Consider the following 55,425-nt stretch of genomic DNA (forward strand, 5'->3'; position numbering starts at 1 on the left):
ACGACGACCGATCCGCCACGCACGACAGGCACGCACACCCTAAAACCATCGCCGCCGACGCCAAGCGCAACAGCAACTGCGACGCCAACGCGCCCACCGCGACCATCTCCAACATCATCGGCGTGGACGCCTCCATCGAGCCCTGCTTCGGCAACCTCTCGGTGAAGTCCAACCTGTCCGGCGAATTCACCGTGATCAACCACTACCTGGTGCGCGACCTGAAGCGCCTGGGCCTGTGGGACGACGTGATGGTCATGGACCTGAAGCACTTCGACGGGTCGCTGCGCCCCATCGACCGCGTGCCGCAGGAAGTGAAGTCGCTCTACGCGACCGCGTTCGAGGTCGAGGCGACGTGGCTGGTCGAAGCCGCCGCGCGCCGCCAGAAGTGGATCGACCAGGCGCAGTCGCTCAACATCTACATGGCGGGCGCATCGGGCAAGAAGCTCGACGAGACCTACAAGCTCGCGTGGCTGCGCGGCCTGAAGACGACCTACTACCTGCGCACGACGAGCGCGACGCAGGCCGAGAAGTCGACCGTGCAGTCGGGCCGCCTGAACGCGGTGTCCTCCGGCGCAGGCGCGGGCGGCATGTCGGCGCTCGACGCCGCTGCAGCCGCGGCGCAGTCGCAGATGGCGAGCGCGACGAACGCAAGCGCGGTCCCCGCGAGCGACATCAAGTTCTGCGCGATCGACGATCCGACGTGCGAGGCCTGCCAGTAACGCGACGCGCGTTGCATTCGCGATGAACATGAATCACGCATCGGTTTTGTCCGACACGAAGCCGATGCGTTCACACAACAAAATCGAACGCTGATGCGAGCGGACACTTTGCATCCCGCATCAGTGCTCACATAATTCGAGCACTGGAAAACTTATGTTGACCTGGGAAGACGACGTCAAGCCCACACCGTCGAATGCAATGAGTAGCGGCCCGCTCGCCGGCCGCGAGGTGGCCCCGTCACCTCTGCTCGCGCAACACCTCGTGCAGGATCTCGCGCAGAACATCGCGCCAATCACAGCACCGATCCCCGCGCCGATCACCGTCACGGTCAAGCCGCAACCCTCCGCCGCTTCGCAAGCGCAATCGACACCGGCACCCACCGCGCGCCGCGTGACGGCCGCCGACAAGCGCATCATCAACGGCCAGACCGACGTCAACCAGTTGGTGCCGTTCAAGTACAAGTGGGCGTGGGAGAAGTACCTCGCCACCTGCGCCAACCACTGGATGCCGCAGGAAGTGAACATGAACCGCGACATCGCCCTCTGGAAAGACCCGAACGGTCTGTCCGAGGACGAGCGCCGCATCGTCAAGCGCAACCTCGGCTTCTTCGTCACCGCCGATTCGCTGGCCGCCAACAACATCGTGCTGGGAACCTACCGCCACATCACGGCGCCCGAGTGCCGGCAGTTCCTGCTGCGCCAGGCGTTCGAGGAGGCGATCCACACGCACGCCTACCAGTACATCGTGGAGTCGCTCGGACTCGACGAGTCCGAGATCTTCAACGCGTACCACGAGGTCCAGTCGATCCGCGACAAGGACGAGTTCCTGATCCCGTTCATCGACGCGATCATGGACCCCAACTTCCACACCGGCACGCCCGAAGCCGACCAGACGCTGCTCAAGAGCCTGATCGTGTTCGCGTGCCTGATGGAAGGCCTCTTCTTCTACGTCGGCTTCACGCAGATCCTGGCGCTCGGCCGCCAGAACAAGATGACCGGCGCCGCCGAGCAGTACCAGTACATCCTTCGCGACGAGTCGATGCACTGCAACTTCGGCATCGACCTCATCAACCAGATCAAGCTCGAGAACCCGCACCTGTGGACGGCCGAATTCAAGGCCGAGATCAAGGCGCTGTTCCAGCGGGCCGTCGAACTGGAGTATCGCTACGCGGAGGACACCATGCCCCGCGGCGTGCTCGGACTGAATGCATCCATGTTCAAGGGCTACCTGCGCTACATCGCGAACCGTCGCGCGACGCAGATCGGCTTGGAGGCCTTGTTCCCGAACGAGGAGAACCCCTTCCCGTGGATGAGCGAGATGATCGATCTCAAGAAAGAGCGCAATTTCTTCGAAACCCGCGTGATCGAGTACCAGTCGGGTGGCGCGCTTTCATGGGACTGAGCATGGAATGTGAATTCGAGGTTCCGGCAACTGCGAATTGAGTTGGATACGCCTGGCGAGAACGACCGACCCGAAGAGGCGGCATCCCGACAGGCCACGGTGTTCGTGGAGCTGGGCTGAGGCCCAACCCCACGGATCGCTTCGCGCACACCAACAGGGCGCGGAGTGCTTCATTGGTTGATGTTGATCAACTTGAACTAGGAGAGATGAAAATGGCAACTGCGAAGAAAGCGGCCGCGAAGAAGGCCCCGGCGAAGAAGGCTGCAGCGAAGAAGGCACCGGCGAAGAAGGCCGCGGCCAAGCGCCCGGCAGCGAAGAAGGCCGCCGCCAAGAAGGCGCCGGCGAAGAAGGCCCCGGCGAAGAAGGCTGCGGCCAAGCGTCCGGCAGCGAAGAAGGCTGCTGCGAAGCGCCCGGCAGCCAAGAAGGCCGCCGCGAAGCGCCCCGCGGCGAAGAAGGCTGCTGCGAAGAAGACCACCGCGAAGAAGGCGCCTGCGAAGAAGGCTGCCGCCAAGAAGGCCGGCGCCAAGAAAACCGCTGCCAAGAAGGCCGGCGGCGCCAAGAAAGCTGCGGCGAAGAAGTCCGGCGGCGCGAAGAAGGCTGCGAAATCCGCCGGTGCGTCCGGCGGCGCATCCGGTGCCCCTGCGAGCTCGGCCCCTGCCGCGCCCGCTGCACAGACCACGCTGAACCCCCAGGCCGCATGGCCTTTCCCGACCGCGTCGAAGCCCTAACCGGTTTCAGCGCGATCACCAAGCCCCGCTTCGGCGGGGCTTTTTGTTTTTTCCGCTTCGCTCCCCGTCGCCCCTCACCGCCCGCGCGGACCACCCGGCAGCTCGGACCCCTCCTGCACCAGCAACATCCGCCTGCGCAGCCGCTGCGCCTCTTCGCGATTGCCCGCGCGCTCGGCGGCGACGGCCTGCGCGGCCAGCCAGGCGAGCACGGCGCGGCGCCATCCCTGCTGCGATGCGGTCTCCGCCGCGGCTTGCAACACGCCCGGCCCGGCGCGACCGCTGCGCAACAGCACGCCGGCCGCGATCGTGCGCGAAACCGGCTCCTCGATGCGCGAGAGCGCAGACCCATCGACAACTGACTGCGTGCCGGCGATGGCCCGGTAAGACTCGGGCAGCAGCTTCGCATCCGCCACCTTCCCCTCCAGGAAATCCGCGTACGCGCGCTCGCTCGCGCCCGCATCGCGCCTCAACGCTTCGAACCCCGCACAGGGCTCGAACTCCAGGCTTGCCACGCGCATCGCGCAGCGCGTGAGTTCGCCGCGCGCGACGAGCGCGACGTCGCCCGTGCTCGACAACTCCTGGCGCAGCCGCGCGAACTCCGCCTCGGCCACGCGATCGCGCCCCGACAGGTAGGCGCGCTCGAAGCGGTCCTGCGCGCCGTCGGCATTGACCAGCCAGTCGGGCTGGCGCGGCTTGTTGCCGCAGGCGGCCACGAGCAGCAGCAAGGACAGGACGGCAAGCGTTCTCATGGCAACTCGATCTTCCGTTCCTTCGCGAACGGCCACTTGCGATTGATGTCGTTGATCATGTCCTCGATCTTGCGCAGGTTCGCTTCCACGTCGAGGCGCAGCGCGCCGAGGTCCTGCGTCGCCGTCTTCACGTTTCCGGCCGCGCCCTGCGCTTCGGCCAGCACCGCATCGACCCGCTTCATGCTGTTGCGCGCATCGGCCAGCAGCGCGTGCGCCTGCCGCACCGCGTTACGCGTTTCGGGCAGCAGGCCATCGGCGCCGAACACCTGCGTGTCGGCCTTCGCCGCGATCTGCTCGGCGCGGGCGGCCACGGCCTCGATGCGGGCCATCGCCGACTGGGCGCGCTCCACCGCCATCACCAGCTTGCGCGCGTCCTCCTCGTTGCCGAAGATCGCGTGCAGCGCGCCCTGCCGGCCCTGCAGCTTCTGCGAAAAGGTCTGCAGGTTGCCGAGCATGCGGTTGAGCTCGGAGTTCTGGCCCGTGATCTCGTTGAGGTTGTCGAAGACGTCGCGGGCCGCGCCGATCACGCGCTGCAGTTCCGCGTTGGCGTCGCCGCGCAGCACGGGCCGCTCCGCCCCGTCGGCCAGCGCAGGATCGGTCAGCACGCCGCTGTAGGCGCGCAGCTGCGCGCCGCCCACGAGCCCGCGCACCAGCGTGAAGACGCTCGACGTGCGCAGCCAGCGTGCGTCGTGCTTGTTGACGTCGACCGTGATCCGAACGTTGCCCTTGTCGCCGAGTTCGACGTGGCGCACGCGGCCGATGGGGAAGCCGGAAAAGGTCATGTCCATGCCGGGCACCACGCCCTCGGAATCGTCGGCGATCAGCACGAGCCGCTGCTTCGGCTCGAAAAAGCCTCGGGCATGCAGCACGTAGAGCGCCGCGCCCAGCAGCAGCGCCATCGTGAACACCACGAGCAGCGCGGCCTTCAGCTCCAGATGCCGCACGGAGTGCCTCCGCAGCTTCGCCGCCGGCTCCGATGCGGTGCCGGGCGTCGCGGGTTCGGGCGGTGCGGTCGGATCGGGAGGCGTCGTTTCGGCCATGCGGATGCGTAAGGTCAGATGTAGTTGCCGACCAGCGACAGCGCCTCGAGCACGAGCAGCACGCCGAACATGCGCACGAGTCCCTGCAGTGCGGCGCTTTCGCGCTGGTGGTCGTCGCCCTCGACGTTGTAGAGGGCCGAGGCCATGGGAATGACGGACACCGCGAGCGCGAAGAACATCGTCTTCAACACGAAGAGGAAGGTCACGACCGGCTCGAAGACGTGGCCGAAGATCCGCGTGTAGGGCTGGATGCCGGCCGCGGTGAACCCGTAGACGGCGTAGTAGCAGACGATCATCGACACGACGCAGCTCAGCGCGGCGAGCGTGATCGTGGAGAAGATGCCGGCCAGCAGGCGCGGCAGCACCTCCACGGTGACCGGGTCGAGTCGCTGTCTGCGTAGCTTGCGGAAGTGGCCGACGCGGCGGATATCGAAGAGCGCCGCCCCGCTCGGGATAGTGCAGCGCAGCGCCACGAAGAGCGCCGCGCCGATGGGAATCAGCTCGATGACCAGGACCCGCACCACCATCTCGAGCGCGTACTGCGACAGTCCATAGCTGTTGGCCGTGACGAGGACGATGCGCGTGATGATGATCGTGAAGAGCGCGGTGAGGATCGTGAACCACGCCAGGATCGGCACCGTGTCCATGTAGATGTGTCGCGCGAGGTTCTGGCGCATCTCGGGCCCGTAGCTCGAGGGCGAGAGCGCCCGCACGAGCATCGCCGCGCCGAAGAACGTGATTCGCACCCAGGCCCAGAGCCAGCGCAGCGGCGCCATGCCGGGGTAGCCGAGCGCGCGGGTCACGGTGGACATATGCGTCATCAGCCGCGATGTTACCGGCTGGGCTGGTGTGTACCCCGCAAAGACCGGCGCCGCAGGGGATTCCCGTGCGGCGCGTAGGGTGAGTGGCGTCGAGGACGCGGAAAAAGAATCAGTTGATGCGGCGCGAGTAGGTGCGCACGACGGGCGTGGCCTTGTCCTCTTCCGGGGGCAGGTAGACGGTGGTCCGGTCGATCTTGGCGTCGAAGGCGGCGATCTCGGCGCTGGCGCAGCGAATGACGGCGCGGTCGAGCGGATGGCACTGGCGCTGGCTCAGCTTGCCCAGCGCTTCCGATCGGTCGATCATCTGGCGCACTTCGGCGGGGTCGACCATCAGGGCAAAGGGATTCGCTGCGGCTGCGGCTGTCGTCATTTGTGTCAACTCCTTGTATTCGAAAAAGTGCGTTTCTTCGGTGGAGTGACTGTGCCAAGAGGACGCAACTTGTAACGTCAGGTGAGTTCTTGACGGCTTGTAGGACGCGGGCGCACCCCCGCGCACGCATTGCCGGTGTGAATCCGATTGCACGTATCGGGCTGCACAATAGCCGCATGCCGCTCCTGCCGCCGCCCGTCGCACCCACCCGCCACACCGACCCGGAATCCGCGCTCGCGCAAGTCCAGACGATCTATACGGCCCAGATCGAACACCTGCGCGATGCCATGCAGCGCTTCGTCGCCGGCGAGGCCCTTGCCGATCGCGTGCGCGCGCACTATCCCTATGCCCGCCTGCGCACCGAAACCGCGGTGCCCCAGGCGGTGTTGGAGAACGCGGGCGTCTCGTACGGCTTCGTGTCCGGCGTGGGCTCCTTCGAGACGACGCTGACGCGCCCCGACCTCTACGCCAACTACCTGCGGGAGCAGTTCGCCCTGCTGCTGCAAAACCACGGCGCGGAGCTGGAGATCGGGACGAGCCAGGAGCCGATTCCCGTGCATTTCTCGTTCGCCGAGAACGACCACATCGAAGGCAACCTGAGCCCCGAGCGGCGCTGGGCGATGCGCGACCTGTTCGACCTGCCCGACCTCTCGGCGATGGACGACGGCATCGCCAACGGCACGATGCGCCGCGGCCCCGGCGACCCGCAGCCGCTGTCGCTGTTCACCGCGTCGCGCACCGACTATTCGCTGCATCGCCTGCGCCACTACACGGGCGCGCGGCCGGAGTGGTTCCAGAATTTCGTGCTGTTCACCAACTACCAGTTCTACATCGACGAGTTCGTGCGGCTCGGCCACGAGGAGATGGCAAGGAGCGACAGCGAGTACGTCGCCTTCGTCGAGCCCGGCAACGTCGTCACGCGCCGCGCGGGCCTCGCGGCCGAGGCGGGCGACGAGCTCGGCGTGCCCCCTCCGCGCCTGCCGCAGATGCCCGGCTACCACCTCGTGCGGCCCGGCCACGGCGGCATCACCATGGTCAACATCGGCGTCGGCCCGGCCAACGCGAAGAACATCACCGACCACATCGCGGTGCTGCGCCCGCATGCCTGGATGATGCTGGGCCACTGCGCGGGCCTGCGCAACTCGCAGCAGCTCGGCGACTACGTGCTGGCGCACGGCTACGTGCGCGAGGACCACGTGCTCGACGAGGAGCTGCCGCTGTGGATTCCCATTCCGGCGCTGGCCGAGATCCAGCTCGCGCTCGAGCAGGCGGTGGCCGACGTCACGGGCTTCAAGGGGGCGGAACTCAAGCGCATCATGCGCACCGGCACGGTCGCGTCGACCGACAACCGCAACTGGGAACTGCTGCCGGGCAACGAGCCGCAGCGGCGCTTCAGCCAGAGCCGCGCCGTGGCGCTCGACATGGAAAGCGCCACCATCGCCGCCAACGGCTTTCGCTTCCGGGTGCCCTACGGGACGCTGCTGTGCGTGAGCGACAAGCCGTTGCACGGCGAGATCAAGCTGCCCGGCATGGCCAACCACTTCTACCGCGAGCGGGTCGACCAGCACCTGCGCATCGGCATGCGGGCCATCGAGATCCTGCGTTCGCAGGGCTCGCAGCGGCTGCACAGCCGGAAGCTGCGGGCGTTCGACGAGGTGGCGTTCCAGTAATATTGGGCAATATATTGCTTATTAAACCATTTAGTGAGCAATATTTTTCCCAAGAAGTTGACCGACTGCGCCCCTGCGCGGACAATGGCGCGATGCCGAAAGCCGTGCCGCCGCCGTACGAAGTCGCAGCTGCGATTGAAGCGCTCGGGGAGCGCATCCGGCACGCCCGAATGCGCCGGCAACTGAGTCAGGACGATCTCGCGCAAGCCTGCGGCATCTCCCGCCGAACGCTTTTCAGCATAGAGGCCGGCGCGCCCGGCATGGGCATCGCGAACATCTACACCGTGCTCTGGAAACTCGGGTTGCTTGCGACCACGAGCGCAGTGGCCGACCCGGACGCGGACGATCACGGCAAGATTCTGGAAGCCGCGCGGCTGGGAGCGCGCGCGCGCCGGACGAGCCCGCGGGAAGACACCGACTTCTGACGATGGCCGTCGACGAGCGTTCCTGCTACGTGTACATCCAGCTTCCCGGCGACTGGGAATGGGTGCCGTGCGCTTCGCTGCGCGTGAAGGCGCTCGGCTCCGGCGCCTTCGAAGGAACTTTCACCTACGGCAAGCGATACCTGCAGCGCGGCAACGTGGTCGCCCTCGACGACTATCACCTCCCGCTCTCCGACAGGCCGCATCGCATCACGAAGCGCAAGGGCATCCCGGGCGCCGTGCGCGATGCGAGCCCCGACGCATGGGGTCGCCGCGTGATCCAGGCGCGACTGCAGCGGCCCGAAGCCGACCTCGCCGAGATGGAGTACCTGCTGCACGGTCCCGACGACGGCGCGGGAAACCTTCGCTTCGGGCTCACGGTGGAACCGCCGGGGCCCTCGCGGATGTACAACCGCACGCATCACCTCGAGACGCTGGTCGACGCAGCGCGGCAGGTGGAGGAAGGCGGGCGGCCGCCCCATGAAGTCCTGGAGCAGATGGAGCCCGGCACCAGCATGGGCGGCGCGCGTCCGAAGGTGGCGGTGGAGGATGGCGAACGCATCTGGTTGTGCAAACTTCCCGAGAAGGGCGACCGCCACAACATGCAGCGTATCGAGTTCGCCACGCTCGAACTCGCGCGCGCCGCGGGCCTGCGAGTCTGCGCAGCGCGCCTGCAGCCGATCGCCGGCGGCGAGGTGCTGATGCTCCAGCGCTTCGACCGCGAGTGGGATTCCGAGCGACAGCGGTACGCGCGCTTCGGATTCGTCTCGGCGCTGACGGTCCTGGATGCCGAGGACGGTCACACGGGTCGGGATCGATGGTCCTATCTCCTCCTTGCCGACGAACTGCGCCGGTGGTCGAGTCATCCTTCGGCGGACCAGGAGGAACTGTACCGGCGGATGGTCTTCAATGCGATGGTCACCAACAACGACGACCATCCTCGCAATCACGCCCTGCTGCGCACCCGTGGCGGCTGGCGCCTTTCGCCCGCTTACGACATCGTGCCGGTGCCCCTGCTATCGCAGGAGAAACGGGACCTCGCGCTCGAGGCGGGCCGCTTCGGCCGCGCAGCGAGCCTGTACAACCTGCTCTCGCGCCCCGAGGTGTTCGGGCTCACGCGGGAGGCTGCACGCCAGCAGATAGAAGCCCTGCTCGCCGTCGTCTCCGATTGGAAGCGTCTCTTTCGCGCGAACGGCGTGGACGCCCGCAGCATCGAGATGCTCGAGCAGGCGATCCTGCCCGCGAGCTTCTACCGCACGGAGCCGCCGGATACGGGCTGACGGGGCAGGCGAGCCTCAGCCCACGACCGTCGCCATCGGCTCGCCCAGCCGCACCGGCCGTGTCGGCGCCCAGTCCGCATGGAAGGTCAGGACGTTCTTCGGAAAGAGCATGACCACGGTCGAGCCGAGCAGGAAGCGGCCCATTTCGGCGCCCTTGGCGAGCCGGATGCCCTGGCCCTCGTAGTTCCACTCGCGGATCGCGCGCGTGCGCGGCGGGTTGACGACGCCGTGCCACACGGTTGCCATGCTCCCGACGATCGTGGCGCCGACCAGCACCAGCGCCATCGGCCCCTGCGCGCATTCGAAGATGCACACCACGCGCTCGTTGCGCGCAAAAAGCCCCGGCACGTGCCGCGCGGTGAGCGGATTCACCGAGAACAACTCTCCCGGCACGTAGATCATGCGCGTGAGCGTGCCGTCGCACGGCATGTGGATGCGGTGGTAGTCCTTCGGCGCGAGATAGAGCGTGGCGAAGTGGCCGTGGTCGAACCGGTGCGCGAGCTGCTGGTCGCCGCCGAGCAGCGCCCGGCTCGAGTAGCTGTGCCCCTTGGCCTGGAAGATCTGGTCGTGCTCGATGGGGCCGAACTGGCTGATGGCCGCGTCGACCGGACAGACGAAGGGCGCGCTCGAGATCGGCCGCGCGCCCTCGCGCAGCGGCCGCGTGAAGAAGTCGTTGAAGGTCGCGTAGCTCTCGATGCGCGGATCGGCCGCCTCGCTCATGTCGACCTTGTACTGCGCGACGAAGCGGCGCACCAGCGCATGCGTGAGCGCACCGCCGCGCCACCCCGCGATCTTGCCGGCGATCACGGTGAGGAGGTTCTTGGGCAGCAGGTACTGCTGCTGGATGGCGAGCGGAGGCAATATCGTTCCTGGTTCGGGGGGAAGAAAAAATTCTAAGCTGCCACAATACCGCCGCAGTCATGACCGAGCCGCTTTTCGCCGTCCGCCACCTCACGAAACGCTACGGCGACACCACCGTCGTCGACGACCTGTCCTTCGACATCGCGCCCGGCGAGTGCCTCGGCGTCATCGGCCCCAATGGCGCGGGCAAGACGACGACGATCCGCATGGCGCTCGGCCTGGCGCAGCCCGACGGTGGCGAAATCCATGCGCTGGGCCTGCGGATGCCCCGCGACGCCCTCGCGATCAAGGCGCGGCTCGGCGTGGTGTCGCAGTTCGATTCGCTCGACCCCGACTTCACCTGCGCCGAAAACCTGCTCGTCTATGGCCGCTACTTCGGGCTGCCTGGCGCGACCATTCGCGAGCGCATTCCGCGCCTGCTGGAGTTCGCGTCGCTCTCGCACAAGGCGACGGCGAAGCCCGGCGAGCTCTCCGGGGGCATGCGCCGGCGCCTGAGCCTGGCGCGCGCGCTCGTGAACGACCCGCGCCTGCTCATGCTCGACGAACCGACGACCGGCCTGGATCCGCAGGCGCGGCACCTGATGTGGGAGCGCCTGCAGCTCCTGTTGCAACAGGGCAAGTCGATCCTCCTCACTACGCATTTCATGGACGAGGCCGAGCGCCTGTGCTCGCGCCTGCTCGTGCTCGACCATGGGCGCAAGATCGCCGAAGGCAAGCCGCGCGAGCTGATCGCGCAGCACCTGGAGCCCGACGTCGTGGAGGTCTACGGCCAGGGCGCGCTCGACCTGCGCGGCTCGCCCCTGACGCAACACGCCGCGCGCACCGAGGTGAGCGGCGAGACGATCTTCTTCTACACGCAGGACGCGCGGCCCCTGCTCGACGCGCTGTCGGCGCATCCGCACCTGCGCACCCTGCACCGCCCGGCCAACCTCGAGGACCTGTTCCTCAAGCTCACGGGCCGGCAGATCCGGGAGGACGGATGAGCAACCACTGGCGCGCGCCGAAGTTCTCGCGGGGCTGGCTCCCGGTGCTCGGCCGCAACCTCCTCGTGTTTCGCAAACTCATGCTGCCCAGCCTGCTCGGCAACATCGCCGAGCCGCTGATCTGGCTCGTGGCCTTCGGCTACGGCATGGGCATGCTCGTGGGCGAAGTGAAGGTGGCGGGGACGCCCGTGCCCTACATCCTCTTCCTGGCGAGCGGCTCGATCTGCATGAGCGCGATGAACGCGGCCTCGTTCGAGGCGCTCTACTCCGCATTCTCGCGCATGCATGTGCAGAAGACCTGGGACGGCATCATGAACGCGCCGGTGAGCCTCGACGACGTGGTGCTCTCCGAAATGCTGTGGGCGGGCTTCAAGGCGCTTTTCACCGCCACGGCGATCCTGTGCGTGATGCTCGCGCTGAACATCAGCCACAGCCCGAAGCTGCTGGTGGCGTGGCCCGTGCTGCTGCTGACGGGCATCGCGTTCTCGTGCATCGCGCTGATCTTCAATGCGCTGGCCAAGGGCTACGACTTCTTCACCTACTACTTCACGCTGTTCCTCACGCCCATGATGTTCCTCTCGGGCGTGTTCTTCCCGCGCGAACAGCTGCCCACCGTCGTGCGCGCCGTGTCCGACTGGCTGCCGCTCGCGGCGGCGGTGGAACTCGTGCGGCCGATGTTCATGGACCGCTGGCCCGAGGCGCCCGTGCGCAACCTGCTCGTGCTCGTCGTGTACGCGGTGGTGTCGTTCTGGATCGCGCTCGCCCTCACGCGGCGGCGCTTCGCCGCGTAGGCCTCTCGCCATGAGCCTGCTGTCCTCCGACCTGCTGGCCATGATCCGCGGCGGGGTCTCGGTCATCGTCGCCGCGCGCGACGCGGCGCTGCGGCCGAGCGTCATGCGCGCGGTCGGCTCGCTCGTGTCGGACGACGGGCGGACGATCACCGTCTTTCTGGCGCGGCCACAGTCGCGCCAGCTCCTGCAGGATCTGGAGGCCGGCAGTCCCATCGCGGTGGTCTTCTCGCAGCCGAGCACGCACCGCAGCGTGCAGCTCAAGGCCAGCCGCGTCGCGCTGCGTCCCGCGCAGCCGGCCGAGGAACTGCTGCTCGCCCGCTATCGCGAAGCGATGGAGCGGGAGCTCGCGAACATCGTGCCGGACCCGGCGTTCACGCGCGCCATGCTTGCGGCGCGCGCCGACCAGCTCGTGGCCGTCACCTTCGCGCCCGAGCAGGCGTTCGAGCAGACGCCGGGCCCGCGCGCCGGCCTGCCGATGGGGACGGGTCCGTGACGAACACCCTCGGCGACATCCGCGCCTGCTTCGAAGGCGCCGTGCCGGCGATCGTCGCGACCTGCGCGAGCGACGGCGTGCCCAATGTCGCCTACATCTCGCAGGTCTATTACGTCGACGAGCGCCACGTCGCGCTCTCGTTCCAGTTCTTCAACAAGACGCGCCAGAACATCCTGGCGAACCCCGTCGCGACCGTGCTGCTGCTCGATCCGCGCACCGCGCAGTTCCATCGCCTGGGCCTTCGCTTCCGGCGCACCGAGACCGAAGGGCCGCTGTTCGAAGGCATGAAGGCGCAGCTGGCCGGCATCGCGTCGCACACGGGAATGCAGGGCGTGTTCCGCCTGCTCGGCGCCGACGTCTACGAGGTCGAGGCCATCGAGTCGCTCGAGGGCGAGCCGCTGGCCGCGCCGCCGTCGCGTGCCGGCCTGCTGGGCGCGGTGCGGCGCGCGGCCGAGCGGCTCGCGCGCTGCACGACGCTCGACGACGCGCTCGACGGCATGCTGGCGACGCTGCGCGAGGCCCTGGGCGTGCGGCATGCGATGGTGCTGATGCTCGACGAGCGCGGCGAGCGCCTGTACACCGTCGCGAGCATCGGCTATGCGACCTCGGGCGTCGGCTCGGAGGTGGCGGTGGGCGAAGGACTCATCGGCGTGGCCGCGCGCGAACGCACGCCCGTGCGAATCGGCCACGTGGCGAGCGCCTCGCTCTACAGCCATGCGATGCGCAGCGCCCTCGAGGCCAACGTGCCCGACCTCGCGCAGGCGACCGAGATTCCCTACCCCGGCCTCGCGCAGCCGCATTCGCAGCTCGCCGTGCCCCTGCTGTGCGGCGGGCGGCTGCGCGGCGTGCTGTTCGCCGAGAGCGAAGACGACCTCGCGTTCGGCTACGAGGAGGAAGACGCCTTCGTCGCCATCGCGGGGCATCTGGCGGCCGCGGTGGAATCGATGCAGCAGCATGCGGAGTCCGCCGATGCGCCTCCCGCCGCGACGAGCGCCGCCGCGGGCCACGTCGGCGCCCCGCTCGCGGTGAAGCACTTCGCGGCGAACGACAGCATCTTCATCAACGACAGCTACCTGATCAAGGGCGTGGCCGGTGCGATCCTGGCCAAGCTGCTGCGCGACCATCTCGCGCACGGGCGCACCGAGTTCACCAACCGCGAGCTGCGCCTCGACCGCGCGCTCGGCCTGCCCGAGCTCAGCGACAACCTCGAGGCGCGCCTGCTGCTGCTGCAACGCCGGCTGGCCGAACAGAGCCCGTACCTGCGCATCGAGAAGACGGGCCGCGGCCGCTTTCGCCTGGTGCTCGCCCGCCCGGTGGCGCTCGCCTCGGCCTGAAGGCCTCAGCGCTGATCGAGCGCGATCGACAGCTTCGTCCATTCCGCGTCCGAGAGGTGCGGCCGTGCGACGGCCAGCACGGCGTCGAAGGCGGGCGGCGGCGCCTTGGCGCGCATGTCGGCCAGCATGCCCGCGCGCTCCGGCGGGCTCAGCGCCGGCACGAGCCAGCGCGCGATGGCCATCATCTCGTCGGGCGGAATCGAGCCGACCAGCGCGTCGTGGATCGCGATCAGTTCGCCGTCGTCGTAGTGCGCCCACAGCAGCGCGTTGTGCCGGGTCTCCTCGGCCCGCATGTGAACGAAGTTCTCGGCGACGAAGAGGGAGAGTTCGGCGTACAGGCGCTGCTGCAGCGCGAATTGCACGTCGGCCGCCGGGTCGCCGAGTTGCGCGACGAGGTCCGCGAGCGCCGCGATACGCACGCCATGCTCCACGTGCTCGTGGGCGAGTTCGGCGCTGGCCCCTGCGCAGCGCGCTTCGATGGCGGCATGCACGAAGTCGTTCTCGTGGCGCAGGTGCGAGGCACAGGCGTCCAGCAATGCCCGCACGCGGTCCGTGACGTCCGCGCGCTCGAGCGGGTCGCTCGCGTCCATGCGGCCGAGGGCAAGGAGCGTGTCGGCCATCATCGCGCGCAGCGCCTTGTGGATGCCGGTGTAGAGGTCGAAGCGGGGCGCGGCGGCCTGCTCGATGTGGCGGATTTCGGTGGCGTCGATCTTCATGTCTTCATCTCCTGTTGGGGGTGCGGCGAAGTCTAGGAACGCGGGCCACATTGCGTTCTGAAGAAATGCTTAGGCAAATCCTCAAAAAATCTTAAGAGGTCGAAAGTAGTCAAATCCTGTACGATGCGCGGGTGAAAACGAACAAACCACTCGTCGTCGAGAGCCACGTGGAGCGTCTGTCTTGAGCAGTCTGGAGCCCGAAGGCGTGCCGCTCGAACTTCGCTCGAGCGAGGCGCTGGCGCGGCTGCCCGCGGTTGTGACCGCGGCCGCGCCCGTGTCGCCGGTGACGGTGACCGCGCCAGCGGCGGTGAGCGCCGTCGACACGGCGATGCCGCAATCGGCCAGGCCTGTGACTAGCGTTGCAGGGAACGTCGCCGGGCACGCCGCGAAGACCGGGGAGGCTGCGGCCTCCGTGGGCGCGGGCACGGCCGCCGTCGTCGCCGGCGGCATGGCCCTGCTCGCCCTGACCGGCTGGCTGATCGAACGGCGTCGCCGCCGGTCGCTCGAAGTGGAAAAGGATTCGCTGCTGTGGGCCGACGTGCAGCCGCCCGCCACCTCGATCATCACGAGCATGGGCAACATCGACGACATCCTGCCCGACAGCCCCAACCCCGCCGAAGCCGCGCGTGCGATCTACGTCACCGCCATCGGCGAGACCAATTCGCGCCGCGAGGCGACGCTGATCGACCTGCAGCAGCTGCGGCACAAACTGCGCCGCCGCAACGAGCGAGGCGACCACGTCTCGGCCGTGCTCCAGCTGCAGCAGCACCTCGTCGACTTCCGCTACACGAGCCCGTGGGTGTTCCTCGAACTGCGGGAGCTCTACCTTCGCCTGGGCCGCGAAGCCGAATGGGAGGTCGCGCGCGAGTCCTTTCGCAAGCGCTTCGGGCAGAACGCGCCGGCATGGGCGGCACCTTCGAGCGCCGACGCGGCCCTGATCGACGACGAGGACCTCACCGACGCTCTCGTGCCGCTGTGGCCGTACCGCGAGGCGCGCCTGTTCGTCATGCACTGGATGCTGGGCGAGCACGAGATGCGGCAGCGATGCTCGGGTCCGCCCCTGCTGCCCCTCGGCGTCTACCGCGACCTGATGATGGTGGACGCGGTGCTCGACGAGGTCATGGACCTGCGCACGCAGCCGGCCGATTCGCTGCTCTGAACCCTGCCACTACCCTGCAGCCGCGCCGAAGGCGTGCGACACTTCCCGCCTGCCCATCACCCCCCGAAGGAAACCCATGGCTCAGCTCGAAAAAGTGCTCTACACCGCGAAGGTCCACACGACCGGAGGCCGCGAAGGCGCGAGCCGCAGCGACGACGGCAAGCTCGACGTGACGCTCACGCCGCCCGCGATGAACGGCCCCGGCACGAACCCCGAGCAACTGTTCGCGGCCGGCTACTCCGCCTGCTTCATCGGCGCGATGAAGGCGGTGGCGGGCAAGATGAAGGTCACGCTGCCGCAGGACCTGTCGGTGGACGCGGAAGTCGACCTCGGCCCCATCCCCAACGCCTTCGGCATCGCCGCGCGGCTGAACGTGAAGCTGCCCGGCATGGACCGCGCGCAGGCCCAGCAGGTGCTCGACGCCGCGCACCAGGTGTGCCCGTACTCGAACGCGACGCGCAACAACATCGACGTCACGATCACCCTCGTCTGACGCCGTGACCACCGTCCTGCAGGTCCGCAAGGACGCGCTCGCCGCCACGCGCCTCGTGCGCGCGGAAGACCGCGCGCTGCGGGACGGCGAAGTGCGCGTGCGCATCGACTCGTTCGCGCTCACCGCGAACAACATCACGTACGCGGCCTTCGGCGATGCCATGAATTACTGGCAGTTCTTCCCGACGGGGGAAGACGGCTGGGGCATCGTTCCGGTGTGGGGCTTCGTCACGGTCGTGCAATCGCTCCACCCCGGCGTGGCGGTCGGCGAGCGGCTGTGGGGCTACTGGCCCCTCGGCGACGGCGCGATCCTCGCGCCGGGCCGGCTGTCGGCCGAGGGCTTCACCGACCTCGCGCCACATCGCAAGGCGCTGCATGGCGTGTACAACGGCTACCTGCGCTGCAACGTCGACCCCTACTACAGCGCCGGGACCGAGGACGTGCAGGCGCTGCTGCGGCCGCTCTCCGCCACCTCCTGGCTGATCGACGACTTTCTTGCCGACAACGCGTTCTTCGGCGCGCGCACGGTGCTGCTGTCGAGCGCATCGAGCAAGACGGCGTACGGCACTGCGTTCGTGCTGAAGGGGCGCGAGGGCATCGAGCGCATCGGCCTCACGTCGGCGGCCAACGTCGCCTTCTGCGAAGGGCTCGGCTGCTACGACCGCGTGCTGGCGTACGAGCAGCTCGACGACGTGGCCGCGGACGTGCCCTGCGTCTACCTCGACTTCGCGGGCAATGCCGATCTGCGTCGGCGCATCCACACGCGATTCGCGGACCACCTGAAATACAGCTGCGCCATCGGCGGCACGCACGTGCAGCACCTCGGCGGCGGCGGCGATTTGCCCGGCCCGCGCCCGACGCTCTTCTTCGCGCCGGCGCAGATCAAGAAACGGCAGGCGGAGTGGGGCGGCGAGGTCCTGGGCCAGCGCCTCGTCGAAGCCTGGAGCCGTTTTCGCGATGAAGTCTCCGCGCCGGGCAGCCGCTGGCTCGCGATCGAACATCATCGCGGCGGCGAGGCCGTGCAGGCCGCCTACGGCCGCGTCCACGCGGGCGGCGGCGATCCGCGCACGGGGCACATCCTGACGTTCGCGCGCTGAGCGTACGGCGCGTCCGGCGACAATGCCGGATGACTGCCCGACATCCGTACGACACTCTCACGCCCGACGCCGTGCTCGATGCCTTGTCGGCGATCGGGCTCGAAGGCGACGGCCGCCTGATGGCGCTCGGCTCGTACGAGAACCGCGTCTACCAGGTGCATCTGTCGGATGCGTACGCCGGCCACGGCATCGTGATCGCCAAGTTCTATCGCCCGGCACGGTGGAGCGATGCGCAGATCCTCGAAGAGCATGCGTTCGCCGACGAACTCGTGCAGGCCGAGGTGCCCGCGGTCGCGCCGCTCGTCATCGGCGCAAGCACGCTGCACCATCACGACGGCTTCGCGTTCAGCGTGAGCCCGCGGCGCGGCGGACGCCGACCGGAGCTCGACGACTTCGAGGTGCTCGAATGGATCGGCCGCTTCCTCGGCCGGCTTCACAACGTCGGCGCGATGAAGCCTTTTTCGACGCGGCCGACGCTCGACATCGCGACCTTCGCCATCGAGCCGCGCGACTGGCTGGCGGCCAACGACGGCATTCCGCTGGACGTGCAGCGCGAATGGCAGGACCTGTGCGCGACGGCCATCGAGGCGATCTCGCGCGCCTTCGAGGCGAGCAGCGGCGTGCGCACCCTGCGGCTCCACGGCGATTGCCACCCCGGCAACATCCTGTGGACACCCGACGCCGGCCCGCACTTCGTCGACCTCGACGACGCGCGCATGGGTCCGGCCGTGCAGGACTTGTGGATGCTGCTCGACGGCGACCGCATTCAGCGCCAGCGCCAACTCGGCGCGCTCGTGGACGGCTACGAGCAGATGCGCGAATTCGACCGCAGGGAGTTGGCGCTGATCGAGCCGCTGCGCACGCTGCGTCTCATCCATTACAGCGCGTGGCTCGCGCGGCGCTGGGACGACCCGGCTTTCCCCGCGGCGTTTCCGTGGTTCGGGACGTCGGACTACTGGAAGGGGCAGGTGCTGATGCTCAAGGAGCAGCTGGAGGCGATGGAGGAGGCGGTGTTGGTGGTGTGAGGTGCTTCGAAGCCCTATTCGACGGCGAAACGTCGACCGTCGAGGCTGGGGCCATGCCATGACCGCTTGCTGGCAGTCATTTCGTGTTCAACGATTGACGCCGTTCAACGCAGGAGCCAATCCCATGCGCAATCGATCCACGATGGCAGGCAAGGGCTCGGGGGGAAGCTCGTTCTTTTTGAGAAGCGCTCGCCATAACGACTGTCGCGAGGAATCGTACGCAAACTCGTCCGTCAGCCCAATCGGCATTTCATCGGGCACGGACATGCCACGCCGCTCAAAGGTGGCTTTGATGGCCTGGGCGAGCAACTCGGTGTCCAAGGTTTCTCTTTCCAGCAGCACCGACAGATCGAGGTAGTCTTTCAGACGGCTATTGGTCATGCCCAGCAGGGCGATGGCGTGGAGTTTTTCCGCAATAACCGTGTACGTCGGATAAGCCCGCAATCTGGGCGCGGGAAGATCATCCAACAGGACCGGATAGACCGAATCCACCGGCGCGGGTGTGACGGCATCGCCGAAACAGACATCGATCTGCGTCTTGCAGCGCGCTTTGGCAAGTTCGCCGGCGATGACGACGCGGACGCCGCCGTAGCCGGCTTCCTTGCGGATCTCCTCGACCGTGACGGAGGCCGGGTCGAATGCAATGCCGTCGTCCACGGGCACGGCGGCGATGTCACGGAAGGTCTCGGCCAACGGTGCCACATCGCTCGGACCGAAGCCGAGCAGATCGGCATCGCGCGTGGCGCGGTGGGGCATGTCGTACCAGAGCGTGAACAGCAGCGCCCCCTTGAGCAGAAAGCGGTCTGCGTGCTGCGATTGGGTCAAACGGTAGAGGATGCGCTCCAGCGCAAAGCGCACCAGCACCTGGTTGAAATCCACACCCCGTGCTTTGGCGACGTTGAGCAGGCGCGCACGGACGGAGGCGGCGGCGTTGGGATTGGCGGGGCTCATCCTATGCTCTCCAGGTAGGGCCGCATCACGTTGGCCACGCGGCAGACCTTGGCGAAGAGCCAGATGTCATCGGCGGATGCCTTGTTGCGGGCACGGGCGTCCTTCAGGGCCTCCAGCGCCACATCCAGGCCGATCTTGTTGCGGTGCTTGAAGCAGTCCGCGACGGTCTTTGCCACGCAGTACACCCGAAGCTTGACGCCATCGCGTTCAACTTCCTCGACGCCCGCCGTGTAGGCTTCGCCCGTGAACTGAACCATCTTGATCGGCGGATAGTCGAACCGGGGGGCATGACTGCCGCGCGGCATGGCGATCCAGACCTGGCGCGGCAGTTGGGTGGTTAGTTCGTGGAACTGCAGCGCCGTGAGCAGACAGAAGACGGCCTGTGGAACCTTGGTTGCGACAGTCACGAGACTCTCGTGTTCCGATCCCTGAGAGTCCGGCAGGCGGTACAGGCCACGCCCAATCCGCTCCAGCCTACCGGCAGCGGTCAGGCGCGTCAGGACGACCCGGGGAGCATCGATGGCGTCCAGGTCACTGGCGCGCAGCAGCCCCTTCTGGCTGGCCAGATCGAGTACGCGGCGGGTATGGGTGTCAGGAAGCACGGTGCGAGTATGTTCCAAATTTTCGCTCAATGAAATATTGCGACGAAATAAAGGAACACAGCCGCGCCTCTGCCTTCGAGCGCCTTCGAAGCTCGCAACAACTATCGGCGTCAACCGCGCCCTTCCCCGCCACCCACCTTCCGCCCCCGCATCTGCAACACGATCGCCGCGTTGTCCAGCTCGCCCCGCCCCTGCTCCACCGCCTCGGACAGCAGCGCCGCATGCACCCTGGAAAAGGGCAGCTCCAGCCCCGCCGCCGCGGCGGCATCCAGCATCAACATCACGTCCTTCCGATGCTGCCGGATGCGCGATCGCGGCGCGAAGTCGCCTGCCGCCATCAGCGGACCTTTCACGGCCGCCGCATCCGAGCGTGCGGGTGTGGCGAGAACGAGCGACAGGAAGCGCTGCGGCGCAATGCCGAGGCTTTCGGCGAACGCCATTCCCTCGGCGAGCACCGCACGGTTCAGACCCAGCACCAGGTTCGTCGCCAGCTTGGCCTTGGCGCCCATGCCGGGCGGTCCCACGTGGATGCATTCCGCGGCGAGCATCGACAGGAGCGGGCGCGCGGCCTGCCACGCGGGCTCCTCCGCGCCGACCAGCGCGACGCCTTCGCCGGCCGCGATCTGCTGGCTCGACCCGGACAAGGGCGCTTCGACGAAATCGATGCCGCGTGCGCGCAAGCGGCGCGACAAAGCTTCCACTTCCGCCGGGTCGCCGGTGGAGCAGTCCACCACTCGCCGGATACGCGAGGCGCCGGTTAGCAGGCCGTCGGCGCCTTCGACCACTTCGAGAACACCTTGCGTATCGAAGACGGCCAGCACCACGGTGTCGACCTGCTCGCCGAGTTGCGCCAGCGAGGTCGCGCTCTCACCGCCTTGCGCGCGAAAGGCTTCGACGGCCTCCGGTCGCAGATCATGGCCCACGACGCGCAGTCCGTTCGCACGCAGCCGCGCCCCGAGCGCCTGGCCGACCAGGCCGAGGCCCACGAGTCCGATGACCTGCGTCTGCATCTTCAGGCTCCCAGCGATGCGCCGCCGCAGACCTGGATCTCCTGGCCCGTGATGGCCCCCGCTGCCGGCGAAAGCAGGAACGCCACCAGGGCGGCCACCTCCTGCGGCTGGATCAGGCGGCCCATGGGCGTCAGGCGGGGCGGCACGGCCTGGCGCGCCGGATCGTTCAGCATGCGCGTGTCCGTGGCGGCTGGCGAGACCACGTTGACCGTCACGCCGGACGGCGCGACTTCGGCGGCCCAACTGCGCGCCAGACCCACCAGCGCGGCCTTGGTCGCCGCGTACTGGCTGCGCCCGGCGGCGCCCCGAGCCACGCGGCTGCCCATCAGCACCACGCGGCCGGCGCCCGCCCGCGCCATGGGCGGCAGCAGGCGATCGGCAAGTCGCGTGGCCGCATCCACGTGCAGGCGCCACATGCGTTCGCCTTCATGGCCGTCCAGCTCGCCCAGCGGCCCGACGCGCAGCACGCCCGCGGCATGCACCAGCGCCTGCGCGCCGGCGGCGCGCTCGGCCGCGGCGTCGCACTGGGCGGAATCGCACAGGTCGACCTCCACCGCATCGAAGCGCCGATGCACGATCCGTGCGGGCGCCTGGTCGATGCCCATGACCTCCCATCCCTCGCCCAGCAAGGTTTCGCTGATCGCGAGGCCGATGCCCGAGCTGCTGCCCGTCACGACCGCGCGCCGGCGCTCACTCCACACGGATGTTGCCTTCCGTGATGATCTTCTGCGCCTTGCCCATGTCGCTCTCCTGGAACTTCGCGAAGTCGTCGGCCGACCCCGGCTGGAACGACAGGCCCTGCGCACTGAACTTCTCCCGCAGTTCAGCGGCGATGGCCTTGTTCGTTTCCGCGTTGAGCCGCTGCACGATATCGGCCGGCGTCTTCGCGGGCGCCCACAGGCCATACCAGCTGTAGAACTCGTAGCCGGGCAAGCTCTCCGCGACGGTCGGGACCTCCGGCAGATTGGGCGTGCGCTTGTCGGACGTGACCGCCACGACGCGAAGCATGCCGCTGCGGTGGTACTGCAGGGAGCCGAGGATGGGGTCGATGAAGCCGGCGATCTGCCCGCCGATCAGGTCCTGGAACGCGGGCGCCGTGCCCTTGTACGGCACCACGACGTAATCGATGCCCGCGCTGCGCTTGAGGAGTTCGGTGGCCAGATGGCCGGCCGAGCCGATGGAGCCGACCGCGAACGTCAGCTTGCCGGGGTTCGACTTCGCGTAGGCCTGCAGGGACTTCAGGTCCGTGACGGGCAGGCCCTTGTTGATCGCCACCGACAGCGGCGCCTTGGCCACCAGCGCGATCGGCGCGAAGTCGCGGGTGACCGCATAAGGCGTGGACTTCATCGTCATCGGCGCGGTGACGAAGGTGGAAGCGTTGAACAGAAGGGTGTACCCGTCGGCCTGCGCCTTGGCCACCTGGTCGGCGCCGATCACGCCGTTGCCGCCCGGCTTGTTCTCGACGACGAAGGGCTGGCCGGTCTGCTCCGCCAGCTTCTGAGCCAGGGACCGCCCGAGCGTGTCGAGCGTGCCGCCCGGCGGGAAGGGAATGATCACGCGCACCGGACGCGCGGGGTAGGTCTGGGCGGCGGCGGTCATGGCGAGCATGCCGAGCGCCATGGCGGCGAGGATTCGGGTCAGGAACATGCGTGTGTCTCCAGGTGATGGCGCGCCGAGTGCGCGGCAGCGGCATGTTGAGGCGTGCGGCGCCATCAGGTCAAATCATGTTTTCTGAAGCTTCCATCAATTCAAAAGATACTCACGGCCATGGACTACCGCCAGATCCAGTACTTCGTCGTGCTCTACGAGGAGGGCTCCGTCACCCGTGCGGCCCACCGGCTGAACATCGTGCAGCCGGCGCTGAGCATGCAGGTCGCGCGGCTGGAGGAGGAGCTGGCGCGGCAGCTGTTCGTGCGCAGCAATCGCGGCATGATCCCCACGACGCACGCGACGCAGATGTACGGTCGCTTCCTCCCGATCCTTGCCGAGTTCGAGCGGGCGCGCGCGGAGCTGCTGGAGACGGGCGGGGCGCTGTCGGGGCATGCGCGCATCGGCTTGCCGGCGAGCATCGCGCAGGACGTGCTGCCCGCGGCGATGGTGGAGTTCTCGCAGCGGTTTCCCGGCGTGACCGTTTCGGTCACCGAGGCTTACAGCGAGGTTCTGGTGCAAGGCGTGACGAGCGGACAGCTGGACGCCGCCATCGTCAACAAGCCGCGTCGACTGACGCTGCAGGCCGCCCCGGTCCTGGACGAGGAGTTCGTGCTCGCCACGGGTCCGCGGCATGCGCGGGTGCCGGCCAAGGTCACGCTACGCGAAGCGAGTCGCCTCAAGCTCGTGCTGCCCACCCGGCAGCACGGCCTGCGCGCAGCGCTGGAGGGTTTCGCCGACGCGGCCGGCCTGCACCTGGAATGCGTCATGGAGATCGACTCCCTGCCGGCCATTGCCCAGGTCGTCGAACAAGGCGAACTCGCCACCCTGCTGCCCCGCACCGCGCTGCGCAGCCGGCTCGCCGATGGTCGCCTGCGCGCCCATCGTTTGGTGCGGCCGGCGCTCGTGCGTCATCTCGTGGCCGTGTCGCATCCGCGCCGTCCCGTGCCGCCGCCCGCGGCCAGCCTGCTGGAAGTGCTGGTGCGGCATCTTCGGGCCAAGGACGGGTGAACAGGCGGTCGGATGGCGGTTCGGCGGCCACCGCCTGTGGTCAGTTGCTCGCCGACGGCTTCGGCGGGCGCAAGGTACTCGCCGCCGCGCGGCGGCTTCGCGCCTTCGCACTTCCCGCAGCTTCCGCGGATTTGCGCGTGGCCGATGTCCTCGACGCCTTCGCCGCCTTCGATGGCTCGCGATCCTTCAGCGTTTCGGGAGGGGGCGCGCGAGGGACCAGGCCCTCGAGGAAGACAGCGGAAAACAGCGCCGCGATCTCCTTCGCCGAGAGCCGTCCTTGCGGATTCATCCACCGATGCGTCCAGTTGAGTGCCCCGAGAATTCCGTACATGAGCACCTTCGCATCTCCGTCGGGCCGGAACGATCCATCGGCGATGCCCTCCTGCAGGATCTCGACCACGCATTTCTCGTACAGCTTGCCGAACTTGAAGAGATCCTTGTCCTGCTCTTTGTCGACCGCCATCCCTTCCTGGATGTACACGAACTGGTTGGGGTAGTTGTCCGAGTACGAGTTCAGCAGCGCTTCGATCACCCTGCGCAGCTTCTCCGGGGGCGTGGCCTCGCTCTTGCGGATGGCGAGCGCTCCCTTGGCCACGCCTTCGACCGCCTCGCGCACGGCCTCGAGCAGAAGCTCCTTCTTGCTGGCGACGTAGTAGTAGATGGTTGCGCGGTCGGTACCGAGCTCCTCGGCGATGTCGTTGAAGCTGGTGGACGCATAGCCCTTGCGGCGGAAAAGCCGGGCCGCCGCCTCCACGATCTCGCGCCTGCGGCTGCTGTACGCCTGCGCATCCTGCTGCATCGCCGCCGCGCGGCGCCGCCCGATGTTGCTGGTCATGGCTCGTGAATACTCTGAAATGGCTGCCGGCGAAACCGCGCCGAATCGCGGATCATCGCACGGTATCGCGGGTGCGCGCGGCGCGCTCGTTCGACAGCCCGAGCAGCGCGGCCTTGACCTGCATCGCCAGGTACTTCGAGTAGGGCCGGCACTGCTGCAGGCTGCCGCCCATCAGCCAGAAGCCCGGCTGCCCCGTGGGCCGCCACATCGCGCGGACCTCGCCTTCCTCGTCCAACCCCCAGGCCGGACCCACGCGGTCGGCGACCGCGTCGCCGAAGACGAGTCGCACCGATTCCGACATGTTCTTGTATCCGGCGGCGACCACGATCGCGTCGAAATCCGCCGCGGTGCCGTCGGCGAAGCGCACGGTCTTGCCGTCGAGCGCCGCCACCGAGCCGTGCTTCACCTGCACCTGTCCCCCGACGATGAGCCGCGAACAGCCCGAGTCGATGTAGTAGCCGCCCCCATAGCGGTGGTACTTCATCAGGAAGCCGCTGCCGTCCTCGCCGAAGTCGAGCGAGAAGCCCGCACGTGCGAGGCCGTCGAGCAGTTCCTTGTCCATCTCGGCGATGCGTTTCGTGAGCTGCTTGTGGAATTCGGTGAGCAGGGGAAACGGCATCGAGTTCGTCACGAAATCGGCATCCTCCACGGGCGGACCGCCATCGGCGTAGATCGAGTACGCGCGCGCCGCGCCGGGTTCCACGCTCACGACGCAGGTGGAGGAGCGCTGCAGCATCGTCACACGCGCGCCGCGGCCGTGCAGGTTCTGCGCCACGTCGTGGCCGCTGCTGCCGCTGCCGATGACGAGCACCTTCGCGCCCTCTGCAGGAAAGCCGGTGCCGTAGTCCTCGGCGTGCAGGAGGATACCACCGTAGTGTTCCGCGCCGGGGAGTTGAGGCCGGTTCGGCACGCCGAAAACGCCGGTGGCCTGGATCACGTGCTTCGGGTGGATGACCTGCACCTGGCCATCCGCGTGGGAGAGTTCGACGGTCCAGTGGCCGGCCGCATCGTCGCGCGTGGCGGAGACCACGCGCGTTCCCATCGAGACGTTCAGCCGAAGGGCGCTCGCATAGATCTCGAGCCAGTCGGCCATCTCGTCTTTCGAGAGATAGGCGGGCCAGGACGACGGGAACGGAAGATACGGCAGATGGTTCGCGCCGATCTGGTTGTGCAGCAGCAGCGACTGGTAGCGGTTGCGCCAGTTGTCGCCCAGGCGCTTTTCCTTGTCGACGACGAGCGTACGGATGTCCATCTGCTGCAGGCGCGCGGCCACCGAAAGCCCGGCCTGGCCCGCGCCCAGCACGAGGACTTCGGGGTCGGCGAAGGCGTCGGGTGCGCCCTCGACAGGCGCCGCGTCCTTGCCGAAGGTGCTGCGCCGCCGGTTCGCGCCCGCGAGTTCCTCGTGCCCGTGGATGTCCTCGAGGCTCGTGAACAGGGTCCAGCCGTTCCAGCGCGTGTCGGCGCCGGAGGGCCGAAGCAGCCTCAGGTGCCCGCGGCAGCGTCCGAGCTGCGTGGTGAAGGTGAAGAAGGCCTCGACCGATTCGCCATAGCCCTTGCGGTCGAAGACGGAGACGCTCTCATCCTCCAGGCGGACCTCGCCTGCCGTGTGGCCGCGCAGCGCGTCGCGCCACGCGGCCACGATGCGGTCGCGTCCCGCGTGCGTGCGGAAGTCCCACTGCAGCGCGAGCATGTCCCGCCACCAGCTGTCGGCATGGAACAGCGCGCCGATCGCGACGGCATCCCCGTTCGCGAGGTGCCGGCCGAATGACGCGAGCCACTCGCGCGCCCGCTCGCGCCCCTGCGCCACGCGTTCGGCGCGATCGGCCGCTTTCGCCGCCGTCACGTCGGAAGGCGGCAGGGGAGGCGTGAGTGTGGTCGCCGCAGGGACAGACATGGCATTGCACCTTGCTTTTCGATTCGAACCAAGCCGCAAGATTGGCAGCACGGACGCACTCTGTCAACACCTATGTTGATAACGTCCCGGGCGACGGTGCCTGGGCAATGGCGCCCGAGGCGAGCAGGCGCTCCAGCTCGGCGCCGTCGAAGCCCCAGGCGCGCAGCGCGTCCAGCGTCTGCGCACCGGGCACGGGTGGCGGGCGCCGAACGGACGAGGGCGTGCGGCTGAAGCGCGGCGCGGGCACGGGCTGCAGCACTCCGTCCACCTCGACGAAGCCATTGCGCCCGGCGAGATGCGGATGTCGCGCCGCCTCCTGCAGGTCGAGCACCGGCGCGAAACACGCGTCGCGCCCTTCCATGACGGCGCACCACTCGTCGCGCGTTTTCGCCCGGAAGATCGCCGCGAACTTCTCGCGCAGGCCGGGCCAGGTGCCGCGGTCCATCTGGTCGGGAACCTGTGCCGGGTCGAGCCCCATCGCGGCGAGCAGTTCGTCGTAGAACTTGCGCTCCACGGGCGCGACCGACACGTACTTTCCGTCCTTCGTCTCGTACACCGCGTACCAGGGCGCGCCGCCGTCGAAATAGTTCGATTCGCGCTCGAAGGTCCAGCGGCCGCTCGCCACATACGCGAAGTAGTGCGTCATCATGGATTCGATGCCGTCGACCATCGCCGCATCCACGACCTGTCCTCGCCCGGAGCCGCGGGCTTCGAGCAGCGCGGCCAGCACGCCCAGTGCCAGGTAGACACCGCCGCCCGCATAGTCGCCCAGCAGGTTGAGGGGAATGGACGGCGGCCCGGCGCGCGGCCCCATCATCGCAAGCGCGCCGGTGATCGCGAGGTAGTTGAGGTCGTGCCCGACGCTCTGCGCGAGCGGCCCGTCCTGCCCCCAGCCGGTCGCGCGTCCGATCACCAGTTTCGGGTTGCGCTGCCAGCAGGCGTCGGGGCCGAGCCCGAGCCGCTCCAGCACGCCCGGTCGAAACCCTTCGAGCATCGCGTCGGCGCCGTCGATGAGCCGCATGACGACGCCGCGGCCCTGCTCCGATTTCAGGTCCACCGCGATCGACGGGCGGCTGCGGGTAGTGGGGTCGAAGCGCGGCTCCTTCTTGACGCCCAACCCCGAAGGCACGAGGCGATCGACGGTCACGAGCTCGGCGCCCATGTCGGCCAGGAGCATGCCGGCGAACGGGACGGGGCCGACGGCAGCGAGTTCAACGATGCGGATGCCCGAGAGAACACCCTTGGCGGAAGCAGGCACGCGATTTTCCCTTCGAGGTCGAAAGATGACTGTTTATCGCATTCGCCGCCCTCAGTCAACATCGTTGTTGACTCGACCTGCGTGAGAGGCTAGCATCGTTGCGCGTCCTCACTGGAGTGTGATCATGCTCGACCGATATGCGAGGTACAAGACGCTCGCCTTCGACACGCCCGCCGAACGCGTGCTGCGCATCCGCATCAACCGCCCCGAGCGGCTGAACGCGTTCACGCCCGAGACGCACACGGAGCTCACCCAGGTCTGGCGCGACGTCGATGCCGACCCCGGCGTGCGCGCCGTCATCATCGGGGGTGCGGGCAAGGCGTTCTCCGTCGGCGGCGAGTTCGATTTCGTCGAAGCGATCATCGACGACTTCGAGATGCGCGCCCACGCATGGCGCGAGGCACGCGAGCTCGTCTACAACATCGTCAACTGCAGCAAGCCTATCGTGTCCGCGATGCAGGGCGCGGTCGCGGGCGGGGGTTTGTCCGTCGGGCTGCTGGCCGATATCTCCATCGCTGCGAAGTCGGCCCGCCTCGTCGATGCGCACACGCGGCTCGGAGTGTGCGCGGGCGACCACGCCGTGATCCTCTGGCCACTCCTGTGCGGCCTCGCACGATCCAAATACTACCTGCTGCTTTGCGAGCAGCTCACCGGCGAAACCGCCGCGGAGATCGGCCTGGTCTCCCTGTGCGTCGACGACGACAAGCTGGAGGAAGCGGCCCTGGGCATCGCCGTGCGGCTGGCCAAGGGCGCACCGCTCGCGATCCAGACCACGAAGTACGCGCTGAACAACTGGCTGCGAATGGCCGGGCCGTCCTTCGACGCCTCGACCGCGCTTCAGTTCTTCACGTTCGCAGGACCGGAACCGAAGGAAGGCCTCGCCTCGCACCGCGAGAAGCGGCCCCCCGCATTCTGAACAAAGGCCCTGTGGCCGCATCGACCGTTCCCTGGAGACACCCCATGATCGACGACCAAGACGTCTGGCACCCGAGTCCGGACCAGATCGCCAACGCCTGCATCACCGAGCTCATGGCCCGCACCGGCTCGGCAACGTTCGAGGACTACTACCGTTTCTCCATCGAGCACCCGGGCCGCTATTGGAAGGAAGTGCTCGACTACTGCGGCGTGGTCTGGTCGAAACCCTACGAGGCCTACTCGGACTTCAGCGCAGGCCGCGAGTTTCCCCGTTGGTTCACCGGCGGCCGCCTGAACTGGACCGACACGATCTTCCGCTGGGCCAGGGATCCGCGATGGGCCGACCGCCCCGCCGTGATCGCCGAGGACGAAGCGGGAGAAGTCACTCGTCTCACCTACGCCGAACTGCACGAGAAGGTTCGCGCGTTCGCGGCAGGGCTGCAGAAGCTCGGACTCGCGCGCGGCGACCGCGTGGCCTACCTGATGGAGCCGGGCCTCGAGGCGGTCGTCACGATGATCGCCATCTCGTACATGGGCGCCGTGGTGATGCCGCTGTTCAGCGGCTTCGGGGTGGAGCCTATCGTGGCACGACTCGCCGCCTGCGACGCGCGCGCGCTCGTGATGACCTCCGGCTTCATGCGGCGAGGCAAGCGCAACGACACGCTGCAGACCGCGCTGGAGGCGCAGGCGAGGCATCCCGTCGAGCTCTTCATCCTGAAGCTGTCGCCAGGAGAATCCCTGCCCGCCGGAGCGATCGACTGGGCGGCGGTCGCGACCGATCCCGGACCCGACCGCGGCGCGCTGCCGATGGACACGCAGGAGCCGGTGATGGTGTTCTTCACCTCCGGCACCACCGGCAAGCCGAAGGGCACCGTGCATTCCCACGGCGGCTTCCCTTTGAAAGTGCTGCACGACGGCGTGGTGAACTTCGACATCCGGGCGGGCGACGTGTTCTTCTGGCCCGCCGACATGGGCTGGGTCGCGGGCGCGCTCATCATCACGGCGACGCTGATGCGCGGCGCCACGATGCTGTGCTACAGCGGCGCACCCGAATACCCGGACTGGTCCCGCATGGCGCGCCTCATCGAGCGGCATCGCGTCACGCACTTCGGAACCGCGCCCACCATGATCCGCGGCTTCGCGGCGAACCCCGAGGCCGCCACGGACGGCGACCTCTCGTCCGTGCGGTTGATGATCACCGGGGGCGAGGTGATCGATCCGGAGCACTTCGCCTGGCATGCACGCCGCTTCGGCCGCGGCGTCGCGCCGCTCATCAACTTCTCGGGCGGCACGGAGGCGTCCGCGGGGCTCGTGTCGAGCGTGATGCTCAAGCCCATCCCGCCGGGCGGATTCAACAGCGCCTGCCCCGGGGTGGAGGTCGATGTGGTGGACCTGGAAGGCCGCGCCATCGTCGACGAGGTCGGCGAACTCGTGGTGCGCGCGCCCTTCGTCGGCATGACGCATTCGTTCTGGAAGGACGACGAGCGCTATCTCGATACCTACTGGCGGACCCTGCCGGGCATCTGGGTGCATGGGGACCTCGCGATGCGCAACGCGCAGGGCGAGTTCTTCCTGCGCGGACGCTCCGACGACACGCTCAAGCTCGCCGGCAAGCGGGTGGGGCCGGCCGAGATCGAAAACGTGCTGATGGAGCTCGACGGTGTCGTGGAGTGCGCGGCGATCGGGGTCGACGATCCCGCCAAGGGGCAGTTGCTCGTCGTCTTCGTGATCGCGGGCGGCGCGGCGAAGGCGAAACCCGACTTCGCCTTCGACGTGAGCCGCTTCGCGCAGGAGCGGCTCGGGCGGGCGCTGCGTCCCGCGCGCGTGCACGTGGTGAGCGAGTTGCCCAAGACGCGCACGGCCAAGATCATGCGGCGGGTGCTGCGCGGGGTGTACTGCGGCCTGCCCACGGGCGATTTGTCGTCGCTCGACAACCCGACTTCGCTCGACGTGATCCGCCAGGCGGCGAGCGGGGCGGACGCGTCCGCCTGAGCGAGCAACGTCGCCGAAGACGTTGCGTCAACACATGTGTTGACGTATACTGTCGCCTCGGTCGCGCCACAGGAGACGAGCAATGCCAGGATGGAATTTCGCGGACATCTTCAAGGTGGTCGCCGAAGAGATTCCCGATCGCCCGGCCCTGGTGCACGGGCCGCGCACCCTCACCTGGCGCGAGATCGACGCGCGCACCGGAGCCCTCGCGCGGCACCTCGCGGCCGCGGGCCTTCCGCGCCAGGCCAAGGTCGCGCAGTACCTCTACAACACGCCCGAGTACCTGGAGTCGCTGCTCGCCTGCTTCCGTGGGTCTTTCGTCCCCCTCAACACCAATTACCGCTACGGTCCAGACGAGCTCGTCTATCTCTGGGACAACGGCGACGTCGAGTGCGTCGTCTTCCACGGCTGCTTCGTGCCGACCATCGAACAGTTGCGCGCACGCGTACCGCGCATCCGCCACTGGCTGTGGGTGGACGACGGCCACGGGCCCTGCCCCGCCTGGGCCACGCCCTACGAGACGGCCGCGCGCGACGCGCAGGCGCCGCCCGTTCCGTGGCAGCCCGACGGCGACGACCTGATCCTCGTCTACACGGGCGGCACCACGGGCATGCCCAAGGGCGTGATGTGGCGGCAGGACGACCTCTTCATGCGCCTGAACACCGAGCGCGGCGACGACTATCCGGACACGCCCGACCTCGACTTCGTTCGCCGGGGCGTCGGCCGCAACGGTCGCGCGCACCTCTCGGCCGCGCCCCTGATGCACGGCGCGGGCCTGCTCACGTGCTTTCTCGTGCTGGCCCGCGGCGGCTTCATCTCGCACCTGGAAAAGCGCAGCTTCGACCCCGTGGACCTGCTGGACACGGTTCAGCGCGACCGCGTCGCGAGCCTCATGTGGGTGGGCGACGCGTTCGCGCGCCCCGTGCTCGCCGCCCTCGACGCACAGCCGGCGCGCTGGGACCTTTCCTCGCTGCGCACCATCATGTCCAGCGGCGTCGTCTTCAGCGCGGAGGTGAAGCAGGCGCTGCTGCGTCATCTGCCGCGCGTGACCATCAGCGACATCTTCGGCTCCACCGAGTCCATGTCCCTCGGCCGCAACGTGACCACGGGCGGCGAGGCGCCCGCCACCGCGACGGCGACGTTCAAGGCGAAGGCCGACACGCGCGTGGTCGACGAGAACGGCACCGACGTGGTCCCGGGCTCGGGCGTTGCCGGCCTGCTCGCCATCGGCGGGCGGCAGGCGCTCGGCTACTACGGCGACACGGTCAAGACGGCGACGGTCTTCCGCATGCTCGACGGCAAGCGCTTCGTCATTCCCGGCGACTGGGCCACGGTCGATGCGGACGGCACGGTGCAACTGCTCGGCCGCGGCTCGGGCTGCATCAACACGGGCGGCGAGAAAGTGTTCCCCGAGGAAGTGGAGACCGTGCTCAAGGAACACCCGGACCTCTACGACGCGGTCGTCGTCGGCATCCCCGACCTGCGCTTCGGCCAGGCCGTGGTCGCGATCGTGGAGCCGAATCCCGACGCGCGCGTGGACGGCGACGAGCTCGTGCGCTTCGTCAAGTCGCGCATGGCGGCTTACAAGGCGCCGAAGCACGTGCTCGTGAAGCCGATCGACCGCGGGCCCAACGCGAAACCCGACCTCAAGGCGCTGCAGGCATGGGCCGCGGCGCGCGTCTGCGACCCGACTCCCGAGACCACGAAATGAATTCAGAGCTCTGCAAGCGGTTCGGCATCGAATTCCCGCTGTTCGCCTTCTCGCACTGCCGCGACGTGGTGGTGGAGGTATCCAAGGCCGGGGGCATGGGCGTCTTCGGCGCGGTGGACGTGCGCTCGCCCGAAGCGCTCGAGTCCGAGCTGAAATGGATCGACGACCATATCGACGGCAGGCCCTACGGCGTCGACTTCATCATGCCGGCCAAGTTCGAGGGCAAGGGCACCGGCGAGACGGTGGCCGACGCGGCCTCGCGCATCCCGGCCGGACACAAGGCGTTCGCGCGCGAAGTTCTCGCGAAGCACGGCATCGACGTTTCCGACCTCACCGACGACCGCTTCGAGCGGGGTTCCAAGATCACGCGCAACATCCGCGAAGGTGGCTCGCAGAGCCTGCTCGACGTGACCTTCAGCCATCCGATCGCGATGGTCGCGAACGCGCTCGGCCCGCCGCCGCCGGCGATGCTCGAGCGTGCGCGCGCGGCGGGTGTCGCCGTCGGCGCGCTCGTGGGCTCGCCCGAGCACGCGATCCGGCAGGCGCAGGTCGGCGTCGACGTCATCATCGCCGCCGGTACGGAGGCGGGTGGCCACTGCGGCGAGGTTGGCACCATCGTTCTCGTTCCGGAAGTGCTCGAGGCATTGCGCCGTATCGGCAGCACGACGCCCGTGCTAGCGGCCGGCGGCATCGTCACCGGCCGGCAGATGGCGGCCTGCATGGCAATGGGCGCCGCGGGCGCTTGGACCGGATCCGTGTGGCTCACGACCTCGGAGGCAGAGACCTCGCCCGTGGTGAAGGAAAAGATGCTCGCCGCGACCTCCGCGGGCACCATCCGCTCGCGCTCGCGCACCGGCAAGTTCTGCCGCCAGCTGCGCTCGTCCTGGACGGATGCGTGGGAGCAGGAAGACGCGCCGCGTCCGCTGCCGATGCCGCTGCAGTCGATGGTGTCGGATACCTCGATGAGCAAGGTCCTCAAGCTCGCCAACGGCGGTCACGCCGGCGCGAAGGAGCTGGCCAGCTACTTCGTGGGCCAGGGCGTGGGGCTCATGAACGCGACGCAGAGCACGAAGGCGGTGGTCATGGAATTCATGAGCGACTACCTGCTGGCCGTCGAGCGCCTGCACGGAACGCTCGACGCGTAGCGGACGGCGGCTTGGACCTCGGCTACAGTCCGGCGCACGAAGCATTCCGCGCGGAGGTGCGCGCCTTCCTCACCGAACACGCCGGCGGCTATCCGCCGCCCTTCGGCGTGAACCGGCCCACGCCCGAGGCCCGCGCCTGGCAGGCGCTGCTCATCGAGCGCGGCTACGCGGCGCGCTCCATTCCGCGCGAATACGGCGGCTTCGGCGCCGAGCCGGACATCCTGAAGTCGCACATCGTCGCCGAGGAGTTCGCCCGCGCGCGCGCGCCGTGGGGACTGGTGAACCAGGGCATCTCGATGCTGGTGCCCACGCTGCTCGAACTCGGGACCGAAGAACAGAAACTTCGCTGGGTCGCACCGACCCTGCGCGGAGAGGTCATCTGGTGCCAGGGCTACTCCGAACCCGGCGCCGGCTCGGACCTCGCGTCGCTCAAAACGAGCGCGACCGAGGACGGGGACGACTTCGTCATCAACGGACAGAAGATCTGGACCACGACCGCGCACGCGGCCGACATGATGTTCGCGCTGGTGCGCACCGAGCGCGACGCGCCGAACAAGTACCTCGGCCTCAGCTACCTGCTGCTGTCGATGCGCACGCCCGGCCTCGAAGTGCGTCCCCTGAAGACGATGACGGGCGCCTCGGAGTTCAACGAGGTCTTCTTCACCGACGTGCGCGTGCCCAAGTCGCAGGTCGTCGGCGAACGCGGCCAGGGCTGGGCGGTGTCGAACGCGACGCTCAAGCACGAGCGCGGCATGCTGGGCGACCCGAACGCCTCGATGTCGCGCATGAACTCCATCCTCGAGCTGATGCAGACCGAAACCCTCGACGGCGTGCGCGCCATCGACCTGCCGGCCTTGCGCCAGCGCGCGATGCGGCTGCAGGGCCGCGTGATGGCGATGCAGTACCACGGCATGCGCCTGCTCACGGCTTCGGCCCAGGGGCGCGATGCGGGCATTGCGCGGCTCGTGGTCAAGCTGCAGGCGACCGAGCTCAACTACCAGCTCTCGGCCCTTGCCGTGGACGTGATGGGCGAGATGGGGCTGCTGGTCGCGGGCAGCGCCGAAGCCCGCGCGCACGGCGCCTGGCCGCGCCGCAACATGTTCGACATCGGCATGATCATCGGCGGCGGCACGGCGCAAATCCAGAAGAACATCATTGCGGAGCGCGGGCTCGGCATGCCGCGCGAGCCGAAGACCCGCGAAGGCCGGTCTGCATGAGTAGGGGGCCGACGTGGATTTCAGCCTGAGCGCGCAGCAACGCGAACTGCAGGACTCGCTGGAGAAGTCGCTCGCGGCGATCAGCCCGATTTCGCGGGTGCGGCGGCATGCGGACGAACGCGGCGTCTTCGCGGACGACGTGTGGCAGGGGCTCGCCGACCTGGGCGTCTGCGGCCTGCTCGTGGGCGAGGAGTTCGGTGGCCTGGGGCTGGGACTGCTCGACGCCGCGCTTGTGGCCGAGATGCTCGGGCGGCACGTCGTGCCCGCGCCCTTCGCTGGAGCCATCGTCGCTGCGCCGCTCGCCGTCGCGGCCGCCGGGAGCGACGCGCAGCGGCATGACTTGCTGCCGCGCATCGCCGCCGGGACGCTGCGCATCGGCGTTGCGTTGTCGGAGCCTCTGGCGGGTGCGCGTGCGAATGCGGGTGTGCGTTGCCGCGATGGCCGCCTCGAAGGACGTGCCCTCTTCGCGATCGATTGCGCGGACGCGGGTACCCTCCTCGTGGCCGACGATTCGAACGGACTCCACCTCGTGGATCGCGCAGCGGCCGGACTCGTCGTCACGCCGCTCGATACCGTGGACACCACACGCTCCACCGCGCGGCTCGAATTCGATGGCGTGCCGAGCGCCCCGCTGCCCGGCGCGACGGCCGCCACGCTGCAGCGCCTGGGCGACGCGCTGCGCGTCACGCTGGCGGCGGACCTGCTCGGCGCGTCCTGGAAGATGATCGAGCAGGCCGTGGACTACGCGAAGGTGCGCGAACAGTTCGGCCGGCCCATCGGGTCGTTCCAGTCGGTGAAGCACTTGTGCGCGGACATGGTGGCGGAAATCGAACCGGCCCGCGCACTCGTCTGGTATGCCGCGCATGCGCTGGACGAAATTCGGCCGGACGCGTCGCTCGCCGCGACGCATGCGAAGGCATATCTCTCGGAAGGCGCGCGCTTCGTGGCGCGCGCGGCGACCGAAGTACACGGCGGCATCGGCATCACCGACGCGCTGGGCCTGCACTACTGGTTCAAGCGGATCGCCTGGGACTACCAGGCATTCGGTGCGCCCGAGCGTCTGCGCGAGCACGCCGCGGCGTTGCAAGGTCTCGCCTAGGCGGAGAGTCCCGCATCCGTCCTTCACTTCCCCGTGAAGTTCGGCTTGCGCTTCTCCATGAACGCACGCGACCCTTCGCGCGCGTCCTCCGACCGGAGCACGACCTTGATGCACTGATCCTCGACGCCGAAGGCCTCTTCGAGCGGACGACCCGAGGCGCCGAGCATCGCTTCCTTCGCCTTGCGCATCGCCAGCGGCGAGTTCTGCGCCATCTTCGCCGCCAGTTCCTTCGCGGTGGCAAGCACCTGGTCCGCAGGGACCACGCGGTTCACGAGACCGATTCGCAAGGCCTCGATCGCGGAAATCTGATCGCCGACGAGGATGATTTCGGAGGCCGCCGCCCAGCCGAGCTGACGTGACGTGCGCGCCACGCCGCCGGCCGCGGCGATGAGTCCGCGCTTCACCTCCGACAGCCCCATCGTCGTGCTGTCGGCCACGATGCGCAGGTCGCATGCAAGCGCCAGCTCCATGCCGCCGGCCACCACTGTCCCGCGCGCGGCGAGGATGACGGGCGTGGTGAAGTCGGTGCGCCGCAGCATCGCGCGATTGAGAATCTTCGGCTCGGCGAGCATCGCCTCGTCCCACTCGTCTTCCGCGCCACGGGCGCGCGTGAGAAGCGGCGTGAGCCGCCCCAGGTCCGCGCCGGCGCAGAACGTGCGCTCGCCGTTGCCGGAGAGGATCGCGACGCGCACCGACGGGTCGGCCTGGATCTCGTCCCAGCAGCGCGCGAGCCGCACGATCATCTCCGGATTGAGCGCGTTCATCTTCGCGGGCCGGTTGAGCGTCACGAGCGCGACGCCGTCCTCGACCGAGAAGAGCACCGGTGCTTCCGGGGTGTCGCTCATGATGCGTCCGCCTCGGCCCAGAAGATCGCGAAGCCGTCGGATTTGGCTTCGGTCACCACGCGCACCGGCATGCCGATGCGCACTTCGTCCGGCTTCAGGCCGCGCGCGGTGGCGACCACGCGCGGACCCTCGTCGAACTCCACCACGAGCGACACGTAAGGCAGGTGCTCTTTCCACGCCGGCTCCACGCTCATGTGGGACACGGTGTACGAATACACCTTGCCCTTGCCGCTCACCGGAGCGAAGGTGAAGGCGCCCGACGAGCAGCGCGGGCAGTAGTAGCGCGGCGGGTGGGTGAAGCTGCCGCAGGCATCGCAGCGCTGCAGGCAGGGGCCGCCGGCCTTCACGATCGCCTGAAAGAGGTCCAGGTCCAGCTCGTCCGGCTTCGGGATCATCACATGGGGAGAGGTGCTCACGACGTGCTCCTGGCAAGGATGGCGATGCTCGCGTCGCCCAGGTCGCCGTAGCCCGTCACCAGGCCCAGCTCGCAGTCCTTCACCTGCGCGGCGCCGGCTTCGTGGCGCAGCTGCCGCGTGGCTTCGACGATGTGGTTCATGCCCCAGCAATGCCCCTGCGACATCATGCCGCCGTGCGTGTTGATGGGATAGCGGCCGCCCAGCTGGATGTTGCCGTCCTTCACGAAGTCGGCGGCGCCCCCGCGCGGCGCGAAGCCGAGCGCTTCCAGCTCCAGCAGCACCACGTGCGTGAAGCAGTCGTAGATCTGCAGGAAGTGCATGTCGGTGGGCTTCACGCCCGCCATCGCGAAGGCGCGGGGTGCCGCGCGATCGAGCCCGAGGTCGAGCACGTCCTTGCGGTTGATCAGTTCGTCGGGCCGGTCGGGATGCCCCTCCGCGCCGCCGAGCACGATCACCGGCGTGTGCGGCAGGTCGCGCGCCCGATCCGCGCGCGTGACGATCACCGCGGCCGCGCAATCGGTCTCCACGCAGCAATCGAGCTTGCGCAGCGGCTCGCTGATGTAGGGTGAGGCGAGGTACTCCTCCATCGTCAACGGACGGTCGCGCATCAGCGCCTTGTCGTTGAGTTGCGCGTGCGCGCGGCAGGCGAGCGCCACGGCACCGGGAGCTTCCGGCGGCACGCCATATTCCTTGACGTAGCGCTGGAGGTAGAGCGAGTACCACCACGCCGCCGAGCGCAGGCCATAAGGCGCGTAGTAGTTCTTCACCACATCGAAGAACGCGGCGGAGAAACGGCGGCGGTTGGGCCGCGCATCGGGCCTCGGCCGCAGCGCCGAATAGCCGTTCCAGCCGATGGGAACCAGCACGACGTTCGCCATGCCCGTTGCCACCGCCATCGACGCATTGATGAGCGCGGCCGTGGGACTCGCGCCGCCCATCTGCGGACAGGCGGTGTAGCGCACGTCCGGCACGCCCAGGTGCGCCGCGATCTCGTCCCAGGCGACGAAGCCGGGCGGCGGGATGATGCCGTCGACATCGGAGGGCTCGAGCCCGGCGTCCTGGATGGCGGACATGCTCGCCGAGAGGATCATCTGCAGGATCGACTGGTCGGTGCCGCGCAAATACTCCGTCTCGCCGATGCCGGCGATGGCCGCCTTGCCGGAAATGCTGAGCGTGCTCACGCGACGTCCTTCAGCAGTTCGAAGGAGAAGTCCGTGATGCGCCCCTTCGGCTCGTCCACGAACTTGACCTTCACGCGCGGCAGCGCATTGAGCCGTGCCGCGGCCCTGTCGATGTCGCTCAGGTCCTCGCCATGCACGAGGTTGATGAGCGCGGTGTCGGCGCCGTCGAGCGTCACGTAGGCCATGACGATCGGCGGCGCGGGCAGGCCGGGGAAGGCCGTCGTGATGATGGTGAAGGTCTCCAGCGTGCCTTCGGGCCCGACCTCCTTCCACTCGGTCGTGCGTTCCATGCACGCGTCGCAGAACGAGCGCGCCGGCACGAGCAGCCGCTTGCAGGCGGGGCAGCGCGAGCCCATGATCCGGCGGTTCTCCACAAGTTCGCGGAAGAAGCGCGTCGCGGCTTCGCCCGCGAAATAGGTGTAGTCGAAACCCCAGCGACCGTTGATCGTGATCAGGTCATGTGCACTCACGTCGTGACTCCTCAGGAAGTTGGATGGCGGCCGAGGACGCACACCGTTGAAAACTGCGTCGCGCCGCCCTGGCCCGTGGCGACCGCGCGTTCGACGTTCTCGACCTGGCGCTCGCCTGCGGTGCCGCGCACCTGCAGCGCCGCCTCCGCGATGCGGATCATGGCGGTGGCGCTCACCGGGTTGGCCCCCTGCGGACCGCCGGACGGATTGAAGACGGGCAGCGACTTGTCGACAAGCTGCTGCTCGACGAAGGCAGGGCCGCCTTCCGACGTGCAGAACCCGAGCGCGGGGTAGGCCATCGCTTCGGCGCTCGAGAACGCCGAATACAGTTCGGCGACGCGGATCTGCTTCAGCGGGTCGGTGATGCCCGCTTCCCTGTAGGCCTTCTGCGCGGACAGGCGCAGCGACAGCAGGTCCACCAGCGTCGCCTCCGGGCGGCGGATGCGGTCGCCCATGGCGTAGCTGTCAGAGGTGGATGCATAGCCCTGCACCCACACCGGCCGCTTCTTGCCGACCGAGCGTTCGCCATCGACGAGCACCATCGCGCAGGCGCCTTCGGACATCGGGCAGGCCTCCATGCGGTGGATCGGCCACGCGAGCAGCGGCGACTGCATCACTTCTTCCGGCGTCACCGCGCGGCGGAAATGCGCAAGCGGATTATTGGCCGCATGCCGGTAGTTGCGCGCCGCGATCTCCGCCCAGTGGCGGTCCGTGTAGCCGTACAGGCGCATCAGCATCGATGCGCGCAACGCGGCCATCGTGATCGTCGTGAGGGGGAAGTCCTTCTCGTAGATCGGATCGAAGATGGTGTTGAACACCTGCTGCGAGGTCGTGGCCTGGCCCATGCGCTCCAGCGCGAAGACGAGCACGGCCTTCGCGCGGCCGGCGCGGATGTACGACGCGCCCGCGAAGACCGTGGACGAGCCGGTCACGCCACCCGTGTTGATGCGCATGAAGGGCTGTCCCGTGCCCATGACGCCGGTTCGCTCGACGGACGCTTCGCCGGCAAGCGCGTCGGGCGCGACGCCCGCCATCACCACGTCGATGTCGCTCATCTGCATGCCGGCGTCGTCCAGCGCCTCCTTGCAGGCGGCCCAGATCAGTTCGCGCGAACTCTTGTCGGCGTGGCTGCGGCGGTACGGCGTCTGGCCGATTCCGACGATGGCGACGGGCTTCATGCGGCCTCCAGGACGATGGCCGTGTGCGTCTGCGCGGCCACGAGCGACGAACCGACGGCGAGCGCACGCCGCACGCCGGGCTGCTGGATCGCGCCGGCGCGGCCCTGGATCTGCAACGTCGCCTCGACGATGCGCGCGAGCCCCATGGTCGGTGCGCAATAGCCTGCAGCGCTTCCGCCGGAGGCGTTGACACGCTTGTCGTGGGCCAGCACTGCGAGGCCCTGGCCTTCCGGCGCGAGTCCGACCGCTTCGAGCAGGATCGCTTCGTCCATCAGCGTGAGGCCGTCGACCTCGAAGAGATCGAGCTCGGACGGCGAAAGGCCGGCCTCCCGCAGCGCACCCTCGGCAGCCTTGCGTGCGCTCGTCATGCGCGCGAGATCGCGATCCCCGATCGCGTAGGGTTCGGACGCCTGGCCCATGCCCTTCACGCGCACCGGCCCGGACTTCGACGACAGCACGACCGCCACGGCGATATCGGCCCAGACGGGAAGGTCTTCCCGGGTGAGCGGATACGTGCCCGCGACCGGCCTCGTGGGGCCTCGGACCGCACGCGGATTGGCTGCCGCGGCGTCGCGCCTGCGCGTTGCCGCACGTGCATGGTCGTCGCGGCGCCCGCCGGCTTGCGCCCAGGCCTGAGCGCGCAGCGCGGACACCTGCAGCTCGTCGAGCCCCAGCGGGCCCTGGAACAGCGGATCGAACAGCTTGCGCGACACGGCGTCGACGTCGTGCTCGCTTGCACGTCCCCATGCGGCGACGATCGAGCGCGTGCATTCGCCCGCCTCGATGCGCACGACGGCCGCGGCGAACGCGGCGGCGCCGTCGTCGCCGTAGCGGATCTCGTCGCGCAGGTAGGCGCCGGCGGCAGGCGCGGTGACCATGCTGGAGAGCGAGCGGCCGTCGACGAGATCGTGCGCGGCGAGCACCACGGACTCGATCCCGCGGATGCCGTCGGGCGTCTCGTCGATGGCCCGCTTCACGGTGCGGAAGATGAGCTCGGAGAGATTGAGCGTCTCGTCGCGCCACCCGATGTCGAGTGCCGCCGATTCGATGAAAACTGGGGGTCGTTCGTCGGCCAAGCGGCGCTCCTCACGGTCGGTTGAAGCAGTGCATGGACGGCATCTTGCCGCCAAATCGGAGCGTAGTCAACACGTATGTTGACTTGAATCGACGATCCCGATAAGGTCGAGCCATGGCCATCGAATTCAGCGTGCTCGCGGAGGGTCTCCGGTTTCCCGAAGGCCCCGTGGCACTTGCCGACGGCAGCGTGCTCGTCGTCGAAATGCATCGCCGGACGTTGACGCGCGTTTCGCCGGACGGCGGCATCGAAGTGGTGGCGCAACTGAGCGGCGGGCCCAACGGCGCCGCGCTCGGCCCCGATGGACGCTGCTACGTTTGCAACAACGGCGGTTTCGACTTCGCGCAGATCGGCGATGCGCTCGTGCCGGGACTCGCGCCGCGCGACTACGCAGGCGGCTGGATCGAAGCGGTGGACCTCGCAACCGGCGTATCGACCGTGCTCTACCGGGAATGCAGGGGCGTGCCGCTGCGCGGCCCGAACGATCTGGTCTTCGACGGCTCGGGCGGCATGTGGTTCACCGATTTCGGCAAGGCAGCCCATCGCCGCCGCGACCAGGGCGCGGTGTACTACGCACGCGCGGACGGCTCGTTCATCCGCCAGGCCGTGTTTCCGCTCGAGGGACCCAACGGCATCGGCCTGTCGCCGGACGGGCGCACGCTGTACGTGTCCGAGTCGTGGTCCGGCCGCATCTGGGCGTACGACGTGGTCGCGCCGGGGCAACTCGCCCCGTTCAGCGGCTCGATGCCTTGGGAGCGCGGCCGCATGCTCTTTTCCTTCAGCCGCTATTCGATGCCGGACTCGATGGCGATCGAGGCGAACGGCAACATCTGCGTCGGCGACATTCCGCACGGCGGCATCTCCGTCATCACGCCCGAAGGCAAGCTTCTCGAGAGCCACCCGATGCCCGACGCGTTCACCACCAACATCTGCTTCGGCGGCCCCGACCTGCGGACCGCCTTCGTCACGCTGTCCTCCACCGGCAGGCTGGTCCGCACGCGCTGGCCGCGCCCCGGCCTCGCGTCGAACCTTCAGGCGTCCTTCGCCCGCTCCTCGTAGCGGGCCGTCGCGCTCGTCCACACGGCGGCGCTCGACGGATCGAGCACCTCGCCGATGCGGTCGCGGATCATCTCCGGCGTGAGCGACGGGTCCGTGAATCCGTCGTTGTAGGTGAGCGCGATGCGGCACACCTTACCGCCGGAGACCGCCAGCGTCTCGCCGTTGACCGCGCAATCCTCGTGCGCCAGATACAACACGCCCGGCGACGCCAGTTCGGGCTTCATGATCCGGTCCAGGCGCTCCCGCAGGTCCGGCGCCAGTGCGGACGCATGCAGCATGCGCGTGGCGGCCTGGGGCGCCACGGCGTTCACGCGGATGCCGTGCTCGATGGCCTCGAGCGCCAGGCTGCGCGTGAAGGCGAAGACCCCGCCCTTGGCCGGACCGTACTCCGCGAGCCCGGGCAGCCCGAAAATGCCGCCGCTGATGGTGTTCACGATCCGCCCGTATTTCTGCGCAACCATGTGCGGCCAAGCCGCCTTGCACACGAGGAACGAACCGATGACGTGCACCGCGAGGTGCCGCTGCAGCCCTTCGAGCGTGACCTCGGCGAAGGGCTTCATGTTCAGCACGCCGGCGTTGTTCACCACCGCATCGAGCCGGCCGAACGTGCGGATCGCGGTGTCGACCAGATCCTTCGCGCCTTCGGGCGACGCGATCGACGCATGGTGCGCGACCGCCTTGCCGCCGGCCTGCCGGATCTCCGCGACGACCTCGTCCGCGGGCTGGCTGCTCGGCGCGGCATCGCCGAGGAGATTGGTGCCGAGGTCGTTCACGACGACCGCCGCGCCACGCCGCGCGAAAGCGAGCGCGTATTCGCGTCCCAGCCCGCGGCCCGCGCCGGTGATCACCACAACCCGGTTCGCGAAACTCAATTCAGCCATCGGTGTTCTCCTCGTGTTCAGGCCGTCCAAGCGGCGCTCACGTCCCGCCCGTCGACATGCAGCAGCCCGCCGTGCATCACCGTGACGGAGACGAATCCGTCGACGATGGCGCCCGCGTCGGTGTCGTCGGGGTCTTGCATGCCGGCACGCCGCTGTCGATGCAGCGAGCCGTCCGCATCGTGGTCGAGCTCGATGCGCATGCGACGCAGCACGTCGCCATCGCCCGGCGCATCGTCGTCGTGCAGCACGATCGCCACCAGGCTGTGCGGCGAGAGTCGCGTCTGGCGAACGCCGGCCAGCCGATCGCTGGGCAGGTCGGGCACGTTGACGTTCAGCGCCACGCCCGGACCCATGGCGTCCAGCAGGCCGTGCAGGTGGCGCGCGCAGAATTCGCCCGCCGAGCGGTAGCCGAAGCGCGCGCGCTTCTCGGTGCTCAGCGCAATCGCCGGCACGCCCTTCGATGCGGCGGTGACGGCCGCGCCCAAGGTGCCCGAGTGCAGCACGAGCGGGCCGAGGTTGAAGCCGGCATTGGGGCCGGTGACCACGACGTCCGGCGGGGTCCCGAACATACCCTGCAGCGCGGCGAGCACGATGAAGGCCGGCGGACTGTCGACCGAGCAGGTCGTGAGCTCCTCCACGCCGGGCAGGTGCACCATGTCGACGCGGATGCGATGCGCCTCGGACACGCTCCCGATGGACGCGCCGCAGCCGCTGTGCGCCTCGGTCGGCGCGGCCACCACCACGTCGTGCCCGGCGTCGGCGAGACACCGGGCAAGGATCGGCAGGCCCGGGGCTTGGATACCGTCGTCGTTGGTGATGAGGATCCGCAAGCGGCGACCCCGTGGCGACGATTCAGCTTTCATGGATCGCGATGAAGGAAGCCAGCGGACGAACGTCGCCGGGAAAGCGCTCGAGCTTCAGCGGGAGGTACCAGGACCGGTCGAAGGCGGTAATCTCGGCCGACCGGCGCACGACGATGCGCTCGACGCGCGCGAGCGCATCGGCATCCTCCACCTCGAGCAGCAGGCGCGACAGGCGCGTCATGAGCCTCTGCGTCTGCACGCGCAGGGCGCCGATGGCCGCGCCGGGCTTCGCCAGCAGGTCCCGGGCCGCAGCCACGCCGGCTTCGAGGTCCGCGAGCTGCGGCGCGGCTTTGCCAAGTGCTTCCGCGCACTCGCTCGCTACGCCGGCGTAGAACTCCAGCTCGTAGCGCGCACGCGCATACAGATGCTCCACGCGCTGGCGCGAGAACGCCAGGTAGCGCGACACCATCTTCAGCTCCTGGATCGCGAGCGGATCGTCCGCGGGGATCGCCGGCAGCACCACGTCGTCGAGCGTCTTGACGATGCCGCGCAGCGCGTTGGTCGTGACGTCGGTCATCGGATCACCTCGCTCATCATTTCCTGCAGACGCGCGCTGGCCATCGCCGCCTCGGCCTTCAGGATCACCATCAGCGCGTCCTGGTGGTTCTTGCCCGAACGCACGACGCGGAAGCAGCTGCCCAGCGTCGACACGAGCGCCTGGTAGCAGTTGAGCACCGAATACCACTGCAGGCGCGCGGGATCGATCGTGAGCCCCGACATTTCCTGGTACTGCGAATGGAATTCTTCCTCCGTGAGCAGGCCGCAGATGTAGAAGCCGCGGCCGTCCTCGCGCGGGTCGCCGAACATCGCCTGCGTGATCCATGCGAGGTCGCGGTGGCGGTCGCCGAGATGGCCCCGCTCCCAGTCCAGCCAGGTCGTGATCTGGCCGCTCGCCTCGTCGAAGAGGAAGTTGCCGCTGCGGTAATCGCCGTGGATCACGCTCACGTGGTCCATCACGGGCAGGTTGCGCTGGAGCCAGTTGACCGCGACGTCCATCAGCGGGAAGTCCTCGGCCCGGTCTTCTTCCCACACGCGCCGCGCGCGATTCAGCTGCATCCGGGCCGCTTCCGTCGTGCCGGTGGAAGGCGGCTCCATCGTGGTGAAGCGGCCTTCGGCAATCGGAAAGGCATGGATGCGCGCGAGGTGCTCGACGAACTGCGGTCCCAGCTTGGCACGCAGCGCCGGGCCGAAGTGGATGCCCAGGCCGCTCACGGCGCCGGACGACGTGGTCTTCGGCTTCGTCACGCCCTCCGCGAACGCATAGATCAGCGCCGGCTCGGGAAACCAGCGCGCCTGGTCGTCGACGAAGAAGACTTCGGGCACGGGGATGCGGCCCGCGAAGGCGCGCAGCAGTTCGGCCTCGCGCAGGCGGCTCGTCGCGTTGTGCGACTCGGCCGGATCCATTCGCACGACCATGCGGTCGTGGCGCTTGCGTCCGTCCTTCTCCCAGTCGATCTCGAACAGGATCTGCAGCTTGGACGCGCCGCCGGCGAGCCAGCGGGGTTCGGTGATCGTGAACGGCCGGTCGAGGTTCGCTTCGAAGAAGGACTGGATCCAGCCCTGCATCTCCGACAGGCGCGGCACGTGGTAATCGGCGGTCTGCGACGCGCGCCGCTCCAGCTTGCGCACGAGCAGTTCGTCGGTCTCGCGCTCGGTGGGGTACTTGCGCCGCATCTCGTCGATGAACGAGCGCGACGGCGCGTCGAGGTAGGCGTAGTCGTGGTCCGCCATGACGCGCTCCTACGTCTTCGCGGCCGGCGCCGGTCCGCCCGCGCGGTAGCGGCCGAGCGCGGACATGCGCTCGGCGAGGTAGTCGAGCCCGAAGCAGTCGGCGCTTTCGCCGTAGCCCACGCGCCCGTTCACCTCGTAGCGGAAGAGTGTCTGGAACACCGCCTGGCATGGATTGATGGTGTACTGCGGATGACCGGCGATCGCGGTGCCGCGCATCTCGTGCACCTTGCCGCGCACGTCCACGGCGCGGATGTAGTTGCTGACGGCGATCATGTCGATGCGCGTCGCCTTGAGCTCGGCGCTCACGAGGCCATAGGTCTCGCCGCCGTCGACGACGTAGCCGAAGCGCAACTTGTCGTAGTGCACTTCGCCGTTGCGCAGGTCGAGGTGGAACACGGTGTGCAGCCCGTAGTCGGGCCCGAACGCGGCCGCCGTCCAGCCCATCGCGCGTATGCCTTCCTCCTTGCGGGGGCCCCAGCTGTGATCGGCGCCGTCGTAGCTGTCGATCTTGTAGCGCTTGCCGCGCAGCACGAGCTCGCCCTTCACATGGCCCAGCACGTCGTAGTGGCCATTGAGCCACTGGTCGCCGAGGCCCGAGAAGGTCGCGTCGCCGAGCAGCGGGTTCTGCTTGGGATCGTGGCAGTCGAAAGGCTCGCCGACGGCAGTGAAGTCGAACTCGAAGCTGCAATTGCCGCCGTTGTGCTTGTACTCGTAGTGCAGCTCGTAGGGCGGGCGCACCGCCTCCACCGACAGGCCGTTGCGCATCGTGAACTTCCGGAACGACGGCGGGCACGGCAGGTGCATGTGCGGGTCGTGGAAGTCCATCTCGTAGGGAAAGCGCGAGAAGCCCTTCTGGATCGTGATGTCCGAGATCACCGCGCCGACGTTGGGGCGCGCGAGCACGTAGACGTTGCCGAACAGCTGTTCCTCGGGCACCGAGAAGCTGATGAAGCGCGTTTCGGCCCAGTCGTAGTCCTTGGGGTCGCGCTCGTGGAATTCCGCATCCTCTTCCTTGACCATGTCGTCTCCGTGGGGTCGATGTGCGACCGTGGTGTGTGACCGCCTGCCGGCGGGGCCTGGCAGCCGTCTCGGCCACCCTGGTCTGCAACGTTACGCCGTGGATGCCAATAAGTCAACATACCTGTTGACTAGCGACGAACTCGCCTGCATCATGCGCATCGTTGCCTCATCGACATAGGAAATCCATGGCCCTCGCTCCCGTGGTCGAAGCGGTCCTGCAGACCGCCGTGGCAGGCGTGATGGCCGGCACCCTCTACGGACTCATGGCCTGCGGCGTCGGGCTGATCTTCGGCGTCATGCGCGTGGTGAACTTCGCGCAGGGCGAATTCCTCATGCTCGGCATGTACGGCGCCGTGTTCACCGCCGCGCTGCTGGCGCCGCTCGGATGGTTCGGCGTCACGACCGGGGCCTACCTGGCCGTGCTGCTCACCGGGCCACCGGTCTTCGTGCTCGGCCTGCTGATCCACCGCGTCGTGCTCTCGCGGGCCACCGGCCTGCGCGCGGCCGGCAGCGAGGGCGAGGGGCACTATGCGCAGATGATCCTCACGCTGGGCATCTCGCTCATCCTGCAGAACCTGGCGCTCGCCTGGTTCACCGCGGTGCCGCGCCAGAACCGCACGCCGATCTCCGACAGCGCATGGAGCGTGGAGCCCATCCCCGGCATGGATGCGGCGGTGTTCATCAACCAGGGCCAGGCCGTGTCCTGCCTGGTCGCGGTTGCGCTGGTGGCGGCGATATATCTCGCCTTCTCGCGCACGCCGCTCGGCAAGTCGCTGCGCGCCGCCGCGGACAACCCGGTGGCGGCCACCTACGTCGGCATACGCGTCGAACGCGCGCACCGCATCGCGTTCGGCTTCGGCGTGGCGATCACCGCCGTCGCGGGCGGGCTCGTCGCCATCTACTACCCCTTCCAGCCCTACGTCGGCGTGCAGTTCCTCATCATCATGTACGCGGCCGTCGTGCTCGGCGGGCTCGGCTCCATCCTCGGCGCGTTCTGGGGCGGCATGATCATCGGCGTCGTGCAGCAGATCTCGGCGCTCTTCATGCCGATCGAGCTGCAGAGCGCCGCGATCTTCATCGTACTGGTCGTCACGCTGTTCGTGAAGCCGGACGGCATCTTCGGCACCAACGTGGACCGGGTCTGAGCATGCAGCGCACCGACCCGCTCGTCCTCGGCCGCATCGCGGCCGTGTGCGCGGCCTACGCCGCGCTGTCCTTCGTCGTACAGAATACCTACTACCAGCACGTGCTCACGATCGTCGCGATCTTCGCGGTGCTCGGGCTGTCCTGGAACGTGCTCGGCGGCTACGCCGGCGTGGTGTCCTTCGGCCACGCGGCCTTCTTCGGCATCGGTGCGTTCGCCGTCACGCTGCTCCTGTCGGTCTGGAACGTGACACCCTGGCTCGGCATCCCCGTGGGCATGGCGGTCGCCGCGCTCGCGGCCGTCCTCATCGGCCTGCCGACGCTGCGCCTGCGCGGGATCCACTTCGCCCTCGCCATGCTCGCCTATCCCATCGTGCTGCGCTATGTGCTGGACTGGCTGCGCTACCAGGAAGTGATGCTGCCGCGCAAGGCGAAGGACACCGCGTGGTTCATGCAGTTCGACGACGTCCACGTGTACGCCCTGCTCGCCATCGCCATGCTGTTCGTCGCGATGTGCGTCTGCCACGTCATCGAGCGTTCGCGCTTCGGCCTCGCGCTGCGTGCGATCAAGCAGAACGAGCAGGCCGCGGCCGCCGCGGGCATCGACATCTGGCGCCGCAAGATGGTCGCCACCGCGATCAGCGGCGCGATGGCCGGCGCGGCGGGCGGGCTGTACGTGGTCGTGATCCGCGTGGCCGTGCCCGCGGACGTGTTCGGGCTGCACGTGTCCGCCCAGGCGATGGTCGTGACTCTCTTCGGCGGCATCGGCACGCTGTGGGGGCCGCTCATCGGCGCAGCTTTCCTCATCCCTCTCGGCGAGGGCCTGCATGCCGTGCTGGGCCACACGATCCCGGGCGTGCAGAGCATGGTCTACGGTGTCGCGCTGATCCTCGCGATCATGGTCGCGCCGGAGGGTCTGTTCTGGTATGCGCACGACCGCTGGACGGCGTGGCGCGGGAGCCGGGGATCGACGGCCGCTGCCGCGCAGGACGCAGGCAGGCCGCAACCGGCGCCGGGCACCGGCGAAGCGCCGGCCGCGCACAGCGGCTCCGGCGCGCGGCAAGGCGCAGGCACGCTGCTTCAGGTCCGCAACCTGAGCAAGTCCTTCCGCGGCGTGAAGGCGGTCGACGACGTCGGCTTCGACGTGCCCGAAGGTGTCGTCTTCGGCCTCATCGGACAGAACGGCGCGGGCAAGACGAGCACCTTCAACCTGCTCAACGGCTTCATCCGCGCTGACGCGGGAAGCGCCCTCTTCGCCGGCCGCGATCTCGTCGGCCTCTCGCCCACGCAGGTGAGCCGGCTGGGCGTCGGCCGCACGTTCCAGGTACCGCGGCCGTTCCCGCGCCTCTCGGTGATGGACAACGTGCTCGCCGGCGCGATCTCCACCGAGCCCGACGACGCGGCGGCCGTCGCGCGCTCGAGGCAGGCACTCGCCACCTTGGGCCTCGCGGCGCGCGCGGAAGCGCTGGCCGCGGAACTGAACGCCGTCGAACTGCGACTGCTCGAACTCGGCCGCGCGCTGGCCGGTTCGCCCCGACTCCTGCTGCTCGACGAGATCTTCGCCGGGCTCGCGCACGAGGAGATCGAGCAACTGCTCCTCGTCATCAGGCGGCTGCCGCGGGAGGGCGTTACCGTCATGATCATCGAACACACCATGCACGCCATGCTCAAGATCTGCGACCACCTCGTCGTGCTCGACCACGGCGTGGTCATCGCTTCCGGTGCGCCGATGAGCGTGATCAACGACCCGACGGTCGTCGAGGCGTATCTCGGCCGCAAATGGATGGCGGAACATGCTGCGGCTTGAAGGCATCAGCGCCGGCTACGGCAACATCCAGGCGCTGCGCGACGTGAGCCTCGAAGTGGCCAGGGGCCGGATGGTCGCGCTCGTCGGGCCGAATGGCGCCGGCAAGTCCACGCTCTTCAAGGTGATCTCCGGCGTGGTGCCGGCGCGCGCCGGCCGCATCTTCTACGAAGGCCAGGACCTGCTCGCGCTGGACCCCGCGGACCGCGCCGGGCTCGGCATCGCGCACGTGCCCGAGGGCCGCCAGGTCTTCAGGACGATGACCATCGCCGAGAACCTGGAGATGGGCGCGTACTGCGTGCGCGGCCGCGCCGCGAAGAAGCGCGCCGTGGAACGCGCCTACGAGATCTTCCCCGCGCTCGCGCAGCGCCAGCGCCAGCAGGCGGGCACGCTCTCGGGCGGGCAGCAGCAGATGCTGGCGATCGGGCGCGCGCTCGCGTCGATGCCGCGACTGCTGCTGCTGGACGAACCCTCGCTCGGCCTGTCGCCCATCATGGCCGACGAGATGTTCGAGCATATCGGCCGCGCGCACACGGTCGCTGGCGTCACGGTGCTGCTGGTTGAGCAGCGCGTCGCGGAATCGCTCGAATCCTGCGACTGGGGCTGCGTGCTGGACTTTGGCCGCATCACGCTGCAGGGCCCGCCGCAGACGCTGCTGCGCGACGAGCGCATCCGCGCGACCTACATGGGCATCGCGGCGGTGCCGCAGGACGACGCGGCCTGAGGACACCAACGCAAGAAAAACGGCCGCATCCTGCGGCCGTTTTTTCGTGGGATGAGGAGTGCCGTCCTTACTGCGCCTTCAGCAAGGGCGCGCGGGCGACGTCGGCCGGATACGCGACCACGGGCACGCCGTTCTGCCATTGCAGCAGCAGCGCCGGCGGATTGACCCGCACGCCCTTGGCGTCGAAGGATACCGGCCCGTTCAAGGCGGCGACCGCCGGGCCCGATTCGAGCTTGAGCGCATGCATGGCTTCGGAGACCTTCGCGCGATCGGTGGAGCCGGCACGCTCGAGCGCTTCCTTCAGCACCCAGACGTGGCCGTAGCCGAAGGCGGGATCGAAGGTCATCCAGGGCTGCCCCGTACGCTGCTTCCAGCGCGCCTCGAGGTCGCCGCTCTTCTTGGTGGGCCAGATGTTGGCGAAGACGGCGGTGCCTTCCAGGCCTTCCTTGGGCATCAGGTTGAGCATTTCCGGGTCGAACGCGCCGCCGCCGTAGATGAAGAACGGCGTGTTCTTCGGCGTGATGCCGACTTGCGCGAGCGACGTGAGGATGGTCTTGGTGTCGGGCGCGATCGCCGTCGAGAAGAAAATCATCGACGGCCTCGCCCGGCGCACGCGCTGCGCGATGGCGGTGCCGTCCGCGAGCTGGATCGCGAACACTTCCTTCGCGACGACGTTGACGCCCCTGGCCTTGAGCGCGCCTTCCACCCCGTCGGCCACGGCGATCGTGCCGGGCGTGTTGACGGCGAGGATCGCCACTTCCTTCAGGGCGCCGCCCGAGCTCAGCTTCGCGAACTGCTCGATGATAGGCACGATTCGGGGCGTGACCTGGCCGGCCGGCATGTTGGTCGCGAAGACGTGCTTGAAGCCGCGGCCGGTGAGCTGGTCCGCGCTGCCGCCGAAGAGCCACGGGATGCCCGCGCGCTCGGTGATCTCGGTGATGGCGAGGGCCTGCGAACTGATGTAGGCGCCGGCGCCGCCGACGATGTTGGGGTTGCTCGCGATGACCCGCTGGGCGGCGTTGGCCGCGTCGTCGGGGCGCGCGCCGGCGTCGGCGACGACCAGCTTGATCTTTGCGCCGCCCAGCGACTTGATGCCGCCCGCGGCGTTGATCTCTTCGACCGCCATCTCCGCGCCCTTGATCACGCGTCCGCCGTTGACGGACCACGGACCCGTGGTCGCCTCGATGATCGCGATCTCGACTTCCTTCGGCTGTGCGAGCGCGCCGGCGGCGCCCGCGAGGGCGACCAGGGCGGCCGCGAGCCGCAGTGTGAACTTGCCTGCTTGTGTCATGGATCTCTTTCGGGGTGTTGAGGGGTGCGCGCTCTCGGCGAGGCGCTCAGATGGCCGAAGCCGCGATGGTCTGGACCACGGGGACCGTCGCGCGGAAGGAGGGTCGTTCGCTCAGGCGGTCGACGTAGCGCGCGAGATTCGGATACTCGTCGCGCCAGCGGAACTCGGGGAAACGCAGGTCCAGAATGCACATCGTGCAGCCCACGGCGATGTCGCCGAGGCCGAAGCTGGCGCCGACCACGAATTCGCGATCGCCGACGAGGCGGGCCATCTCGCGCACGCCGCCGTCCATCTTGCGGCGCTGGCGCGCCATCCACGCTTCGCTGCGGTGCTCCGCGGGACGCAGGCGCTCGAAGAAGAGCAGGACGAGCGCGTCGCACACGCCGTCGCCGAGAACCTCGAGGCGCTTGGCGGCCATCACCGTGTCGTCGTCGCCCGGCGTGAGCGACGGCGTCGGGTACTTCCGGTCGAGCCACTCCATGAGGTAGTGCGACTCGTACAGGCTCGTGCCGTCGTCGAGGATGAGGATCGGCAGCTTTTCGAGCGGGTTGTAGCGGGGCGTCTGCGTGTCGGCGTTCCAGGGAACCTCCGTCACCAGTTCGAACGGGATGCCCTTTTCCGCGAGTGCGATGCGCACCTTGCGCGCGTAAGGGCTGGGTGTGGCGCTGATCAATTTCATGAAGGCCCCCGGGGATGATGGTCGTGGCGCGCGACGACAGTTGCGCACCCACTCACAGTAGCCCCCGCCTCCGCCTTTGTCAACAGGTCCGTTGACTAGTGGTTTCCCTTGGGGGCGCACCCCGAATTCTCAGGGAGAGACGGCGCCCGCAGCGCCATGGCCGAGGTAGGCGCGAACGGTGACATCGCGGCTCGCTTCGTGCGCGAGGCCCGTGAAGGCGACGCGGCCCTTGGACAAGATGCACACGCGATCCGCGACCGACAGCGCGATGCGGCTCTGTTCGGCCAGCACGATCGCGACGCCGGCAAACACCTCGGCCCGGCGCGCGAGGAACTCGTAGATGACTTCGGTCAGCAGCGGCGACAAGCCCATGCTGGGTTCGTCGAGCAGCAGCGCGACGGGGCGGGCAATCAGCGCGCGGCCCATCGCCAGCATCTGCTGCTCGCCGCCGCTCAGGAGACCGCTCGCGATGTCGCGCCGTCGGGACAGATTGGGGAACAGCGTGAATACGCGCTCGATGCCTTCGTCGAGTTCCTTCGGCGGACAGCGGCGCGATGCCAGCCCGGCGAGCTGCAGGTTCTCGCGCACCGTGAGCGGCGCCACGACCTGCCGGCCTTCGGGGACATGAATCAGGCCGGCCCGCACGATCTGGTCGGGCCGGCGGCCGCTCAGGTCCTCGCCGCACAGTGACACGCTGCCCCCTTGCCGGGGCAGCACGCCACTCACCGCACGCAGCGTCGTGGTCTTCCCGGCGCCGTTCGGCCCCAGCAGGGCGACCACTTCGCCGGCGGCGACCTGCAGGTCCACATCGGTGACCGCGCGCACATGCCCGTACGACACCGAGAGCTTCTCGATACTCAGGACGGGCGCGCGAGACGACGCTGGCACGGATGCGAGGGTCGTTGCGCTCACGGCGTGCAGTCCTTCTCGACGGCCGACGAACCGAGATACGCGCTGATCACGTCCTCCTGCTGCAGGACCTCCGCAGGCAGCCCCTCGGCGATGACCTTGCCGAAGTCCAGCACCACCAGGCGGTCGCAGTGCTGGCTCATCATGTCCACGTCATGCTCCACGACGATGATCGCGATGCCGTCCGAGAGCAAGGCCGCGATGCGCGCGAACACATCGGCGCGCTCCTGCGGGTCCATCCCGGCGGTAGGCTCGTCGAGCAGCAGCAGCTTGGGCCGGCTCACCACGGCCCGTGCGATCTCGACGCGGCGCCGCAGGCCGTACGACAGTTCGCCTGCATGCACCTCGGCAAGATGTTCCAGCCCGTGCTCGCGCAGCACCGAATCGACGGCGGCAGCGCGTTCCGCCGCGGAACCGCCACTGGCGCCCTCGTTGCCGATGCCATGCAGGCCGATGTTGACGTTGTCGCGAACGCTGTAGTCGTCGAGGAGGCGAATGGTCTGGAAGGTCCGGGACACCCCGGCACGCGCGAGTTTGTGCGGGCTGCCGAACAGGTCGGTGAAGGGATGGCCCAGCAAGGTGCCCGAGCCGCCGGACGGCTTGTAGACGCCCGAGATCACGTTCAGGAGCGTCGTCTTTCCCGATCCATTCGGGCCGATGACACCCAGCAGCTCGCCGCCGGCGCAGTGGAGGGACACATCCTGCAGCGCCCGGATGCCGCCGAAATTCATGGCGATCTGCGATACGCGGATCACGGGCTCCCGCGTCGTATCCGGCACTGCCCGGGCGCGGGCACGGACCGCGGCCTCGACCGGCGCAGAGCTCGCACTCGTGCCGGGGTCGACCGCGTCGCGGACCACCGCGGCGGGCCCCTTGCGCCGGCGCCGAAGCGCGGCGCTCGCGAGGCCCAGCAGTCCGTAGGGCGCAAACGCGATCACGAGCACGATGATCGCGCCGTTGGCGAGCGCCTGGTATTCGCCCACCACGGTCACGACCTGCGACAGGGTGGACATCACGGCCGTCCCGAGCAGCGGCCCGGCGACATAGATCATCCCGCCGATCACCGCGGCGGCGAGCAGCTGGGAGAGCAAGCCGAAACTGAAGAAGCCGGGCTCGACGAAACCCGTCAGGTGCACGTTCAGCGCGCCCGCGAGCCCGCACAACAGACCCGCCAGCGCGAAGAGCCCGAGACGGTAGGTGAACACGTCGATGCCCTGGTGACGGGCCATCAGGGCGTCTTCACGCATCGCGACGATCGCCAGGCCGAAGCGCGATCGGTGCAGGGCCCAGAGCGCCAGCACGGCGAGCACGACGGCCCCGCCGATCGCGAGGTCGCTCGACACGCGCGGAATTCCGACGCGGCCCTGCGCGGCGCCGGTCAGCGGGATGTTCAGCACGGCAGCGCCGATCGCCTCGCTGAAGGCGAGCGTGGCAATGGCGAGGTAGATCCCGTTCAGCCGCCCGAGGAGCCCGGCGAGGACCAGCGAAACGAGCATCGCGGCGAGCGCACCCCCTGTCACCGCCACCGCGAAGGGCACTTTCGCATCCAGCGACAGGATGGTGGCGGTGTACGCGCCGACCGCCAGCAGGCCGGTATGCGGCAGCGCGAAGATGCCGGCGTTCAGCAGGACATAAATGGCCATCGCCACCAGGCTGAGCACCAGGGCGCTGCGGGCCGCGAAGGCATAGACCCCGAAGAGTTCCAGAAACTGTGCGGCCACCGAGATGTGTCCCCTTCAGACCCGGTCGAGGTCGTTCGATGTCTTCAGCAGCCCGCTCGGCCGCACCACGAGGAACAGCAGCAGGAAGACGAAGACGACCAGGTCGCGGTATGAGGTGTTGATGTACGCCACCGCATAGGTCGAGGCGAGTCCGATGACCAGGCCGCCGAGCGCCACGCCCGCGACGCTGCCGAAGCCGCCGACCACCATGGCTGCGATGGCGATGACCAGGTAGGAACTCCCCAGGTCGGCGCTGATGACGTTGAAGGCCATCGCCACCAGGGTGGCGGCGACCCCTCCCATCGCACCGGAGAGGAAGAACACGCCGGTGCTCACCCGGTCCACGTTCGTCCCCAGCAGCGCGGCGACCTCGCGGTTGAAGGCCACCGCGCGGGCTTCACGGCCCCACTCCGTGCGATGCAACAGCCAGCCGAGCAGCAGCATGAGCACGGCGGTGAGCACCACGATCGTGATGTCCAGCGTGTTCAGCTGCAGGCCGCCCAGGCGCAGCGTGTGGACCGAATAGGCCTCGCGCGGAATCCGCTCGACCACGCCGCCCAGCACCTTTGCGGCCACTTCGTCCAGGAACATGAGGGCGCCCAGGCTCGAGATGAATGCCGCCAGCTGCGTGTGTCGGCGCCGAAGCAGGTGCCGGATCACGACGAAGTAGGTCGCCACGTTCAGCAGACCCGACGCCACCGCGACCACCGGCAGCACGATCCACATCGGCAGCCCCGCACGCGAGGTGAGCAGCCAGGCGAACACGGCCCCCCACGTGAAGATCGCCGCATGCGCGACATGGAAAACCTTCAGGTTGGCCAGGACCAGGCCGAAGCCCAGGCCGTACAAGCCGTAGACGCTGCCCAGGACGAGCCCGTTGAGCGTCTGCTGCGCGAGGAATTCCATGCCGCGTCCGTCCCGCTGCGAGTTACTTGCCGGCGCTCACGATGTCGCCGTTGTCGGCGAAGCGCGCCAGCGTGCCGGCCGAAATCGCCT

55 protein-coding genes and 1 pseudogene (1 of these 56 only partly in view) are annotated in these 55,425 nt (G+C 68.5%); 25 read left to right on the forward strand and 31 right to left on the reverse strand.

The annotated features are described in order from the left end of the window. The 3 genes and pseudogenes from AB7E83_RS16315 to AB7E83_RS16325 all read left to right on the forward strand — a co-directional run. A pseudogene (locus AB7E83_RS16315) lies at window positions 1-719 on the forward strand (ribonucleoside-diphosphate reductase subunit alpha); the annotation flags it as partial. 154 nt (window positions 720-873) lie between these two features. Beyond that, on the forward strand, window positions 874-2,121 hold the full coding sequence (locus AB7E83_RS16320) for a ribonucleotide-diphosphate reductase subunit beta (RefSeq protein ID WP_428571280.1): 1,248 nt from the start codon (window positions 874-876) through the stop codon (window positions 2,119-2,121). A 212-nt stretch (window positions 2,122-2,333) separates the two neighbouring features. Continuing rightward, window positions 2,334-2,849 carry a histone H1-like DNA-binding protein gene (locus tag AB7E83_RS16325; RefSeq protein WP_428571282.1) on the forward strand — a complete coding sequence of 172 codons (516 nt, stop codon included), beginning with the start codon at window positions 2,334-2,336 and terminating at the stop codon, window positions 2,847-2,849. A gap of 74 nt (window positions 2,850-2,923) precedes the next feature. On the opposite strand, the gene AB7E83_RS16330 is transcribed toward AB7E83_RS16325, so the two are convergent. The 4 genes from AB7E83_RS16330 to AB7E83_RS16345 form a co-directional block, all read right to left on the reverse strand. Then, on the reverse strand, window positions 2,924-3,598 hold the full coding sequence (locus AB7E83_RS16330; RefSeq protein ID WP_428571284.1) for a hypothetical protein: 675 nt from the start codon (window positions 3,596-3,598) through the stop codon (window positions 2,924-2,926). Beyond that, window positions 3,595-4,638 carry an MlaD family protein gene (locus tag AB7E83_RS16335; RefSeq protein ID WP_428571286.1) on the reverse strand — a complete coding sequence of 348 codons (1,044 nt, stop codon included), beginning with the start codon at window positions 4,636-4,638 and terminating at the stop codon, window positions 3,595-3,597. The genes AB7E83_RS16330 and AB7E83_RS16335 overlap by 4 nt, the downstream gene beginning before the upstream one ends. A 14-nt stretch (window positions 4,639-4,652) precedes the next feature. After that, on the reverse strand, window positions 4,653-5,450 hold the full coding sequence (locus AB7E83_RS16340; RefSeq protein ID WP_428571288.1) for an MlaE family ABC transporter permease: 798 nt from the start codon (window positions 5,448-5,450) through the stop codon (window positions 4,653-4,655). A gap of 118 nt (window positions 5,451-5,568) precedes the next feature. Next, on the reverse strand, window positions 5,569-5,829 hold the full coding sequence (locus AB7E83_RS16345; RefSeq protein ID WP_428571290.1) for a hypothetical protein: 261 nt from the start codon (window positions 5,827-5,829) through the stop codon (window positions 5,569-5,571). Window positions 5,830-6,005: 176 nt separating this feature from the next. Here AB7E83_RS16345 and AB7E83_RS16350 point away from each other — a divergent pair, with 176 nt between their 5' ends. The 3 genes from AB7E83_RS16350 to AB7E83_RS16360 all read left to right on the forward strand — a co-directional run bounded on the left by AB7E83_RS16350 (window position 6,006) and on the right by AB7E83_RS16360 (window position 9,201). After that, window positions 6,006-7,499: an AMP nucleosidase gene (locus AB7E83_RS16350; protein WP_428571292.1), complete on the forward strand. Its 1,494-nt coding sequence runs from the start codon at window positions 6,006-6,008 to the stop codon at window positions 7,497-7,499. A gap of 92 nt (window positions 7,500-7,591) precedes the next feature. Beyond that, window positions 7,592-7,924, forward strand: coding sequence for a helix-turn-helix domain-containing protein (locus tag AB7E83_RS16355; RefSeq protein WP_428571294.1), 333 nt, complete (start codon window positions 7,592-7,594; stop codon window positions 7,922-7,924). Between the two features lie 2 nt (window positions 7,925-7,926). Beyond that, window positions 7,927-9,201 carry a type II toxin-antitoxin system HipA family toxin gene (locus AB7E83_RS16360; protein WP_428571296.1) on the forward strand — a complete coding sequence of 425 codons (1,275 nt, stop codon included), beginning with the start codon at window positions 7,927-7,929 and terminating at the stop codon, window positions 9,199-9,201. Window positions 9,202-9,216: 15 nt separating this feature from the next. On the opposite strand, the gene asd is transcribed toward AB7E83_RS16360, so the two are convergent. After that, window positions 9,217-10,065, reverse strand: coding sequence for an archaetidylserine decarboxylase (asd, locus tag AB7E83_RS16365; protein WP_428571412.1), 849 nt, complete (start codon window positions 10,063-10,065; stop codon window positions 9,217-9,219). 56 nt (window positions 10,066-10,121) lie between these two features. Between asd and AB7E83_RS16370 the strand changes: the two genes are divergently transcribed. Genes AB7E83_RS16370 through AB7E83_RS16385 form a run of 4 tightly spaced genes read left to right on the forward strand, consistent with a single transcriptional unit; the run spans window position 10,122 to window position 13,663 of the window. Then, entirely contained in the window at window positions 10,122-11,045 is a 924-nt protein-coding gene (locus tag AB7E83_RS16370; protein ID WP_428571298.1) for an ATP-binding cassette domain-containing protein, read from the forward strand. Next, entirely contained in the window at window positions 11,042-11,836 is a 795-nt protein-coding gene (locus AB7E83_RS16375) for an ABC transporter permease (protein ID WP_428571300.1), read from the forward strand. The genes AB7E83_RS16370 and AB7E83_RS16375 overlap by 4 nt, the downstream gene beginning before the upstream one ends. A 10-nt stretch (window positions 11,837-11,846) precedes the next feature. Next, the gene (locus AB7E83_RS16380; RefSeq protein WP_428571302.1) at window positions 11,847-12,329 is read left to right on the forward strand and encodes a hypothetical protein; all 483 of its coding nucleotides are present in this window, start codon (window positions 11,847-11,849) and stop codon (window positions 12,327-12,329) included. Further along, window positions 12,326-13,663 (forward strand): GAF domain-containing protein, encoded by a 1,338-nt coding sequence (locus AB7E83_RS16385; RefSeq protein WP_428571304.1) that lies wholly within the window; start codon window positions 12,326-12,328, stop codon window positions 13,661-13,663. The genes AB7E83_RS16380 and AB7E83_RS16385 overlap by 4 nt, the downstream gene beginning before the upstream one ends. A 5-nt stretch (window positions 13,664-13,668) precedes the next feature. Here the strand turns inward: AB7E83_RS16385 and AB7E83_RS16390 are convergent, their stop codons facing one another. Continuing rightward, window positions 13,669-14,379 carry a hemerythrin domain-containing protein gene (locus AB7E83_RS16390; RefSeq protein ID WP_428571306.1) on the reverse strand — a complete coding sequence of 237 codons (711 nt, stop codon included), beginning with the start codon at window positions 14,377-14,379 and terminating at the stop codon, window positions 13,669-13,671. A 181-nt stretch (window positions 14,380-14,560) separates the two neighbouring features. Between AB7E83_RS16390 and AB7E83_RS16395 the strand changes: the two genes are divergently transcribed. The 4 genes from AB7E83_RS16395 (at window position 14,561) to AB7E83_RS16410 (ending at window position 18,152) form a co-directional block, all read left to right on the forward strand. Further along, entirely contained in the window at window positions 14,561-15,538 is a 978-nt protein-coding gene (locus AB7E83_RS16395; RefSeq protein ID WP_428571308.1) for a hypothetical protein, read from the forward strand. Window positions 15,539-15,614: 76 nt separating this feature from the next. Then, entirely contained in the window at window positions 15,615-16,031 is a 417-nt protein-coding gene (locus AB7E83_RS16400; RefSeq protein WP_428571310.1) for an organic hydroperoxide resistance protein, read from the forward strand. A 4-nt stretch (window positions 16,032-16,035) separates the two neighbouring features. After that, complete coding sequence (locus tag AB7E83_RS16405; RefSeq protein ID WP_428571312.1) at window positions 16,036-17,127, forward strand: DUF2855 family protein; 1,092 nt, start codon at window positions 16,036-16,038, stop codon at window positions 17,125-17,127. Window positions 17,128-17,156: 29 nt separating this feature from the next. Continuing rightward, window positions 17,157-18,152 (forward strand): serine/threonine protein kinase, encoded by a 996-nt coding sequence (locus tag AB7E83_RS16410; RefSeq protein WP_428571314.1) that lies wholly within the window; start codon window positions 17,157-17,159, stop codon window positions 18,150-18,152. Between the two features lie 87 nt (window positions 18,153-18,239). Here AB7E83_RS16410 and AB7E83_RS16415 read toward each other — a convergent pair whose 3' ends face one another. The 5 genes from AB7E83_RS16415 to AB7E83_RS16435 all read right to left on the reverse strand — a co-directional run bounded on the left by AB7E83_RS16415 (window position 18,240) and on the right by AB7E83_RS16435 (window position 22,362). After that, the gene (locus AB7E83_RS16415) at window positions 18,240-19,103 is read right to left on the reverse strand and encodes a nucleotidyl transferase AbiEii/AbiGii toxin family protein (protein WP_428571316.1); all 864 of its coding nucleotides are present in this window, start codon (window positions 19,101-19,103) and stop codon (window positions 18,240-18,242) included. Further along, window positions 19,100-19,705, reverse strand: a complete 606-nt coding sequence (locus AB7E83_RS16420; protein ID WP_428571318.1) for a type IV toxin-antitoxin system AbiEi family antitoxin domain-containing protein — start codon at window positions 19,703-19,705, stop codon at window positions 19,100-19,102. Before AB7E83_RS16420 ends, AB7E83_RS16415 begins: the two co-directional genes overlap by 4 nt. A gap of 110 nt (window positions 19,706-19,815) precedes the next feature. Beyond that, window positions 19,816-20,715 carry an NAD(P)-dependent oxidoreductase gene (locus AB7E83_RS16425; RefSeq protein WP_428571320.1) on the reverse strand — a complete coding sequence of 300 codons (900 nt, stop codon included), beginning with the start codon at window positions 20,713-20,715 and terminating at the stop codon, window positions 19,816-19,818. Window positions 20,716-20,717: 2 nt separating this feature from the next. Then, the gene (locus tag AB7E83_RS16430) at window positions 20,718-21,416 is read right to left on the reverse strand and encodes an SDR family NAD(P)-dependent oxidoreductase (RefSeq protein WP_428571322.1); all 699 of its coding nucleotides are present in this window, start codon (window positions 21,414-21,416) and stop codon (window positions 20,718-20,720) included. Next, window positions 21,406-22,362, reverse strand: a complete 957-nt coding sequence (locus tag AB7E83_RS16435; protein ID WP_428571324.1) for a Bug family tripartite tricarboxylate transporter substrate binding protein — start codon at window positions 22,360-22,362, stop codon at window positions 21,406-21,408. The genes AB7E83_RS16430 and AB7E83_RS16435 overlap by 11 nt, the downstream gene beginning before the upstream one ends. 120 nt (window positions 22,363-22,482) lie before the next feature. On the opposite strand from AB7E83_RS16435, the gene AB7E83_RS16440 reads away from it, so the two are divergent. Further along, on the forward strand, window positions 22,483-23,373 hold the full coding sequence (locus AB7E83_RS16440) for a LysR family transcriptional regulator (protein ID WP_428571326.1): 891 nt from the start codon (window positions 22,483-22,485) through the stop codon (window positions 23,371-23,373). 40 nt (window positions 23,374-23,413) lie between these two features. Here AB7E83_RS16440 and AB7E83_RS16445 read toward each other — a convergent pair whose 3' ends face one another. The 3 genes from AB7E83_RS16445 to AB7E83_RS16455 all read right to left on the reverse strand — a co-directional run bounded on the left by AB7E83_RS16445 (window position 23,414) and on the right by AB7E83_RS16455 (window position 27,360). Beyond that, a complete protein-coding gene (locus AB7E83_RS16445; RefSeq protein ID WP_428571328.1) occupies window positions 23,414-24,208 on the reverse strand; it encodes a TetR/AcrR family transcriptional regulator in 795 nt (264 codons plus the stop codon). A gap of 52 nt (window positions 24,209-24,260) precedes the next feature. Beyond that, window positions 24,261-26,102 (reverse strand): flavin-containing monooxygenase, encoded by a 1,842-nt coding sequence (locus tag AB7E83_RS16450; RefSeq protein WP_428571330.1) that lies wholly within the window; start codon window positions 26,100-26,102, stop codon window positions 24,261-24,263. Between the two features lie 70 nt (window positions 26,103-26,172). After that, entirely contained in the window at window positions 26,173-27,360 is a 1,188-nt protein-coding gene (locus AB7E83_RS16455) for a CaiB/BaiF CoA transferase family protein (RefSeq protein WP_428571332.1), read from the reverse strand. A 124-nt stretch (window positions 27,361-27,484) separates the two neighbouring features. Here AB7E83_RS16455 and AB7E83_RS16460 point away from each other — a divergent pair, with 124 nt between their 5' ends. The 6 genes from AB7E83_RS16460 to AB7E83_RS16485 all read left to right on the forward strand — a co-directional run bounded on the left by AB7E83_RS16460 (window position 27,485) and on the right by AB7E83_RS16485 (window position 35,439). Next, a complete protein-coding gene (locus tag AB7E83_RS16460; RefSeq protein ID WP_428571334.1) occupies window positions 27,485-28,276 on the forward strand; it encodes an enoyl-CoA hydratase/isomerase family protein in 792 nt (263 codons plus the stop codon). A gap of 44 nt (window positions 28,277-28,320) precedes the next feature. Then, window positions 28,321-30,267 carry an AMP-binding protein gene (locus tag AB7E83_RS16465; RefSeq protein ID WP_428571336.1) on the forward strand — a complete coding sequence of 649 codons (1,947 nt, stop codon included), beginning with the start codon at window positions 28,321-28,323 and terminating at the stop codon, window positions 30,265-30,267. A gap of 82 nt (window positions 30,268-30,349) precedes the next feature. Then, a complete protein-coding gene (locus AB7E83_RS16470; RefSeq protein WP_428571338.1) occupies window positions 30,350-31,978 on the forward strand; it encodes an AMP-binding protein in 1,629 nt (542 codons plus the stop codon). Then, the gene (locus tag AB7E83_RS16475; protein WP_428571340.1) at window positions 31,975-33,123 is read left to right on the forward strand and encodes a nitronate monooxygenase; all 1,149 of its coding nucleotides are present in this window, start codon (window positions 31,975-31,977) and stop codon (window positions 33,121-33,123) included. The genes AB7E83_RS16470 and AB7E83_RS16475 overlap by 4 nt, the downstream gene beginning before the upstream one ends. A gap of 11 nt (window positions 33,124-33,134) precedes the next feature. Further along, the gene (locus tag AB7E83_RS16480; protein ID WP_428571342.1) at window positions 33,135-34,340 is read left to right on the forward strand and encodes an acyl-CoA dehydrogenase family protein; all 1,206 of its coding nucleotides are present in this window, start codon (window positions 33,135-33,137) and stop codon (window positions 34,338-34,340) included. Window positions 34,341-34,353: 13 nt separating this feature from the next. Continuing rightward, window positions 34,354-35,439: an acyl-CoA dehydrogenase family protein gene (locus AB7E83_RS16485; protein WP_428571344.1), complete on the forward strand. Its 1,086-nt coding sequence runs from the start codon at window positions 34,354-34,356 to the stop codon at window positions 35,437-35,439. Between the two features lie 23 nt (window positions 35,440-35,462). Here the strand turns inward: AB7E83_RS16485 and AB7E83_RS16490 are convergent, their stop codons facing one another. From AB7E83_RS16490 to AB7E83_RS16515, 6 genes are read right to left on the reverse strand one after another with little or no spacing between them, the layout of a single operon-like run. Then, window positions 35,463-36,284 carry an enoyl-CoA hydratase/isomerase family protein gene (locus AB7E83_RS16490; protein WP_428571346.1) on the reverse strand — a complete coding sequence of 274 codons (822 nt, stop codon included), beginning with the start codon at window positions 36,282-36,284 and terminating at the stop codon, window positions 35,463-35,465. Then, window positions 36,281-36,700: a Zn-ribbon domain-containing OB-fold protein gene (locus AB7E83_RS16495; RefSeq protein WP_428571348.1), complete on the reverse strand. Its 420-nt coding sequence runs from the start codon at window positions 36,698-36,700 to the stop codon at window positions 36,281-36,283. The genes AB7E83_RS16490 and AB7E83_RS16495 overlap by 4 nt, the downstream gene beginning before the upstream one ends. Further along, window positions 36,697-37,881 (reverse strand): thiolase C-terminal domain-containing protein, encoded by a 1,185-nt coding sequence (locus tag AB7E83_RS16500; protein WP_428571350.1) that lies wholly within the window; start codon window positions 37,879-37,881, stop codon window positions 36,697-36,699. Before AB7E83_RS16500 ends, AB7E83_RS16495 begins: the two co-directional genes overlap by 4 nt. Then, complete coding sequence (locus AB7E83_RS16505; RefSeq protein ID WP_428571352.1) at window positions 37,878-38,351, reverse strand: Zn-ribbon domain-containing OB-fold protein; 474 nt, start codon at window positions 38,349-38,351, stop codon at window positions 37,878-37,880. The genes AB7E83_RS16500 and AB7E83_RS16505 overlap by 4 nt, the downstream gene beginning before the upstream one ends. An 11-nt stretch (window positions 38,352-38,362) precedes the next feature. Continuing rightward, the gene (locus tag AB7E83_RS16510) at window positions 38,363-39,529 is read right to left on the reverse strand and encodes a thiolase family protein (protein ID WP_428571354.1); all 1,167 of its coding nucleotides are present in this window, start codon (window positions 39,527-39,529) and stop codon (window positions 38,363-38,365) included. Beyond that, entirely contained in the window at window positions 39,526-40,605 is a 1,080-nt protein-coding gene (locus tag AB7E83_RS16515) for a thiolase C-terminal domain-containing protein (protein ID WP_428571356.1), read from the reverse strand. The genes AB7E83_RS16510 and AB7E83_RS16515 overlap by 4 nt, the downstream gene beginning before the upstream one ends. Window positions 40,606-40,718: 113 nt before the next feature. Between AB7E83_RS16515 and AB7E83_RS16520 the strand changes: the two genes are divergently transcribed. Next, on the forward strand, window positions 40,719-41,663 hold the full coding sequence (locus AB7E83_RS16520; protein ID WP_428571357.1) for an SMP-30/gluconolactonase/LRE family protein: 945 nt from the start codon (window positions 40,719-40,721) through the stop codon (window positions 41,661-41,663). On the opposite strand, the gene AB7E83_RS16525 is transcribed toward AB7E83_RS16520, so the two are convergent. The 5 genes from AB7E83_RS16525 to AB7E83_RS16545 are packed head-to-tail and all read right to left on the reverse strand — an operon-like array spanning window position 41,636 to window position 46,158. Continuing rightward, a complete protein-coding gene (locus tag AB7E83_RS16525) occupies window positions 41,636-42,544 on the reverse strand; it encodes an SDR family NAD(P)-dependent oxidoreductase (protein WP_428571359.1) in 909 nt (302 codons plus the stop codon). The two genes, AB7E83_RS16520 and AB7E83_RS16525, sit on opposite strands and share 28 nt — an antisense overlap. A 17-nt stretch (window positions 42,545-42,561) precedes the next feature. Then, complete coding sequence (gene surE / locus AB7E83_RS16530; RefSeq protein ID WP_428571360.1) at window positions 42,562-43,374, reverse strand: 5'/3'-nucleotidase SurE; 813 nt, start codon at window positions 43,372-43,374, stop codon at window positions 42,562-42,564. 22 nt (window positions 43,375-43,396) lie between these two features. Beyond that, a complete protein-coding gene (locus AB7E83_RS16535) occupies window positions 43,397-43,924 on the reverse strand; it encodes a hypothetical protein (RefSeq protein WP_428571362.1) in 528 nt (175 codons plus the stop codon). Beyond that, window positions 43,921-45,138, reverse strand: a complete 1,218-nt coding sequence (locus tag AB7E83_RS16540; RefSeq protein WP_428571364.1) for a phosphotransferase family protein — start codon at window positions 45,136-45,138, stop codon at window positions 43,921-43,923. The genes AB7E83_RS16535 and AB7E83_RS16540 overlap by 4 nt, the downstream gene beginning before the upstream one ends. A gap of 9 nt (window positions 45,139-45,147) precedes the next feature. Beyond that, window positions 45,148-46,158, reverse strand: a complete 1,011-nt coding sequence (locus tag AB7E83_RS16545; protein ID WP_428571365.1) for a DUF7064 domain-containing protein — start codon at window positions 46,156-46,158, stop codon at window positions 45,148-45,150. 185 nt (window positions 46,159-46,343) lie between these two features. On the opposite strand from AB7E83_RS16545, the gene AB7E83_RS16550 reads away from it, so the two are divergent. The 3 genes from AB7E83_RS16550 to AB7E83_RS16560 are packed head-to-tail and all read left to right on the forward strand — an operon-like array spanning window position 46,344 to window position 49,829. Continuing rightward, on the forward strand, window positions 46,344-47,303 hold the full coding sequence (locus AB7E83_RS16550; protein WP_428571367.1) for a branched-chain amino acid ABC transporter permease: 960 nt from the start codon (window positions 46,344-46,346) through the stop codon (window positions 47,301-47,303). Between the two features lie 2 nt (window positions 47,304-47,305). Next, on the forward strand, window positions 47,306-49,108 hold the full coding sequence (locus tag AB7E83_RS16555; protein WP_428571369.1) for an ABC transporter permease subunit: 1,803 nt from the start codon (window positions 47,306-47,308) through the stop codon (window positions 49,106-49,108). Next, the gene (locus tag AB7E83_RS16560) at window positions 49,095-49,829 is read left to right on the forward strand and encodes an ABC transporter ATP-binding protein (protein ID WP_428571371.1); all 735 of its coding nucleotides are present in this window, start codon (window positions 49,095-49,097) and stop codon (window positions 49,827-49,829) included. The genes AB7E83_RS16555 and AB7E83_RS16560 overlap by 14 nt, the downstream gene beginning before the upstream one ends. A 67-nt stretch (window positions 49,830-49,896) precedes the next feature. Here the strand turns inward: AB7E83_RS16560 and AB7E83_RS16565 are convergent, their stop codons facing one another. The 6 genes from AB7E83_RS16565 to AB7E83_RS16590 form a co-directional block, all read right to left on the reverse strand. After that, window positions 49,897-51,120, reverse strand: coding sequence for an ABC transporter substrate-binding protein (locus AB7E83_RS16565; protein ID WP_428571373.1), 1,224 nt, complete (start codon window positions 51,118-51,120; stop codon window positions 49,897-49,899). A gap of 46 nt (window positions 51,121-51,166) precedes the next feature. Then, window positions 51,167-51,799, reverse strand: a complete 633-nt coding sequence (locus AB7E83_RS16570) for a glutathione S-transferase N-terminal domain-containing protein (protein WP_428571375.1) — start codon at window positions 51,797-51,799, stop codon at window positions 51,167-51,169. A gap of 129 nt (window positions 51,800-51,928) precedes the next feature. Then, complete coding sequence (locus tag AB7E83_RS16575; protein WP_428571377.1) at window positions 51,929-52,711, reverse strand: ABC transporter ATP-binding protein; 783 nt, start codon at window positions 52,709-52,711, stop codon at window positions 51,929-51,931. Beyond that, complete coding sequence (locus AB7E83_RS16580; protein WP_428571378.1) at window positions 52,708-54,429, reverse strand: ATP-binding cassette domain-containing protein; 1,722 nt, start codon at window positions 54,427-54,429, stop codon at window positions 52,708-52,710. The genes AB7E83_RS16575 and AB7E83_RS16580 overlap by 4 nt, the downstream gene beginning before the upstream one ends. 15 nt (window positions 54,430-54,444) lie before the next feature. After that, window positions 54,445-55,335: a branched-chain amino acid ABC transporter permease gene (locus AB7E83_RS16585; protein WP_428571379.1), complete on the reverse strand. Its 891-nt coding sequence runs from the start codon at window positions 55,333-55,335 to the stop codon at window positions 54,445-54,447. A 22-nt stretch (window positions 55,336-55,357) separates the two neighbouring features. Then, window positions 55,358-55,425: the 3' portion of an ABC transporter substrate-binding protein gene (locus tag AB7E83_RS16590; protein ID WP_428571381.1), read on the reverse strand. 1,072 nt of this gene lie beyond the right edge of the window; 68 of the gene's 1,140 nt are visible here — the last part of the coding sequence; its start codon lies beyond the right edge, outside the window; the stop codon is at window positions 55,358-55,360.

Source organism: Ramlibacter sp. (assembly GCF_050250995.1).
Lineage (GTDB): Bacteria > Pseudomonadota > Gammaproteobacteria > Burkholderiales > Burkholderiaceae_C > Ramlibacter.

Excerpts from the sequence above, each read along its gene's own strand:
- AB7E83_RS16360 (WP_428571296.1), top strand. The coding sequence starts at position 7,927 with ATGGCCGTCGACGAGCGTTCCTGCTACGTGTACATCCAGCTTCCCGGC.
- AB7E83_RS16410 (WP_428571314.1), top strand. The coding sequence starts at position 17,157 with ATGACTGCCCGACATCCGTACGACACTCTCACGCCCGACGCCGTGCTC.
- AB7E83_RS16345 (WP_428571290.1), bottom strand. The coding sequence starts at position 5,829 with ATGACGACAGCCGCAGCCGCAGCGAATCCCTTTGCCCTGATGGTCGAC.
- AB7E83_RS16535 (WP_428571362.1), bottom strand. The coding sequence starts at position 43,924 with ATGACCGACGTCACGACCAACGCGCTGCGCGGCATCGTCAAGACGCTC.
- AB7E83_RS16570 (WP_428571375.1), bottom strand. The coding sequence starts at position 51,799 with ATGAAATTGATCAGCGCCACACCCAGCCCTTACGCGCGCAAGGTGCGC.
- AB7E83_RS16450 (WP_428571330.1), bottom strand. The coding sequence starts at position 26,102 with ATGTCTGTCCCTGCGGCGACCACACTCACGCCTCCCCTGCCGCCTTCC.
- AB7E83_RS16335 (WP_428571286.1), bottom strand. The coding sequence starts at position 4,638 with ATGGCCGAAACGACGCCTCCCGATCCGACCGCACCGCCCGAACCCGCG.
- AB7E83_RS16355 (WP_428571294.1), top strand. The coding sequence starts at position 7,592 with ATGCCGAAAGCCGTGCCGCCGCCGTACGAAGTCGCAGCTGCGATTGAA.
- AB7E83_RS16560 (WP_428571371.1), top strand. The coding sequence starts at position 49,095 with ATGCTGCGGCTTGAAGGCATCAGCGCCGGCTACGGCAACATCCAGGCG.
- AB7E83_RS16460 (WP_428571334.1), top strand. The coding sequence starts at position 27,485 with ATGCTCGACCGATATGCGAGGTACAAGACGCTCGCCTTCGACACGCCC.
- AB7E83_RS16565 (WP_428571373.1), bottom strand. The coding sequence starts at position 51,120 with ATGACACAAGCAGGCAAGTTCACACTGCGGCTCGCGGCCGCCCTGGTC.
- AB7E83_RS16330 (WP_428571284.1), bottom strand. The coding sequence starts at position 3,598 with ATGAGAACGCTTGCCGTCCTGTCCTTGCTGCTGCTCGTGGCCGCCTGC.
- AB7E83_RS16380 (WP_428571302.1), top strand. The coding sequence starts at position 11,847 with ATGAGCCTGCTGTCCTCCGACCTGCTGGCCATGATCCGCGGCGGGGTC.
- AB7E83_RS16440 (WP_428571326.1), top strand. The coding sequence starts at position 22,483 with ATGGACTACCGCCAGATCCAGTACTTCGTCGTGCTCTACGAGGAGGGC.
- AB7E83_RS16545 (WP_428571365.1), bottom strand. The coding sequence starts at position 46,158 with ATGGTCAAGGAAGAGGATGCGGAATTCCACGAGCGCGACCCCAAGGAC.
- AB7E83_RS16390 (WP_428571306.1), bottom strand. The coding sequence starts at position 14,379 with ATGAAGATCGACGCCACCGAAATCCGCCACATCGAGCAGGCCGCCGCG.
- AB7E83_RS16520 (WP_428571357.1), top strand. The coding sequence starts at position 40,719 with ATGGCCATCGAATTCAGCGTGCTCGCGGAGGGTCTCCGGTTTCCCGAA.
- AB7E83_RS16585 (WP_428571379.1), bottom strand. The coding sequence starts at position 55,335 with ATGGAATTCCTCGCGCAGCAGACGCTCAACGGGCTCGTCCTGGGCAGC.
- AB7E83_RS16370 (WP_428571298.1), top strand. The coding sequence starts at position 10,122 with ATGACCGAGCCGCTTTTCGCCGTCCGCCACCTCACGAAACGCTACGGC.
- AB7E83_RS16400 (WP_428571310.1), top strand. The coding sequence starts at position 15,615 with ATGGCTCAGCTCGAAAAAGTGCTCTACACCGCGAAGGTCCACACGACC.
- AB7E83_RS16445 (WP_428571328.1), bottom strand. The coding sequence starts at position 24,208 with ATGACCAGCAACATCGGGCGGCGCCGCGCGGCGGCGATGCAGCAGGAT.
- AB7E83_RS16325 (WP_428571282.1), top strand. The coding sequence starts at position 2,334 with ATGGCAACTGCGAAGAAAGCGGCCGCGAAGAAGGCCCCGGCGAAGAAG.
- AB7E83_RS16375 (WP_428571300.1), top strand. The coding sequence starts at position 11,042 with ATGAGCAACCACTGGCGCGCGCCGAAGTTCTCGCGGGGCTGGCTCCCG.
- AB7E83_RS16465 (WP_428571336.1), top strand. The coding sequence starts at position 28,321 with ATGATCGACGACCAAGACGTCTGGCACCCGAGTCCGGACCAGATCGCC.
- AB7E83_RS16490 (WP_428571346.1), bottom strand. The coding sequence starts at position 36,284 with ATGAGCGACACCCCGGAAGCACCGGTGCTCTTCTCGGTCGAGGACGGC.
- AB7E83_RS16550 (WP_428571367.1), top strand. The coding sequence starts at position 46,344 with ATGGCCCTCGCTCCCGTGGTCGAAGCGGTCCTGCAGACCGCCGTGGCA.
- AB7E83_RS16415 (WP_428571316.1), bottom strand. The coding sequence starts at position 19,103 with ATGAGCCCCGCCAATCCCAACGCCGCCGCCTCCGTCCGTGCGCGCCTG.
- AB7E83_RS16435 (WP_428571324.1), bottom strand. The coding sequence starts at position 22,362 with ATGTTCCTGACCCGAATCCTCGCCGCCATGGCGCTCGGCATGCTCGCC.
- AB7E83_RS16340 (WP_428571288.1), bottom strand. The coding sequence starts at position 5,450 with ATGTCCACCGTGACCCGCGCGCTCGGCTACCCCGGCATGGCGCCGCTG.
- AB7E83_RS16510 (WP_428571354.1), bottom strand. The coding sequence starts at position 39,529 with ATGAAGCCCGTCGCCATCGTCGGAATCGGCCAGACGCCGTACCGCCGC.
- AB7E83_RS16425 (WP_428571320.1), bottom strand. The coding sequence starts at position 20,715 with ATGCAGACGCAGGTCATCGGACTCGTGGGCCTCGGCCTGGTCGGCCAG.
- AB7E83_RS16320 (WP_428571280.1), top strand. The coding sequence starts at position 874 with ATGTTGACCTGGGAAGACGACGTCAAGCCCACACCGTCGAATGCAATG.
- AB7E83_RS16350 (WP_428571292.1), top strand. The coding sequence starts at position 6,006 with ATGCCGCTCCTGCCGCCGCCCGTCGCACCCACCCGCCACACCGACCCG.
- AB7E83_RS16540 (WP_428571364.1), bottom strand. The coding sequence starts at position 45,138 with ATGGCGGACCACGACTACGCCTACCTCGACGCGCCGTCGCGCTCGTTC.
- AB7E83_RS16475 (WP_428571340.1), top strand. The coding sequence starts at position 31,975 with ATGAATTCAGAGCTCTGCAAGCGGTTCGGCATCGAATTCCCGCTGTTC.
- AB7E83_RS16555 (WP_428571369.1), top strand. The coding sequence starts at position 47,306 with ATGCAGCGCACCGACCCGCTCGTCCTCGGCCGCATCGCGGCCGTGTGC.
- AB7E83_RS16470 (WP_428571338.1), top strand. The coding sequence starts at position 30,350 with ATGCCAGGATGGAATTTCGCGGACATCTTCAAGGTGGTCGCCGAAGAG.
- AB7E83_RS16525 (WP_428571359.1), bottom strand. The coding sequence starts at position 42,544 with ATGGCTGAATTGAGTTTCGCGAACCGGGTTGTGGTGATCACCGGCGCG.